Consider the following 56519-nt stretch of genomic DNA (forward strand, 5'->3'; position numbering starts at 1 on the left):
CTGGACCGACGACCTACACCACGCCCTGGGACACAACTTGGCGAAGGAGGCTGGAGAGGGACCTCGTGTCAGCGTTGTAGCTTCAAGGATGCTGGGGAGGGAAAAACTGCACGCCTATTCGATGTCCAGGTCGAGGAGTTCCGTTCCCTCCCGCTCGACGACGGACCCCGCCACGATCCTGTGATTCGATGCGCTGACCCGGGAGATGCGTGAGGGCGGGTGAACGGTGGTCGTGCATGCGCTGATCCCGGTCGGGACATCCCCGAGCACAACGCAAGTCCTGGGCCTGGGCGTGGTCTCCGACGACGACAGCCTCGACGGTGTAGATGATCGTCGCGGCGAGGAGCAGCGCACACGCCGGGTCGGCACTGCCTGCACTCCGGGTCAATCCCGCCCGCGATCGTCGGCTCTGCTGTGGCAGCCGTTGACGCACACCACCGCCGGGCCCGGTCGCGTATACGCACTCATGGACATCTCGTCTCCTGTGTGACGGAGCCGGTAGGGGGGAACCTGGCCAGTGCTGACCCGTGGAGCCTCGCCGACGGTCAGGACGAGGTCCCGAGACCGGTGATCCATTCGACTCCGCGGCGACGCAACGCATAGGGAGCCAGGCGCGCGAGCCACGCGGCGACGTGGTCGTCCGGTCCAAGCCGGACCCGCAGCCGGGTGGTGGGGGCATCGAGGACCTCGCACATCCGATGTGTCGCCTTCTCTGCGGGCCGGGCGTACCGGCCGAGTCGGGCCATCCGGGGGAGTGCGCGGGCCGCCTGGTCGCTGTAGGCGCTGTCCTCAGGGAGGACGGGGACGACGTTGCTCCCGAAGGCGGTGTCGTGGTTGCCCGGCTGAAAGACCACGACGTCGATGCCGAATGGCGCGACCTCGATAGCCAGAGCCTCGGCCCAGCCTTCCAGGGCCCACTTCGAGGCGGCGTAGATCGAGTACATCGGGTGCGGGACGTTCGCGGCGTTGCTCGACATCACCGCAATCCGGCCCGTGCCGCGCTCGCGCATGCCCGGCAGGAACAGCCGTGTCAGCTCCAGCGGCCCGACGAGGTTGGTCTGCAGCAGATGGTCCTGCTGGGTGCTGGTCAGGTCCTCGAAGAAGCCGGCGGTGGTGTAGCCGGCGTTGTGCAGCACGACGTCCGGGGCGTGTCCGAAGAACCCCTGCGCGTCGGTCACGACCCGGGCGCGGTCCTTCGGGGACGTGACGTCCAGCCGGGTCACCTCGACCGCGCCTGCGGCCTTCAGCTCGGCGCCGCGGCCCGGGTCCCGCATGGTCGCCAGGACCCGCCACCCGCGCTGTGCCAGCGTGGTGGCGATGTCCCGGCCGAACCCGCTGGAGGCGCCGGTGATCACGATGGAGCTCGGTGTTCCACGCATGCCTTCAGCGTCGTGCAGAGCCGCCTATTGCGCAAGCGCTTGGTTGGATAGCGTGGGCGGATGAGGATGCACGCCGCTGTGCTGAGTGGGTTCGGGTCACCGCTGGAGGTCCGGGAGGTGGATCTCGCGCCGCCCGGTCCCGGTGAGGTGCGGGTCCGCATCCGGGCGTCCGGAATCTGCGGGTCGGATGCGAAGGTCGCCGCCGGTCTGAACCCCCTCTACCCCGAGCCGGGGGTCGTGCTCGGCCACGAGAGCGTCGGCGTGGTCGCCGAGGTCGGGCAGGGTGTCGACTCCGTCGCGGTCGGCGACGCGGTGGTCATCGCGATGAACCGCTGGTGCGGGCGGTGTCGCGAGTGCGCGCGGGGCCGGGCCTATCTCTGCACCGGGGCGGCGCGGCAGAACGCGATCCGCGGGCTGCTGGCGGACGGCACGAGCAGGCTGTCGCTCGACGGCGCGCCGCTGCTGCCGTTCGTCGGGATCGGCTCGTTCGCGGAGTACACCGTGGTGGGGGAGTCGATGCTGGTCCGGCTCGGCGACGTGCCGATCCGTCCGGAGCTGGCGTTGGTGGCGTGCGGGGTGGTGACGGGCGTAGGCGCGGTCCGCAACGTCGCGGGAGTGGCGCCGGGGGACACCGTGCTGGTGGTCGGCTGCGGCGGGGTCGGCCTCGCCGCCGTCGCCGGTGCGGCGCTGGCGGGGGCGAGCCGGATCGTCGCCGCGGACACGGTGGCGTCCAAGCTGGACCTGGCGGTCGCGATGGGGGCGACGGACGTCGTGAGGGCGGGCGACGACCTCGCCGAGCGGGTGGCGGACGTCGTGCCGGGCGGGGTGGACCACGCCTTCGACGTGACCGGGGCGCCCGGCGTCCTCGCCCGCACGATGGCCGCGACCCGGCCCGGCGGCACGACGGTGCTGGTCGGCAGCCCCGCCGCGGCCGTCGAGATCCCGCCGGTGCTGTTCTTCGGCGGCCGGACCGTGCGGGGCTGCGTCGGCGGCAACGCCGTGCCCGCGGACGACCTCCCGCGCCTGGTCGACCTCGTCGCGACCGGCAGGCTCGACCTGTCGCCGCTGGTCAGCGAGACCGTCGGGCTCGCCGAGGTCGACGCGGCCCTCGCCCGCCAGAAGGCGGGCGAGGTCGCGCGGTCGGTGATCGTGTTCTGAGGGTCGCTACGCGCGGCCCAGGTAGTCCGCGAGCAGGTCCGCGTCGGAGCCCAGCTCTGCCGCGGGCCGCTCCAGGACCACCGTGCCGCCGCTCAGCACCAGCGCCCGGTCGCACAGCCGGGCGGCCAGGGCCACGTTCTGCTCGATCACGAGCAGCGACACCGAGTCCCGGATCGCGGCGAGCGCGTCCGCCACCAGGTCGACGACCACGGGTGCCAGCCCGAGCGACGGCTCGTCGAGCATGACCAGCGAGGGTCCGCCCACGAGCGCCCGCCCGATCGCGACCATCTGCTGCTCGCCGCCGGACAGCGCGAACCCGAGCCGTGACCGCAGCGGGACGAGCGCCGGGAAGAGGTCGTAGACTGCCTCGACCGGCGTGCTCGACCGGCGCCCCCGCGCGGTGGTGCCGAGGAGCAGGTTCTCGTGCACGCTCAGGTCGCGGAAGATGCGCCTGCCCTCCGGGACGTGCAGCAACCCCCGCCGTGCGATCTCCTCGGGGCTCGCCCCGGCGAGGTCGGTGCCCGCGAACCGGACGGTCCCGGTGTGGTCGACCAGGCCGCTGACCGCGCGCAGCAGCGAGGTCTTGCCCGCGCCGTTGGGGCCGAGCAGGGCCACCGACTCCCCCGCGCCGACGGTCAGGTCGACGCCGCGCACCGCGTGCGTCGTGCCGTGGTGGACGTGCAGGTCAGTGATCTCGAGCATCGGCCCTCCCCAGGTAGGCGCGGACCACGCGCTCGTCGGACCAGACGGCGTCCGGGGTGCCCTCGGCCACGGCCCGGCCGTTCTCCAGCACCAGCAGCCGATCGCACAGCGCGTCCAGGAACCGGATCTTGTGGTCGACCACGGCGATGGCGGGCACCGTCTCGCGCACCCGCACCAGCAGGGCGGTGAGCGCCTCGGTCTCGACGTCGTTCAGGCCCGCGCTCGGCTCGTCGAGCAGCAGCACCTGGGGGCGCGTGACCAGTGCGCGGGCGAGCTCGACGAGCCTGCGCTGCCCGTAGCTGAGCACGCCCGCCTCGGCGTCGCCGACCCGCTCCAGCCCGACGGTCCCGAGTGCCTCCTCGGCGGCCCGCCACCGGTCCCGCTCGGCCCGCACCATCCGGCGGCGCAGCAGCCAGGCTCCCGGGAGGCCCGCACCGCGGCGGTCCGGCGAGCCGAGCGCGATGTTCTCCAGGACCGACAGCTCCTCGAGGATCTGCGGGGCCTGGAACACGCGGGCGATCCCGGCGCGCTGCACCGCGTGCGGGCGGCCCAGCGGCACCGGCTCGCCGGCGACGGTGAGCGTGCCGCGGGCGCGCACCACCCCGCAGACGGCGTTGAGCAGGGTCGTCTTCCCGCTGCCGTTCGGGCCGACGAGGCCCTTGACCTCACCCGCGGCCAGGCTCAGCCCCACGTCGTCGACCGCCCGGACGCCGCCGAAGTCGACGGTGATCCCCTCAGCCCGCAGCATCGTCGGACACCTCCTCGCGGCGCGACCGCCGCACCAGGGACCGGATCCCGCCGACGATGCCCTGCGGCATCACCAGCACCACGACCAGCAGCAGGACGCCGTAGAGGATCGGCCCGTACGCCTCGGTGCCGCTGAGCAGGTGGGGGAGCGCTACGAAGACCGCGGCCCCGATCACCGGCCCCCACGGCGAGGACACCCCGCCGAGCAATAGCATCAGGAACAGCCCGATCGCCAGGTCGATGCCGAAGGAGTCGGTGGCGATCACGCCCTGCCAGTGCCCCACCAGTGCGCCCGCGAGCCCGCCGAGCGCGGAGCCCAGGGCGAACAGCGTGACCTGCACGCGGGAGCTCCGCACGCCCGCGAGGTCGGCGACGAGCCGGTTGTCGCGGGCGGCGACCGCCGCCCGGCGCAGCGGCGAGCGCTCGATCCAGACCGCGAGCAGCAGGGCGAGACCCAGTACGGCCAGGAAGAACCAGAAGACCTCCCGGTCCTGGACCAGCTCCAGCCCGCCGAGGGTGATCGGCGGGATGCCGACCGCCTGTCCGTTGGTGCCGGTGAACCCGGTGGCCTGGGAGAACACCGCGGTGCCGATCTGGGCGACCGCGAAGGTGGCGATGGCGAAGTAGAAGTGCTGGGCCTTGCGCACGGCCAGCCCCAGCACGGTGGCGACGACGGCGGCGGCGAGCGTTCCGGCGGCGACCGACAGCAGGAAGGCCTGGGGCCCGAGCATGCGGCTGACGAAGGCCGAGACGTAGCCGCCGAGGGCCATCATGAACGTCTGGCAGAAGGCGAACCGGCCGGCCAGCCCGAAGATCCAGTAGAAGCCGAGCCCGGCGACGGCGTAGACGAGCCAGAGGTTCACCAGGAACTGCGCCGAGCGCGTGGCCCCGACCAGCGGGCCGAGCACCCCGACGAGCACGACGAACGCTCCGACGGTCAGGTACTGCCTGCCCTGCAGCGCGCGTGGGGCGGTGGGGCGGTTCAGGGTCGCGGTCACAGTCGGCTCCGGGTGAGGCTCAGCAGGCCCGTGGGCCGCACGACGATCACGATCAGCAGCACGATCGCGGGCAGCACGCTCGCGAAGCCGGGGAACAGATAGCCGCCGACGACCTGCTGCACCAGCCCGATGACCAGGGCCCCGAGGACGACCCCCGGCAGGCTGCCGAACCCGCCGAGCACCGCCGCGGCGAACGCAGTGATCATCAGCCCGAACCCGAAGTTGAGGTCGACCGCCCCGAGCGGGGCGACCAGCAGCCCGGCCAGCCCCGCCAGCGCCGCCGACAGCGCGAACGCGACGACCGCCACCCGGGTCGCGCGCACCCCGCACAGCCGGGCGGTCTCCGCGTCGGTCGCGAGCGCCCGCAGCTGCCTGCCGAACGGGGTCCGTCCGAACAGGAGCAACAGGGCGAGCACCGCGAGCCCGGCGACCGCCAGCACGAGCACCCGCTGGCCGGAGACGGCGACGCCGGCGAACCGGACGACGCCGTCCCCGACGGGGCTAGGCAGGGCTCGGGGCGTCGAGCCCTGCCAGACCCCGATGGCCCCGCGGATCACGGTGGCCGCGGCCAGCGTCGCGATCACCACCACGATCACCGGCCTGCGGCGCAGCGGCGCGAAGGCCAGCCGCTCGATCAGCACGCCCACCCCGGCCATGACCAGCAGGACGGCAAGGTAGGCCGGGACCGTCGGCAGGCCCAGGTCCACCGTGGCCCAGACGCCGAGGTAGGCGCCGAGGGTGATGAGGTCGCCGTGGGCGAAGTTCACCACCCCGGTGGCGTTGTGCAGCACCAGGAACCCGAGTGCGGCGACCGCCAGGATCGCGCCCGCGGCGATGCCGCTCGCAGTCAGGGTGAGCAGGGTGTCCACGAGTCGTCCGGGACTCAGGCGCCCGCGGGCAGCGGGTCGAAGGTGAACCGGCGGGCCTCGGTGGCCGATCCGTCGGCGGCGTACTTCACGATGACCATCTCGTGGTGCAGCATGTGCCCGCCGTCGGCGCGGTACTCGCCCGTGCAGAGCACGCCGTCGGTGACCGCGAGGTCGGCCATCGCCGCCTTGATCGCCTCCGGCTCCGTGCTGCCGGCCTTCTCGATGGCCGCCTTGGCGATCCACACGGCGTCGTAGGTGCTCACCGAGACGCTGGTCGGCACGGCACCGAAGCGCTGCTGGTAGGTCTGCCGGAAGGCGACCATCCTCGGGTCGGTGGAGCTGGCCGGGTCGCACGGCACCGCGGCGACCAGCCGGTCCAGCGCGGGGCCGGTCACGAGCTTGCCGTTCACCGCGATCGGGGCCGAGCTGGCCGAGACCACCGGCGCGTCGATGCCGTTCTGCCCCAGCTGGTTCAGCTCGAGGGCGAGCGGGTTGGGGAAGGTGAAGCTGAGGATCGCCTGGGCGTCCCGCATCGGCAGCACGCTCTGGGTCAGGTCGGTCGCGGTGGCGTCGTAGGTCCGGACCGCGACGGGTGGGGTGCCCCGCTCGGTCAGCAGCCGCTCCTGGGTCGCGATGTTCGACGTGCCGAACGAGTCGTTGGTGGCGAGCAGCCCGACCCGGCTCGCCCCGAGGTCGTCGGTGACGTACCGGACGGCGGCCTCGTTCTTGTTGTCGTCGTAGGGCTGCAGGTACCAGGTCCAGTCGCTGGCGCCCTCGGCGCCGTTGCGCAGCGGCGCGGTCGAGCTGGTCGCGGAGAGCAGCGGGATCCCGGCCCGGTCGATCTGCGACTTGGCGGAGATCAGCGCGGTGGCCGAGGCGAACCCGATCAGCATCGCCGGGTCCTTGTCGACGGCCTCCAGGAACTGCGCGGCGGTCTTCTGCGGGTTCAGCACGTCCGAGGCGACCCGCTCGAGCTCCACCGGTCGACCCGCGATGCCGCCCGCGGCGTTGACCGCCTCCAGGCCGAGCGCCGCCCCGTGGTCGTAGTCGTCGATGGCGACGGCGCTCTCGCCCTTGACCTCCCAGAGGCCGACGAGCTTGACGGGACCCTCGTCGCCACCACCGCCGCCGGCGGCGCCACCGCAGCCGGCGAGTGTGACGGTCAGGGCGGCGAGCGCGGCCAGGGCGGTGGAGCGCGCTCCGCGACGGCGTGGGGGCATCTGATCGTCCTTGAGTCAGAGCGGGTGTGAGATCCGCATTATTTGAGCAAGCGCTTGGTATTGTCAACGCTTGACGGCGGCCGCCGGACTTCCTATTTTTCCACTTTCGACCAAGCGCTTGGTCGCCCAACGAGGGGTTGCCTGGAATGACACGCCGAAGCCCGATCCGCCCGACCCGGTCCCGCGTGCTGCGCCTCGCCGCGGCCGCGACGGCCCTGTTCACCCTCGCCGCTTGCGGTGGCGGCGCCGCCTCCTCCGGAGGGGACTCCGGAGAGCCCTTCCGGATCGGCGCGATCTACACCCTGAGCGGCCCGACGGCCTCGATCGGCGAGGTCTACCGCAGCGCGGCCGAGCTGTGGGTGAAGGAGAACCCGACGATCGCCGGGCGCCCGGTGGAGCTCGTGGTCCGAGACGACAAGGGCACCACCGACGGCGGCACCGATGCCGCCCGCAGCCTGGTCGACCAGGAGGAGGTCGACGCCGTCGTCGGGCGGGACCTGTCCGGCCCGACGACCGCGGTGCTCCCGGTGCTGACCCGCGCGAAGACCTTCTCGGTCACGATGAGCTCGCTGCCCGAGGCCGGCGACCCCGCCGAGAACCCCTACACCGTGCAGATCGAGGCCCAGAAGAAGCTGGAGGCGCCCTCGACCGTGGCGGCCGCGGCCTCGGCGGGCGCCCCGGATCTCGGCCTGCTGGTGGTAGACAACCCGCTCGGGCAGACCACGGTGGACACCGTGAACGCGGCGCTGCCGAGCAGCCCCGGCACCCGGGTGGTCGGCGTGGAGAAGTTCCAGACCGGCGCAACCGACGTCACCGCCCAGGTGCGCAAGCTCGTCGACGAGGGCGCCACCACACTGGTCATCCAGGCCGTCGGCGTTCCCGACTACGCCACCGCGCTCAAGGCGGTCCAGGAGACCGGTTTCTCCGGTCCGATCCTCGGCAACTCGGCGCTGGCCCAGCCCGCGTTGGCCCAGTCCGTGCCCGCGGACCTGCTCGGTCGCGCACGCGCGTCCGGCTTCACCCCATCGGTCCTCGGCGGCTCGCTCACCCCGCAGGTGGAGGCGTTCCGCACCGACCTGCACACGCAGCTGGGCACGTCCGACCTCACGTTCTTCCTGTACCTGGCCGCGACCTCCTACGACTCGTTCGGGCTGGTCAAGGCTGCCGCCGAGGGCGCGGGGTCGACCGACGGCCAGGCCATGGTCGACCACCTCGTGGCCAACCCGACCGAGGGGCTGCGGCTGACCTACCGGTTCAGCGCCGACGACCACCTGGGGCTGCGGGCCGAGGACCTGCGGTGGGGTGTGGCCGGCACCTTCGACGACGGCGTCGTGCAGGGCGACCCGAGCCTGAGCAGCTGACATGGACCTGATCGACACCCTGGTCCGCGGCCTGCAGAGCGGCGCGATCTACGCGCTGGTCGCGATCGGGCTCAACATCGTGTTCGCCACGACCAACGTGTTCAACTTCGCCCACGGCGAGCTGGTGATGCTCGGCGGCGTCGCCGGGGTCCTGCTGTGGACCTCGGCCGGCATCCCGGTCGTCCTCGCTCTGCTCGGCGCGGTGGCGCTCGCCGCCGTGCTGGGCGCGGTCACCGACCTGGTCGCGGTGCGGCCCGCCGTGCGCTCCCAGGCCGCCTCGGTATGGGTGCTGAGCACGTTCGGGTTCGCGATCATCCTCCAGACGGTCACCACGCTGGTCGTGACCGCCGAGCCGGGCTCGCCGCCCAGCCGACCGTTCCCGAACTTCTGGCCCGGGCCGGAGTCGTTCACCGTCATCGGGCTCACCCTGTCGGTGCCGCGGCTGCTCATGGTCCCCGCCGCGCTGCTGGTCGCGGGCCTGCTGGTGTGGTTCCTCCGGTCCACCGAGACCGGCCGGGGCCTCGGCGCGGTGGCCGACGACCGGGAGGCGGCCCAGATGCGCGGGCTGCCGGTCGGGCGGCTGTCGCTGGTCGCCTTCGCGATCGGCGGGGCCGTCGCGGGCCTGGCGGGCTTTCTCGCCGGACCGGTGACCCAGGCGTCGGTCGACGTCGGGCTCGCCTTGACGCTCAAGGGGTTCATGGCCGCGGCGATCGGCGGGATCCCGCACATCGGCGGTGCGCTGGTCGGCGGGCTGCTGCTCGGGGTGGTGGAGCAGGCGGCGGTGACCTACGGGGACTCGCAGCTGCAGGCGCCCGCCGCGCTGGTCGTGGTGCTCGTGATCCTGGTGCTGCGGCCTCAGGGTCTGGTGGGGCGACAGGTGAGGGTCGTATGAGCGAGCACGCTCGCGTCGGACCGGTCTCGCGGGCGGCGGCCGCCCTGCTGGCCGGCGGTCGGGCCTCCCTCGCCTCCGGCGCGGTGCTCGCCGTCGTGCTGATCGTGGCGATCCCGCTGCTGGTGCCGAACAACTACCGGCTCTACGCCTTCGTCAACGGCGCCGTCCAGCTCATCGCGGTGCTCGGACTCAACGTGCTGGTCGGGCACGCGGGGCTGATCTCGCTGGGCACCGCGGCGTTCGCGATGGTCGGCGCGTACACGGTCGCGCTGACCCACGCGCACTGGGACTGGCCGTTCGCCGCGGGGTCGGCGCTCGCCGTCGTCGTGTGCGCGGTGGTCGGGCTGGTGACCGGGATGCCGGCGCTCAAGCTCGGGCCGTTCGCGGTGGCCGCGATCAGCCTCGCCTACCTCTCAGTGGCGACCTCCCTGCTGTTGTTGTGGTCCGGGCTCACCGGCGGCGGCGATGGGCTGCCGGTCCGCGCGAGCGACCTCGACCTGAACCTGCTCTGGACCCTGCTCGCGGGGCTGGCGGCCGTGCTGTACGTGCTGGCGCGCAATGTGATCCGCTCCCCGCTGGGGCGCGCGATGCGGGTGGCCCGGCTGAGCAGGCCGCTCGCCGAGTCGCTCGGGGTGGCGCCCGCGCGGGTGCGGCTCACCGCCTTCGTGCTGGCCTCCGCGCTGGCGGGCCTGTCCGGCTCGTTCTATCCCATGATCAACGGTCGGACCACGCCCGAGCCCTTCTCCATCGCGCTCTCGGTGCTCGTGCTGCTGATGGTGATCCTCGGCGGCGAGGGCCGGATCAGCGGCCCGCTGCTCGGCGTCGTCGCGATGGTGCTGATCCCGATCGGGCTGAGCACGGTCTTCGCCGAGGGCGGGCAGGCGTCCACGCTGACCTACGGCGTGATCCTGCTGCTCACCGTACTGCTCGTCCCGCGCGGGCTCGCGGGCCTGATCCGGGGGCTGCTCGAACGCCTCGCCCGACCCGTGACCCGACAGGCGTCCCCCGAGCCCGCCGCGACGCTGGAGCTCGAGGTGCGGTCCGAGCCCGTCGGGCTGCGGGTGAGCGGGCTGGCCAAGAGCATCGGCGGGGTGCGCGCGCTCGTCGACGCCTCGCTCGACGCCGCGCCGGGCACCGTGCACGGCCTGATCGGACCCAACGGCTCCGGCAAGACCACCTTCCTCAACTGCGTGAGCGGGGCGCTGCGGCCGGACACCGGCACCGTCGAGCTCGGCGGGACACCGCTGACCGGGGCGGCCTTCCGGCGGGTTCGGGCGGGGCTCTCGCGCACCTTCCAGGCCCCGCAGCTGATGGTCGACGAGACCGCCCTGGAGAACGTGGTGCACGGCGCCGACGTGCACCGGCGGGCCTCGCACCTCGCTTACGTGTTCCGGCTGCCGTCCGCCCGGGCGGAGGCACGGGCGCGTCGGGTCGAGGCACGTGCCTGGCTGGACACCGTCGGCGTCGGACACCTCGCGGACGAGCGGGCCGGGGGGCTGCCCGCGGGTGCACAGCGGCTCGTGGAGATTGCCCGGGTGCTGGCCACCGAGCCGCGGATCGTGCTGCTCGACGAGCCCGCGGCCGGACTGTCCGGTCCCGAGACCGACGAGCTCGCGGCCGTCGTGCGGCGGGTCCGGGCGGCGGGCGTGACGGTCGTGATCGTCGAGCACGACGTCGACCTGATCATGGCGTTGTGCGACCGGGTCACCGTGCTCGACCGCGGCTCGGTCATCGCCGAGGGCACCCCGGCCGAGGTGCGGCGGGACCCGGCGGTCGTGGCGGCCTACCTGGGCGGCGAGCCCGCGGTGCCGGGGGCCGGCTCGTGAGCGCGGAGGGGACGGGCGTGGACCTGCGGATCGAGGGCCTGAGGGCCGGCTACGGCGGGGCGGAGATCCTGCACGGGATCGACCTCGAGGTGCCCGCGGGCAGCGTCGCGGCACTGGTCGGCGCGAACGGCGCCGGCAAGTCCACGCTGCTGGCCGCCGTGCTCGGCACGGTCCCGCGCACCGCGGGCCGGGTCCTGCTGGGCGGCGAGCCGCTGCCCGCGGGGGTGCGGGCCGCGACCTCGCGGGGGATCGCGATCGTGCCGGAGGGCAGGCGGGTCTTCGCCCGCCGCACAGTGCGGGACAACCTGCTCGTCGGTGCCTGGGGCAGGCGGGATCGCGCCGGGGTGCGGGCCGACCTGGAGTCGACCTACGCGCGGTTCCCGGCGCTCGAACGGCGCGGCGGTCAGCCGGCGGGCGCGCTGTCCGGCGGCGAGGCGCAGATGCTCGCGATCGGAATGGCGCTGATGTCCCGACCCCGGGTGCTGCTGCTCGACGAGCCGTCGCTGGGGCTGGCCCCGGTCGTCGTCGACGCCGTGCTCGCCGAGGTCCGGGCGCTGGCCGACGACGGGATGACCGTCCTGCTCGTGGAGCAGGTGGTGCGCAAAGCGCTGCGGGTGGCGGACCGCGGGCACGTGTTGCGGCTCGGGGAGATCGTGGTGGAGGGCGCCGCCGCCGACCTCGTGGACGACGTGGCGGTCACCCAGGCCTACCTCGGTCGCTGACCGCCGGCGGGTCGGGCCGCGAGGACCAGCGGCACGGCCAGCAGCGCGGCCGCGCTCCCCAGCGCGGCGACGAGGGTGAACCCCGCGGCCGACGGCTGCGGGGTCCCCCCGACGTCGAAGGTCATGGCGGCCAGCACCGCGCCGGACACCGCGCTTGCGGCCGTCGTCCCCAGGGAGCGGCTGAGTGCGTTCAGCCCGGCCGCGCCGGCGGCCTGGTCCGGCGGCGACGCGGTGAGGACCAGCGACGGCATCGCGGCGAACGCCAGGGCGGTGCCGATGCCGATCAGCGCGGACCCGGTGATGATCGCGGTGGCGGTGGCGCCGCCGACCAGCCGCACGAGGCTGCCCGCGAACAGCACCGCGAGCCCGAGCAGCATGGCGACGCGCGGGCCGCGGAGCTCGATCAGCCGCCCGCCCAGCGGTGCGACGATGGCCATGACCAGGCCCGTGGGCAGCAGGATCAGCCCTGCCGCGAGCGGGCTCATGCCGAGCCCGTAGCCGGTCTCGACGGGCGCCTGCACAACCCGGACCGTCGAGACGAAGTTGTCGAACAGGGTGAAGCCGGTCAGCAGCGAGGCCAGGTTCGTGAACAGCACGGTCCGCGTCGCGAATACCCGGACGTCGACGATCGGGTCCGGGGTGCGCCGCTGGGTCAGCACGAACACTGGGCCGAGCACCAGCGCCGCGGCGGCCGTGCCGAGCGTCGCGGGCGAGGTCCATCCCCAGTCGCGGCCCTGAGTCAGGGGGAGGAGGACGCCGAGGAGCACGCCCGAGAGCAGGAACGCCCCGCGGACGTCGACCGCGCGGCTCGCCTCGGCGGCGCCGGTGTCCCGCGGCACCACCAGCAGCACCAGCGCGACCGTTGACCCTGCGGCGACGGCGGTGGCCCAGAACAGGACGTGGTAGTCGAAGTGCTGGAAGGTCCAGCCCGCCAGCGGCAGGGCGACGGCCCCGCCGATCCCCATCATCGCGCTGATCGTGCTCACGGCCAGGCTCGGGCGGCGCACCGCGGGCAGCGAGTGGGCGAGGCTGATCCCGAGCGGGACGACGGCCATCGCGGTGCCCTGGGCGGCCCGGCCGAGCAGCAGTGGCACGAAGGAGGTCGCCAGGGCGCACAGCGCCGACCCGACCGTCAGCAGCCCGAGCGCCGTCACGAGCATCCGCCGCCTGCCGAAGGTGTCCCCGAGCCGGGAGAGGAGCGGGGTGGTGACCGCCGAGCTCAGCAGGGTGGCGGTGACCAGCCAGGCCGCGCTCGACGGGGACACGTCGAGCAGCGCGGGCAGGCTCGGGAGCAGGGGTACGACGAGGGTCTGGACCAGGGAGCCGCAGAGCGCGGCGGAGCCCAGGACCACGACACTGCCGCGGCGGGGTGTCTCGGGGGAGGGGGCGGGCAGGGGATCCGATCCCTTCGCTCGGCGAGAGCGGGCCGCGACGGCCCTTCCCGTGTCGTCCTCGACAGCGTGCCCAGTATGCCGGGCGGCCCGGTTCTGAGCAAGCATCTGCTTGGTAACCCGAGCCGAATCGGGCCACCTTGACAGGTGAGACCCAGGTCATGTTTGCTTCCGCGAGCAAGCGCCTGCTTGGTGCGCTGCTCGTTCCTCCCCGGTCAAGGATGATGTGGAGAGTGCCATGCGTGGTCGGCTGAGTACGGCCGTGGTGTCCGTCGCGATCGTCGCGAGCGTCGCGGCGTGCGGGGGAGGGGGTGGCTCCGGCGGCGCGGACGCGGCGACGGGGGAGTGCACGCCCGACCGTGTCGGCGGGTCGGTGTCGATGGGCACCTTCTCGGCGCCGAAGGGGCTTGACCCGGTGGGGCAGCCCGGCAGTGCGACGACAGGCGGGACGGAGATCACCGCCCTGTTCGACACTCTGATCAAGTACGACAGCACCACACAGACGTACCAGCCGGAGGTCGCCGAGTCGCTCACCGCGGACGACGCGACCAACCAGGTCTGGACGCTGAAGCTGCGGTCCGGAGTGAAGTTCGGGAACGGGGACCCGCTCACCGCCGAGGACGTGGTGTCGAGCATCGCGCGCCACCAGGACCCGTCGAACACTCAGGTGTCGCGGGGCGACGCGGCGACGATCGCGAAGTCCGACGTGCTCGACCCGTTGACGGTGCGCTTCACCCTGGACTCGCCGTACCCGCTGTTCCCGCGGGTGCTGGCGACGGACGTCGGGATGATCACCAACCCGCGGCTGGTCGCCGAGCGCGGGGCGGACGGGTTCGCGAACAACCCGGCGGGCGGCGGCGTCGGCCCGTACGAGCTGGAGCGCTACGCGCCGGGCGACGAGATCGTGATGAAGGCCAAGACGGACTACTGGGGCGGCCCGGTCTGCATCCAGAGCCTGCGGTTCGTCACCATCCCGGGCGCGCAGGGGACCTACGAGGCGCTGCAGAACAAGGAGCTCGACATCGCGTTCCTGCGCGAGCCGCAGGTGATCGACGAGGCCCGGCAGGCGGGTCTGGCCGACCTGTCGACGCTGTTCAACTTCGGCGAGGCCGTCGCGATGAACAGCAAGGCGGACCGCCCGACGGGGGACAAGTCCGTCCGGCAGGCCGTCGTCGCCGCGATCGACACGGAATCGGTGAACCAGCGGGCCTTCAACGGCACCGCGCTGGCCACCTCGGCGCTGGTCCACCCGGAGACGCCGGGGCTCTACGACGGCGTGGCCGGTCCGGCCTACGACCCGGAGAAGGCCAAGCAGCTGGTCGCCCAGGCCAAGGCCGCAGGCTGGGACGGCCGGATCCGGCTCCTGTCCGACAACGCCTCCACCCGCGTCGACGAGGCGATTGCGGTCAAGGCTCAGCTCGAGGCCGTCGGCTTCACCGTCGACGTCGACAGCACCCAGTCGCTGCAGGACGTGATCAAGAAGGTCGTCGCGGACCGGGGCTACGACCTGGTCCTGTGGGGCCCGCAGTTCTCCGCCGAGGGCCTGTGGGCGGTCATGAACCGCTCGTTCAACAGCGCCTCGAAGTCCAACTACTACAACTACTTCGACCCGCGGATGGACGCCGAGCTGGCGAAGCTGCGCATGGCGTCGACGCCGGAGCAGCAGAAGCCGATCGTCGCGGAAATGCAGACCATCCTGGACGACAACCCCTTCGCCGCGAACCTCGCGGCCTTCCAGGAGGCCAACGTCTACGACGCCCGCATCGGCGGGCTGGTCCTCGACCGCGGCAGCATCATCCGCTTCGACAAGGCCTTCGTGACCTCGGGCGACTGACGCGACCGAGGCCCGACCGACCGTGGTCGGTCACCAGGTCCGAGCGGGAAAGTAGCCTGACCTCGTCGCTACAGCAAGCAGTTGCTTGGCGTCTTGACACTGCGACGCAGCTCATGTTGGCTCGGATCGCTTCGAGCAAGCATCTGCTTGGTAGTAGATGTGGGCTCGCGCACTCCCGATCAAGGACGATGTGGAGGCAAGAATGCGTGGTCGGCTCCGCTCCCAGGGGGCTCCGTGCTCCGCGAGGTAGGCCGGATCGTCCTGCGGGTCCTGCCCGTCCTCTTGCTCGTCAGCATCGGGACCGCGCTGCTCGTGCAGCTGGTGCCGGGCGACCCGGCGGTGGCGGTGGTGGGGCCCGAGGGCACGCCCGAGCAGTACGCCGCGGTCCGCGACCAGCTCGGCCTGGACCGGCCCCTCTACCTGCGCTATGTCGAGTGGCTCGGCGGCTTCCTGCAGGGTGACCTGGGTAAGACCTTCGTGGCCCCGGTCCAGGACGTCGGCTCGCTCATCGCGAGCAGGCTGCCGGTGACCCTGGAGATCGCCGTGCTGGCCACGGCGCTCGCCCTCGCCATCGCCATCCCGGTCGGCACCTGGTCTGCCTACCGCTTCGGTCGCGGCTTCGACCGCGCGGCGTCCGGCGTCGCCTTCGGGCTCATTTCCGTGCCCAGCTTCCTGCTGGCCCTCGTGCTGATCTTCTTCGTGGTCTTCCGTCCGGACGCCGTGAAGGGTGCCCTGATCGGCCTGGTCGCCCTGGGAACGATGTTCCTGGCGCTGGGGACGGTCGGGGTCAAGGGCGAACGGCTCACCCCCGACGACAAGCGCAGGCGGCTCATCGCGGCCGGTGCGGTGCTGGTGGTCGGGGTGGGGCTGGTCCTGGTCATGCCGGACTTCCCGCGTCAGGGCTTCGCCCGGATCGAGACCGCGGGTCTTGCCGACAACCTGCGCAGCGTGTTCCTGCCCGTGCTGACCCTGGCCCTGGCCGAGGCCGCCCAGCTCACCCGGGTGCTGCGCAACGACATGGCTACGACCCTTGGGGAGGACTTCGTGCTCGCCGCGCGGGCCAAGGGGATGCCGGTCCGGCACATCCTGGTCAAGGAGGCGCTGCGGCCGTCGTCGTTCTCCCTGGTGACGGTGGCGGGGATCAGCTTCGGCCGGCTGCTCGGCGGCACCGTCGTGGTCGAGACGATCTTCCGGCTGCCCGGGATGGGCACGCTGATCGTGGAGAGCGTGGCCAAGAAGGAGTTCCTGGTGCTCCAGTCCGGGGTGCTGCTGATCGCCACCTTGTACGTGGTGGTCAACGCGCTCGTCGACCTCTCCTACCTCTTCCTGGACCCGAGGACCCGCCATGCCCGTGTCTGAGCGCGACGTCGCGCTGGTCGCCCCGCCGCCCCGGCGGCCGCGCCGCAGGCCCACCGTCAGCCCCACTGTCCTGGTCGGCGCCGGGCTGGCGCTCGCGGTCGGCGCCGTGTTCCTGCGGCCCGTCGACCCGACCGGCCTGCTCTGGATCGGCGTCCTCGCCGGCGGGGTCCTCGCCGCGTGGCGCGGCCTGACCGCCCACCTCGCCACCCGGCTCGCGCCGGGTTTCGAGCCGGGGGTCTGGCTGGCCGTCACCTGGCTCGTGCTGGTCGCGGGCGCCGCCCTGTTCGCGGACCTGCTGCCGCTGGCGGAGGGCCAGGACCCCTCGCTGACCCTGAACGAGCCGATCATGGCGGCGCCGGACCTGTTCTCCGCGCATCCGCTCGGCACCGACCGCCAGGGCCTCGACGTGCTGTCGGGGGTCGTCTACGGGGCCCGGATCTCGCTGGTCGTGGGCCCGGGTGCGGTGCTGCTCGGGCTCGTCGTCGGCGGGCTGCTGGGTGTGCTGGCGGGCTACCACCGCAAGCTCGTCGACAGTGGGCTGACCCTGCTCAACGACGCGCTGCTCGCCTTCCCGCCGCTGATCCTGCTGCTGGCGCTCGCCGCCGTCGTCCGGCCGAGCGTGCTGACCATGACCGCCGTGCTCGGCGTGCTGGCGATCCCCACCTTCTACCGGCTCGCCCGCGCGAACACGCTCGTGTTCGCGCAGCGCGGCTACGTCCTCGCCGCGCGGGCCGTCGGGGCCCGCGGGTCGCGGGTCCTGCTCAAGGAGATCGTGCCCAACGTCGTGATGGCGGCGCTGTCCTACGCCTTCGTCGTCGTGGCGGTGCTGATCGTGGCCGAGGCGTCGCTGAGCTTCCTCGGCCTGGGCATCCCCCGCCCGCAGCCCACCTGGGGGAACATGATCGCCGCAGGCCAGCAGGACGTCGAGCGCAACCCGCACCTGGTCTTCGTCCCCGGCGCCGTGCTGTTCCTGACCGTCCTGTCGCTCAACCGGGTCGGTGACTGGACCCGCAGGCACTGGGACCCCCGAGCCCGCAAGATCTGACGTCAGTGGAGACATGAGATGACCTCCTCGGTACGGCGGAAAGAGCACCTCGCAGGCGCCGCCCCCACCACCACCCCTCTGCTCGAGCTCCAGCAGCTCGAGACCTCCTTCCCCACCCCCCGCGGCCTGGTCCGCGCGGTGGACGGGATCTCGCTGAAGGTCCACGCCGGCGAGTGCGTCGGCATCGTCGGCGAGTCCGGCTCGGGCAAGTCCGTCCTGGTCCGCACGGTGATGAACCTGCTGCCGCCCACCGCCGTGCTCGGCGCGCAGAGCCGCGTCCTGCTCGACGGCGAGGACCTCGCCTCGCTGTCTCCGCAGCGGCGCAAGCACCTGTGGGGCCCGGAGCTGGCGATGGTCTTCCAGGACCCGATGACCTCGCTCAACCCCGTTCGGCGGGTCGGCGACCAGATCGCCGACCCGCAGCGCTTCCACCTCGGCCGCAGCCGGAAGGAGGCCCGGGAGTCCGCGGTGGAGCTGCTGACCCAGGTGGGCATCTCCGAGCCGCAGCGCAGGCTCGACCAGTACCCGCACGAGCTGTCGGGCGGGATGCGCCAGCGCGTGATGATCGCGATCGCGCTGGCCTGCGAGCCGCGGGTGCTGATCGCGGACGAGCCCACCACCGCGCTCGACGTCACCGTGCAGCGGCAGATCCTCGAGCTGCTACGCGGCCTACAGCGCGACCGCGGGATGGCGATGGTGCTGATCACCCACGACCTCGGCGTGGTCGCCGGGCACACCGACCGGGTCGCGGTGATGTACGCGGGCAGGCTCGTCGAGTCCGCGCCGACCCGCGTGCTGTTCGGCGAGATGGGCCACCGCTACACCGAGGCGCTGTTCCGCTCCACGCCGCGGGTCGAGCAGCCCACGCACAGCAGACTGGAGGTCATCGCGGGCCGCCCGCCGGACCTCGTCGCGCTGCCCGCGGGCTGCCGGTTCGCGCCGCGGTGCACCCACGCCGTCGAGCGCTGCGCTACCGACCTGCCGCAGCTCGAGCCCCAGGCGCACGAGCACCTGCTCGCCTGCCACAACCCCGTCGCACGGAAGGCGTCCTGATGGCCGGCTCGGGAACCGCCGCACTGCGCGACGAGGCGCTGCTGCGGGTGGAGGACCTCGTCGTGGAGTACCGCGGCACCGGGCGCGAGGTGTCGCACGCGGTGTCGGGGATCAGCTTCGACGTCCAGGCGGGGGAGACGCTCGGGATCGTCGGGGAGTCCGGCTGCGGCAAGTCGACGACGGTGCGCGCGGTCCTGCAGCTGCCCAAGCCCACCCGCGGCTCGGTCCGGTTCGACGGTCGCGAGCTCACCACGCTGCCCGGCGGCGCCATGCGCCGGGAGCGGCAGCGCATGCAGCTGATCCAGCAGGACCCGATCGCCGCGCTCAACCCGCGCCGCAAGGTGCGCGACATCGTGGCCGAGGGGCTCGACGTGTGGGGGGACGGCGGGGAGCGGGACGCGCGGGTCGCGGCGATCCTCGACGCCGTCGGGCTCGACGTGGACCTGGTCGGGGACCGCAGGCCCGGCGAGTTCTCCGGTGGCCAGTGCCAGCGCATCGCCATCGCCCGGGCCCTGATGCTGCAGCCCGAGGTGCTGGTCTGCGACGAGCCCGTGTCGGCGCTCGACGTATCCATCCAGGCCCAGATCGTGAACCTGCTGCACGACCTGGCCGACCGCTTCGGCCTGACCGTGCTGTTCGTGTCCCACGACCTGAGCGTGATCAAGCTGGTCAGCGACCGGGTGATGGTGCTCTACCTGGGCAAGGTGTGCGAGCTCGGGGTCACCGAGGGCGTGTACGCGCGCCCCGCGCACCCCTACACCCGCCTGCTGCTGGACTCGCTGCCCGTGCCGGACCCCGAGGTGACGCTGCCGCCGATCCCCGCCGTCGGCGAGATGCCCTCGGTCAGCGCCCCGCCCAGCGGGTGCCGGTTCCGGACGCGCTGCCCGCTGGCCACCGAGCGCTGCGCGCAGGAGGAGCCCCAGCTCGCCGAGGTCGGCCCGGGGCACCTCGTCGCCTGCCACCACCCGGTGGTCTGAACGAGGTCCCTCCGCGCGCGCGAAGTGGTAGTAGGTCACAGGGCCCGGCGGTTGCCGCCGGGCCCTGTGCGGATCTACCCTCTGGACGGCTGACCGACCGGTCAGTCAGGGGCAGTGCGGTCTTCGGAGGCGCGATCGTGACGACGCCGGCGGCGCAGAGCGACGACGCGCGCGAACGGATCCGACTCGCGGCGCTGGCGCTGTTCAACAGGCGTGGGTACTCCGACGTGGGCATGGCCGAGGTGGCCGCGAAGGCCGCTGTGAGCAAGGGCCTGCTGTTCCACCACTTCGGGTCGAAGGCCGGGCTGCTGTGCTCGCTCGTCGACCCGCTCCTGCCCGCGTACCAGCGGCTCCTGGATCAGGTGGCGCAGGTGGCGGACCCGCGCGAGCGGCTCGCAACGGCCCTGCGGGCCCATCTCGACTTCGTCCGGGCGCACGAGAGCACCTTCGGGTTCGTCGTGCGGCACGCCGCCGAGCTCGCAGAGCACGAGCCGGTCGTGGAGCTGGCCGCGCTCGGGCGCAGGCTCGAGGCCCTGGTGACCGCCCCCGATGCCGATCCGGCGGCGCGGGCCCGGATGCGCGTGGCGTTCCTGGGCACGCTGTACGCCTGGCTGGAGCTGAGGTCCGACGCCGACGCGATCGTCGAGGCCGGGCTGGCGGCGGTGGGTCCCACCGGCGCGGACGAGGAGAGCCTGAGAGGGCGATGACGACATCAGAGTCCGATGTGGAACAGGACCGGCTGCCGGAGGAGGTGGCGCCGGTCGGCGGGGTGCGCCGGATCGCCGCGCTGGTGGTCCTCGTCCTGGTCGCGGTCAGTGTGGCGTTGTCGTTCGCCCTGGTGCCCATCGTCCTGCCGCAGATCTCGGAGTACTTCGGGACGCTGCAGACGGGCTGGGCGGTCACCGTGCTCAGCCTGGTCGGGGCGATCGCCACGCCGATCGCGGGCAAGCTGGGTGACATCTTCGGCAAGCGGCTGGTGCTGACCTTGCTGATCGTGGTCGCCGTGGCGGGCTCGGTCCTGACGGCGATCGCGACCGACTACGCGGTGTTCCTGGTCGGGCGGGGTCTGCAGGGTCTGCTGCTGGCCGCGGTGCCGCTGGCCTACTCGCTGATGCGCGACGTGTTCAGCCCGTCCTGGTTCACGATGGGTGCGTGCTCGCCACCAGCATGGGCGCCGTCGGTGTGGTCGCCGCGGCGATCGGTGGGCTGTTCTTCGGGCGTTCGGGCTCGCCGGGGTCTTCTGGTTCCTCGCGGTGCTCGACGCGGTCTTGCTCGTGGGTGTGCTCCTGATCGTTCCCTCGTCGCCGCTGCGCTCGCCCAGCGGGTCGGCGTGACCGGTGCGCTCTGCTCGCGGTGGCGGTGGCCGCGCTGCTGGTCGCTCGCCGGGGCGACCCGCCCGGAGCAGCAGGGCGTGGCCGCGGGCGTGGTGAGCCCGGGCCAGTCCGGGGGCGGTGCGCTCGGCGCCCAGCTGGTCGTGCTTCTGCTGTCGGGCCTGGTCCGGGTCGGCGACTCGACGTCCACGGGCTCAGCGGCTACCTGGTGGCACTGACCGCAGCGGCGGTCGTCGCCGCGGTGGCCGCGGTCTTCGCGCCGCGGCGACGGATCGCGGACTGACCCACCAGCACTGCGAGAACATCCAGCGGTGGCCCTTGTGGTCACGGCGACGAGGAAGGACGAGGCGATGGTAGCGGCAGCAGTGTTCGAGAAGGGCTCGTTCGCGGTCGCGGAGGTGGAGCTGCCCCCGTTGGGGCCGACACAGCTCCGGGTGGCCCCGCTGGCGAACGGCATCTGCGGGAGTGACCTGTCGGCGTGGGCGCACACCGAGGACTTCCTCGCCGCCAACGAGGCGGTGGGCGCGGTCGGCAGCAACTTCGACCCGGAGCGACCGGTCGTGTTCGGGCACGAGTTCACCTCCCGGGTGCTCGAGGTGGGCTCCGAGGTCACCGACTACGCCGTGGGCGACGTGCTGTTCACCCTGCCCTGGGTGGTCGACCCCGCGGGAGTCGTGCGCACGGTCGGCTACGCCAACGCCTACCCGGGCGGGTTGGCCGCGGAGGCGATCGTCCAGGCGGGAGGGCACGTGAGGCTGGCGCCCGAGGTGGACCCGTACCTCGCGGCGACCCTCGAGCCCGTCGCGACCGGCGTCAACGGCGTCATGCGGTCGGGGATCGGGGAGGGCGAGGGCGCGATCGTCGCGGGGGCGGGGCCGGTCGGCCTCGGTGCCGTCGTCGAGCTCGCGGCCCGGGGTGCCCACCCGATCGTCGTGTCCGACCTGTCCGCGCGGCGCCGGGAGATCGCGCTCGCCTACGGGGCGACGGTCGCCGTCGACCCGCGCGAGCAGGACCCGGTCGCGGAGTGGCGTCGGCTTGCGCGGGAGGGCTCGCGGCTCTACGTCGTGGAGGCCAGCGCCGCCCGCGGCCTGCTGGCTTCGCTCATCGAATCGGCGCCCGCGTACACGGTGTTCAGCGTGGTCGGCTCGAACCCCTCGCCGGACGCGCTGCGCACGATGTCGGCCGTGCAGAAGAACGCCTCGGTCTTCTTCCTCACCGGGCCGGCCTGGGGCGAGTCGCGGTACGAGGCCCTCTGGCGTGCCTACGACCACCTGCGCGAGGGGCGGTACGACCCCGCACTGATGGTCACCGGGTACGCGGGCCCGCACGGTGTGGGCACAGCGTTCGAGGCGCTGCGGCCGAAGGAGGGCGACGTGGAGCACGTCAAGATCCTGATCCGGGGCGACCTGGCGGGCGACGGCCTGCTCACCCCGGCGGAGGCGGGCCTGAGCTGACCGCCTCCCCGGAAGGGAGTGTCCCCCGGCCCCGAGACGGGGTATAGTACCAAGCGCTTGCTCAATAGCTCGTCGAAGGGGTCGGGATGGCGGAGGCAGTGATCGTGGCGGCGGCCAGGTCGCCGATCGGGCGCGCGTTCAAGGGTTCGCTGCGCGAGGTGCGCGCGGACGACCTGACCGCGACCATCGTGCGGGCCGCGCTGGAGCAGGTGCCGCAGCTCGACCCGCGGACGATCGACGACCTGCTCCTCGGGTGTGGCCAGCCCGCGGGGGAGCAGGGCTACGGGCTGGGCCGCGTGGTGTCGGTGCTGTTGGGGCTGGACGGGGTGCCGGGCACCACGGTCCAGCGCTACTGTGCGTCGAGCCTGCAGACCACTCGGATGGCGCTGCACGCCATCAAGGCGGGCGAGGGCGACGTGTTCGTCTCGGCTGGCGCCGAGGTCGTGTCCCACTACGCCCAGGGCAAGTCCGACGGCATGCCGGACACCCGCAACCCGGTCTTCGCCGAGGCCTCGGCCGCCGCGGCCGCCCGGACCGGCGCGTGGGTCGACCCGCGGGAGTCCGGCGCGCTGCCGGACGTCTACCTCGCGATGGGCGAGACCGCGGAGAACGTCGCCTCGCTGCGCGGGGTGTCCCGCGCCGACCAGGACGCGTTCGCCGTGCTGAGCCAGAACCGCGCCGAGGAGTCGGTGGCGTCCGGCTTCTGGAAGCGCGAGATCACGCCCGTGGAGACCCCGAGCGGGGTGGTCTCGGCAGACGACGGCCCGCGCGCCGGCGTCACGATCGAGAAGCTGTCCGGGCTCAAGCCCGTGTTCCGCGAGGACGGCACCGTCACCGCGGGCAACTGCTGTCCGCTGAACGACGGCGCGGCGGCCCTCGTGATCATGTCGGACGTGCGGGCACGCGAGCTGGGCATCACGCCCCTGGCGCGCATCGTGTCCACTGCGGTGTCGGCCCTGTCCCCGGAGATCATGGGGCTCAGCCCGGTCGAGGCCTGCAACCGGGCGCTCGCGAACGCGGGCATGACGATCGGCGACGTCGACCTCATGGAGATCAACGAGGCCTTCGCCGCCCAGGTCCTGCCCAGCATCGACGAGCTCGGGATCGGCGTGGACCGGGTGAACGTGCACGGTGGCGCGATCGCCGTCGGGCACCCCTTCGGGATGACTGGCGCCCGGATCACCACCACCCTGCTCAACGCGCTGAGCTGGGGTGACAAGCAGATCGGGCTGGAGACCATGTGCGCAGCGGGTGGCCAGGGCATGGCCATGGTGGTCGAGCGGCTGAGCTGACCGCACCGACATGAGACCCGTCTTCTGCATGGACATCACGGACTTCCGGCCGATGGTCTCGGCCAACCCGCAGCGGTTCCTGCGCTGGGCCACCCGGAAGTTCCGTGCCGATCCCGACGGCCTGGCTGAGGAGACCAACGCAGCCACCCGCATGCAGTCCCAGGCGGGCTCGCCGGACTCGATCGAGATGATCGGTGCCTGGTACGCGGCCGGGATCAGCGGGAATCGGCAGTTCCAGGCCTTCTCGCTGTACGAGTGCCACGGCGGCTGGCCCGGCGGCTGGCGCCGGATGGTGGAGCTGTACCGAGGGGTCCCGGACTCGCTGTTCCTCTCCGCGATCGACGGGGTCCGGTTCGGCGCGACCTCGCTCCCGCTGGTCGGAGCACCCGGCTGCCCCACCACCGCGGAGCTCCGCGACCAGGGGGTCCACGGGCCCTACGCGCTCATCGAGTTCGCGGACGTCGCGGTGGACTCCGGCCTGGACTACCTCACCGCCGCCCGCGAGCTGCGGGCGCCGTACATGGCCGACCACGGCTTCCGGCTCGCCGGTCTCTACGAGATCGCCTTCAGCCGCGGCCGGGTGTGCACGCTGTGGGCGGGCAACGCGGAGGGCCAGGTCGGGCTGATGCGCGCGCGCGACGCCAACCTTGGTCTCGACGACGCAGCGCTGGCGGACCCGCGGATGCGGGAGTGGGAGGCCGCGAGCGCCAAGCTCTTACGGGGCGACGCGCAGGAGTACTTGCTGGCTGCCTACCCGGGCCCCGTGCTGACCGCCTGATGGGGGCACGAACCGGGTCGCCCCGTCGAAGAGCGACCCAGTTCGCTGATTCGCGGTCGGCTCGGCCTACCCCGGCGGGAGCCACGGTCGAATGCGACCACCGGGCCAGGGCCGAGTCCAGTTCGAGCAGCAGAGTGCAGTCTCGTCATCACGATCTCTCCCTCGATGCCGAGTCGAACAGGAGAGGTGTGCGGCGGTAGGCGCGTGCCCACATCGACACCGCGTGTTGCGGTTCGCCGTCGAGCCCGTAGTCCGGAAAGCGCGAGGGCCACTCCTCGAACGAGGCTCCCGCTTCGAGCCGGGCGAGATGGGCGCCGAGGCAGAGGCCCCCGGCCGAAGGCCAACGGCCACTGGATTTTGCGCGTGATGTCGAAGCGGTCCGGCTCGGAGAACTCCCGCTCGTCTCGGTTCGCTGCCCCGAACACAAGCATGACCCTTGAGCCCGCCGAGATCGCCGGGCCGTGAACGCTGACATCCTCAGTGGCCAGACCCCGCACCACCTGGGTGGGGGACTCGATCCGAACGACCTCCTCCACCGCGGCCGGCCACCGCGAGGGGTCCTCGACGGCGTCGTCGCTGGTCGGCGTGGCGCGCAAGGAGAACGAGCCCATTCCGATCAGCGTTGCCGCGGTCTCGTTCCCGGCGACCACGAGCAGCTGGCAGAAGCCCCAAATAGCTCGTCGGAGGTCAGCCGTTCCCCGTCGACAGCTCGACCGGCATCTCACGGAGAGGGCCTCGGTGCCGAAGATGCCGGCGTTCGCGACCACGATGGCCAGCCCGCCGAGCGTGCGGACGCCACGACCGACCGCCTCGGGGAGCGCCGCCCGGTCGCGGACGTCGACGACCGCGCTCACGATCCGGCGGTCGAGGGCCTCCACCAGGGCAACGGTCTCCTTGAGACCCTCCGGCGTCGCGCCCGGGAAGGGCACCGTCTCCACGTCCCGGGCGATGTCGACCGCGATGACGTCCGCGCCCTCCTCCGCGAGGCGCACGGCGTGAGAACGGCCCTGACTCACGCTGCTCCGGTGATCAGCGCGATCTTGCCGTCGAGACGTCGCATGCCACACTCTGTCGGTCGGTTGTCACGGACGGATGCCGGTGGTGCTTTCGACTCCCCGCCTGCGCACCGCATACAGCGCGATCCGGGCGATCAGATGGGCGACGTGGTCGTCGGTCGCCAGCCATATCCGGAACGGGGCCCGATCCACCTCGAGTACGTCGCAGATGCGGGCGACCGCCTTCTGCGGTGATCGTGCGAAGCAGCCCAGCCGGGGTCGGCCGGGGGAGGGTGGCCTCGGCGAGCCGTCGGTAGGCAGTGTCCTCGACCAGGACGGGTACAACGTTCGATCCGAGGTCCGTGCCGTGGTTTCCGGGCTGGAACACGACGACGTCGACACCGAATGGCGCCACCTCGGTCGGCCAGCGCCTCGCCGATCCGGCCGCTGCCCGCTCGCGCATCGCGGGGAGCAGTAGCGGGTCAGCTCGAGCGGACCGGCCAGGTTGGTGCGGACGGGTCGCTCCTGGTCGTCGCCGGTGAGGTCCTCGAAGAATCCGGCGGTGGTGTAGCCGGGGTTACTCCTCGTCGTCGGGAAGGGGATGGTCGAGCAGAGGACGGCAGGCTCGGGCGGCGCGCAGGGCGGCCTCGTGCGGTCCGAGGTGGGCAAGTGCAGGGGAGACGACCTCGGGGCCGACCGGACCGGTGAAACCTCGCCTGCGGAGAGTGGAGACCACCGAGGTGAGGTCCAGCTCTCCCGCACCCGGTAGGAGCCTGCTCCCTGACTCGACCCAGAGATCGCTCGCCGGGACCAGCGGGGCGTCGCACAGCTGCAGGGTTATCCGTTCGACCGGAATCTCGTCGAGGAGGCCGGTCCGGAACCCGCCGCGGAAGAGGTGCCACGTGTCCACCACGAGGCCTCCGTTCTGTCGGCCGGCCCGCTGCACGATGTCCCACGCTGTGCCGATGTCGGGGATGCCACTGAAGGGCATGGCCTCGAGCCGTGCCGACAGTCCGTGGGCGGCCGCCCGGTCGCAGACCTCGGCGAACGCCTCCGAACCCAGGTCCACCGGGACCGGCCTGCCGTAGGGCTCGATCACCGAGACGTCCTTACACCCGGCAGCTGCGGCGGCGCCAAGAACACGGTCCATGTCGAGCGCGGCCAATGGTCGGAGGAAAGCCTCGCGGTCCCGGCCGGTGTGCGGAGTGGGCGCCCAGTCCGGGAGCCAGCCTGCGAGTGGATCGACCGCGGAGAGCCCGACGCCCTCGTCGGCGGCGCGGCGCCGTATCTCCTCGGCATCCTGGAGCGTCTCCAGTGGGAGCACCGACATCGCTACGTACCCGCCCGCCGCGGCAGCAGACAGCCTCTCGGCGAACGGCACCTGGCCGACGGTGCCCATCCAGAGGACCATGCCCCGGCCCGGCAGGTTCCCGGGGTCGGTGTGGAGGGGGACGGGCTGAACGCGGGATCGCGTCATCGCGGGCTCCCGGAGAGGACTAGGTACGGGTTGCCGCCTCCCGCGCACGCTGCGCGAGGACCAACTTCTCGATCTTGCCGTTCGCCGTGACAGGCAGCCGGTCGATGACCTCGACCCGCCGAGGGACCTTGTAGTTCGACATGTTCGCCTTGGCCCACGTCACCACGTCGGTCTCCGTGAGGTCCACCCCGGCGGCCGGCACGACGTAGGCCCACGGCACCTCGCCGAGCCGCGGGTCAGGCACCCCGACGACGGCCGCCGAGGCGATCCGCGGGTCGTGCAACAGCAGGTTCTCGATCTCGGCGGGGTAGGTGTTGAAGCCTCCGACGATGAACATGTCCTTCTTGCGCCCGACGATGCGTAGGTTGCCCGCGGCGTCGAGGACGCCGACGTCGCCGGTGCGCAGCCAGCCGCCGGGCGCGAACGCCGCGGCGGTCAGGCCCGGCGCGTCCCAGTAGCCCCGGGTGACGCCGTAGCCGCGGACCTGCACCTCGCCCTGCTCCTCCGGGCCCAGCGGGAGCTCGGCGTCGTCGACGATCCGGACCTCCATGCCCGCCACCGGACGCCCGGCGGTGGACGCGACGACCTCGTCCGGGTCCCCCGGCCGGGTCATGGTCACCGCGGAGCCCTCGATCAGCCCGTACGCGTTGGTCACGCGCTCGAAGCCGATGCGCTCCTGCATGGCGCGCACGAGCTCGGTGGGGACGCTCGCGGCGCCCACGATGGCCCAGCGCAGCGAGCTGATGTCCCGGTTCGGGAGGTCGGGGTGGGTCAGGACGCGCTCGAAGAGGTTGGGCGGCCCGGCCAGGGTGGTGAGGCCGTGCTCCTCGATCAGCTCGAGGGCGCGGTCCGGGTCGAACACGGCCACCGGGACCATCGTGGCCAGCCGCGCGACACACACGAGCAGGCCCGCGTTGATGCCGAAGCCGTGGGCGAACGGGCTGACGATGGGATAGCGGTCGCCGGGGCCCAGCCCGCAGACCTCGCTCCAGTCCCAGTAGGCGCGCAGGATCTGCGCGCCGGTCAGCAGCACGCCCTTGGGCTCGCCGGTGGTGCCCGAGGTCATGAGGATCTCGAACGGGTCGTCCACCTCGACGGCGAGGGCCGCCCGCTCGGCGGTCTCCTCGGGGACCGACACCCCCGCGGCGACGAAGTCCGCCCAGCCCGTGGCGCCGGCGACCGGCGCCGACCCCGGCAGCAGGACGACCTCGGCGAGCTGGGGCAGGTCCGCTTCCACGGCGAGCGCCGCGTAGTCGACCCCCAGGAAGTGGTCCATGGTGAACAGCAGCCGGGATCCGGTGCGCTGCAGGGCCTGCGCACCCTCGAGTCCCTTGGCGCGGGTGCTCAGCGGGACCAGCAGCGCGCCGACCTCCCAGGCCCCGAACGCGGCGACGACCCACTGCCAGGTGTTGGGGGCCCAGATGGCGACGCGGTCCCCGCGGGACACGCCGCGGGCGATCAGCGCCCGCGCGACCTCGGCCGCCGCGACGCGCAGCTCGCCCAGGGTGATCGCGTGGTCGCCGTCCTGTACGACGACGGTGTCCGGCGCGGTTGCGGCGCGCTCGCGGAGCATGCGCGGGACGGTCCGCCAGTCGGGGACCTCGGCAGTCGGGCTCATCGCACTCCCTCTCCGGGCGACATCGTCCGGTTCGCCGCACCAAGCAGATGCTTGGTGCCTGCCTCGACAGTATCCGGCAGGTCGCTGCGGCTCAAGAGCTTGAGAAAAGCGAGCATTTGCTTGGTTAGACTGTGCGCATGACGATGACGCACCCGCAGACCGTCCCCGCGCTCGTGGACCGGGCGGCAGCACTGTTCGGCCCCCGCGAGGCCGTGGCGGACGGGGAGACCCGGCAGACCTGGTCGCAGCTCCGGGCGGCGGTCCGCGCGTGGGCGGGCTCGCTGCTCGCCGGCGGGCTCGGGCGGGGGGAGCGGGTCGCCGTCTGGGCGCCGAACACGCACGACTGGATCGCCGCCGCCCTCGGGGTGCTGTACACGGGCGGGGTCGTCGTCCCGGTCAACACCCGGTTCACCGCCGCCGAGGCCGCGGACGTGGTGCGGCGTAGCCGGTCCGTCGCCGTGGTCGTCGTGGGGGAGTTCCTCGGCACCGACCGCGGCGCCGAGCTGCGCGCCCTGCCCGGCGAGGGCGTGGGTCCGGTGCCCGCCGCGCCCGCGGTGAGGTCCGTGTACCGGATCGGCGACGGGCCGGGGGAGCGCCGGGCGCCGGCGGAGACCGTCGACGCGCGCGCGGCCGCCGTCACGCCGGACGACCTGTGCGACGTGCTCTTCACCTCCGGCACCACCGGGGTCAGCAAGGGCGCCATGAGCGCGCACCGGCAGACCGTCGGGGCGGCCGCCGCCTGGGCGGGCTGCTTCGCGATCGCGCCCGAGGACCGCTACCTCGCCGTCAACCCCTTCTTCCACAGCTTCGGCTACAAGGCCGGGATCCTGGTCTGCCTGCTCACCGGCGCGACGATCGTTCCGCAAGCCGTGTTCGACGTCGACGAGCTGGTCCGGATGGTCGAGCGCGAGCGGATCACCGTCCTGCCCGGCCCGCCCGCGATCTACCAGAGCATGCTCGACCATCCCGCCGTCGCGGCCGCGGACCTGGGTGGGCTCCGGCTCGCCGTCACGGGGGCGGACGTGGTGTCCGAGACGCTGGTCGAGCGGATGCGCGCGGAGCTGGGCTTCGACGAGGTGCTCACCGCGTACGGGATGACCGAGGCCGTGGTGGCCACGCTGTGCCGCCCGGGCGACCCGGCCGACGTCGTGACCCGCACCTCGGGGCGGGCCGCTCCGGGGATGGAGGTCCGGGTCACCGACGCCGCGGGCACGCCGCTGCCCCCGGGAACAGCCGGGGAGGTGCGGCTGCGGGGCCCGAACGTGATGCTCGGCTACCTGGACGACCCCGCGGCCACCGCCGAGGCGGTCGACGCCGAGGGGTGGCTGCACACCGGGGACGTCGGGGTGCTCGACGCCGCGGGCAACCTGCGGATCACCGACCGGCTCAAGGACATGTACATCAGCGGCGGGTTCAACGTCTACCCGGCGGAGGTGGAGCGGGCGCTCGCCCGGATCGACGGGGTGGCCGAGGTGGCGGTCGTCGGGGTGCCCGACGACCGGATGGGGCGGGTGGGCAAGGCCTTCGTGGTGCCGCGGCCCGGGGCGGCGCTGGACGCCGACGCCGTGGCGGCTTTCTGCCGCGCCGAGCTCGCGAACTACAAGCGCCCGCGCGTGATCGAGTTCCGGGAGGCGTTGCCGCGCAACGCCTCCGGCAAGGTCCTCAAGCGTCAGCTCGCGGACTGAGTGCCGGCCTTGAGCCCGTCGAGCATCAGGGTCAGGTACTGGTCCGCGAGCTGCTTCGCAGTGAGCCGTCCGGACGGGGTGAACCACCGTACGGCCACCCACACCGAGTCACGCAAGAACCTGTACGTGATCTTCGGATCGAGATCCGAGCGGAAGACCCCGTCCTCGATCCCGTCCGTGATCACCTTGATCCAGAGCCGCCGGACGTCGTTCTCCGCCTTGGCGAGGTAGGCGAACCGGGGGAGCTGGGAGAGGTAGTTCCGCTCGTTCTGCAGCACGGTGATCGCCGCGCGGTGCGGCCCGAGCGAGATGAAGGCCGCCTCGACGAGCTCGCGCAGCGTGCTCTCGGGGTCGGTGTTGCGCGCGACGATCTCCTGGTAGGTCGCCATGAGGCTCTCGAGGTAGCTCGAGAGGATCTCGTCGACGATCGTCTCCTTCGAGTCGAAGTGGTAGTACAGGCTGCCGGACAGCACGCCCGCGGCGTCACCGATCTCGCGCACGGTCGTGGCCTTGAAGCCGCGCTCGGCGAAGAGCTCGGCGGCGATCTCCACCAGCGCCTGACGGCGCTCGGAGGACGCGCCGGGGTCCTGGGCCGCGCGGGAGCGCTGCTTGGTCGGGGCGCCTGAGGCCCCCCGTTTGGGAGCTGCCATCGGTCCAGTATCCCCTTACCGCGCTCAAGCGCTCGCTCGGCATGCCGCCCAGGCGACGAGTGCCACTCGGTCGGTGCCGTCCGGTACCTCGAGATCCACGTACTCGGCGCGGACGGGCAGGCCCGCCGCCAGACCGCTCCCGTCCGGCTCGCCCGCCCACGCGCCGGGCAGGACGAGGTGGTCGGCCTCGTCGAGCCGGACCAGCACCACCACGTACGGGGTGGGCCTGCCGTCCACCGCACGGTGCACCACGGTCCAGCTCACGACGGTGCCGGTGCCAGCCGCCTCCTGGTCGGTCCAGTCGAAGGACCCGCAGCGCCCGCAGCCCGCGCGAGGCAGAAGCCGCAGGTGCCCGCAGGCGGTGCAGCGCTGCAGGAGCAGCCGGTGCTCGGCGACCGCGGCCCACCAGCGGGCCGAATCCCGGTCCGGGACGGGGCGCAGGGTCATCGGTCGCTCCGCAGGATCAGGGCGGACGTCACGCCCGACACGTAGCCGGGCTGCCCGGTGCACAGCGCGGTGGCCGCGCCCGGGACCTGGCGCTCGCCGGCGTGGCCGCGCAGCTGGATCACGGCCTCCGCCACGTGGTTGAGCCCGTGCAGGTAGCCCTCGGACAGGTGGCCGCCGTGGGTGTTGGTCGGGATCTTGCCGCCCAGCGCGGTGGCGCCGGACGCGACGAGGTCGGGCGCGCCGTGCCGCGGAGCCAGCCCGTAGTCCTCGAGCTGCATGAGGACCAGTGGGGTGAACGCGTCGTACAGCTCGGCGACGTCGATGCCGTCCGGCCCGATGCCGGCCTTGGCGTAGAGCCGGGGCGCAAGGTCGGCGGCGGCGCTCACCGACCAGTCCGGCCGGTCGTCGGAGAACAGGCTGTGCCCACCGCCGGTGCCCGCGGCGGCGACCAGCACCGGGGGCTGCGGCAGGTCGCGCGCCCGCTCGGCGGAGGTGACGACGACAGCGATCGCGGCGTCGGTCTCCAGACAGCAGTCGAAGAGCCGCAGGGGTTCCGCGATCCACCTCGAGCCGAGGTAGGTCTCCATGTCGAGCGGCTCGCGCATCATCGCCCGCGGGTTGAGCGCGGCGTGCACGCGCTGGGTGATCGCCACCCGGCCCAGGTCCTCGGCGCCGGCGCCGGCGGCCTCCAGGTAGGCCCGCCCGACGAGCGCGTACTGCTGCGGCGGGGTGAACAGCCCGTACGGCACCTGGTACTGGAACTCCACCAGGGTCGGCGCGGCGCGCCCGGTCCCGCCCATCCGGAACTCCGAGCGGGCGTTGAGCGCCCGCCAGCACACGACGGTCTCGGCCTGGCCGCTCGCCACCGCCATCGCCGCGGTGCCGATGGTGGCGGCCGACATGCTGCCGCCGCCCCAGACGTCGAGCAGCAGGTGCGGGTCGGAGACCCCCAGGGCCGCGCCGACCGTGGCCGCCGGTGTGGAGTCGCCCACGCCGTGCGTGACGAGCCCGTCCACGTCCGCGGCGGTGAGCCCGCAGTCCGTCAGGGCCGCCGAGATCGCCCGGAGCGCGAGCTCCAGCGTGCTGACCCCGGAGTTCTTCGAATAGGGCGTCCACCCGATGCCTGCGACCGCGGCGCGGTCCCGCAGGCCTGGGGATCTGCGATCCGACAACCCTGTCACCTCCTCGATCCCGGTCGACCCTAGCTAACCAAGCAAGTGATTGCTAGGTTGTCGTCGGGAGGTGGTCGCCAATGGGGACGACAGAGGTCCTGGAGACTCCGCTGACGAGGCTCGCCGGCATCCGGTACCCGATCGTGCAGACGGGGATGGGGTTCGTCGCGGGCGCCGCGCTCGCCGCCGCCACCTCGCGCGCGGGCGGGCTCGGGGTGATCGCGAGCGCGCCGATGTCGGTGCCGGAGCTGAAGGCCGCGGTCGCGCAGGTCAAGGACGCGACCGACGCGCCGTTCGCGGTGAACATGCGGTCGGACTCGCCGGACGTTCAGGAGCGGGTGGACCTGGTCATCCGCGAGGGCGTGAAGGTGGCGTCGTTCGCGCTCGCACCGCGCCGGGACGTGATCGCGAAGCTCAAGGACGCCGGGGTGGTCACGATCCCGTCGATCGGGGCCCGCCGGCACGCCGAGAAGGTCGCCGAGTGGGGCGTCGACGCGGTGATCGTGCAGGGTGCGGAGGGCGGCGGGCACACCGGCACCGTCCCGACCTCGCTGCTGCTCCCGCAGGTGGTCGACGCCGTCGACATTCCGGTGGTCGCGGCCGGCGGCTACTTCGACGGCCGCGGCCTGGTCTCGGCGCTCGCCTACGGCGCGGCCGGGATCGCGATGGGCACCCGGTTCCTGCTCTCGGCGGACTCCGAGGTGCCCGACGCCGTCAAGCAGATCTACCTCGGCAAGTCGGTCACCGACACGTTCGTCACCACGGCGATCGACGGCGCCCCGAGCCGGACGCTGCGGACCGAGCGCGCCGAGCTGCTCGACCGCTCCGGGCCGCTCGCCCGGCTCGCCCGGTCCGCGCGGGCCGCCAAGGACTGGCGGGCGCTGTCGGGCACGAGCTGGCTCGCGCTGGCCCGTGAGGGGCTCGCCATGCGCCGCAACCAGAAGCTGCCGATCGCCGAGATCCTGATGGCCGCCAACGCCCCGATGCTCTACCGCGCGGCCATGATCGACGGCGACCCGCGGTTCGGCGTGATGGCCTCGGGCCAGGTCGTCGGTCTGATCGAGGACCTGCCGACGGTCGAGCAGATCATCTCCGGGGTGATGGCCGAGGCGCACGAGGCCCTCACCCGGCTCCACACCCTCACCGCGGTCCCCGCGGCGTCGTAGAGAAGTCACTACTCCAAGGAGGCATCGTGCCCCGCGGCATCTACCTGCTCGAAGAGGTCTACTTCCACCCCATGAACTCCCGCAACCCGCGTGAGTACCTGCAGTGGCTGGTGGACTACAAGAAGGAGGACGAGGCTCGGGCGGCGGCGGAGTCCGAGCTCACGTCCGGGCTGTCCGTCCGTTCGCGGGCCATCGACCTGGTCGGCGCGTTCTACGCCATCGGGATCACCGGCCACGAGCAGTTCAAGGCCGTGACCCTGTGGGACTGCCACGGCGGCTGGGACGGCGGCTGGCGGCAGATGCTCGACATCTACGACGACGTCAAGCCCGAGCTGTTCCTGTCCTCGATCGACGACCTGCGGCACAAGGCCTTCTCCCGCCCGATGGGCGCGGTCCAGGGCACCCCGGACCTGCAGGCGCTGCGCGCCGAGCAGTACACCTCGCCGTTCTTCCTGCACGAGATCGCGACCGTGCGCCCCGGCGCGGCGCTGGACTACCTCGCCGCCGTGCGCGAGGAGCGGGCGCCGATCCTCGCCGAACACGGGCACCGGCTCGTCGGCCTCTACGAGGTGCTGCTCTCCGACACCGAGGTCGTCACGTTCTGGGGGACCGACATCGACTCCCACCTCGAGACCCAGCGCGCGTACGACGCCGCCGTCGGGCTCGACGCGGAGGCGAAGGCCGACCCGCGGCTGCTGGAGTGGCGCAAGAGCGCCCGCCAGTACCTCGACGGCCCGTGGCGGGAGACCCTGCTGGCCCCCTTCCCGGGCTCCACGCTCGCGCCGACGAAGTAGGCCCGAGTGCGCTTCGTACTGGGGCTGCCCACCGACCAGGCGGAGCGGCCCGAGGAGTTCCTCACGGCGGACGCCGTCGCCGAGGTGGCCCAGGCCGCCGAGGCGGCGGGGTTCGATGCCGTGGGGGTGACCGACCATCCGTTCCCGCAGGACAAATGGCTGTCGCGCGGCGGGCACCAGGCGCTGGACCCGCTGATCGCGCTGTCCTTCGCCGCGGCCCGCACCCGCGACATCGCGCTGCTCACCAACATCCTGGTGCTGCCCTACCGTAACCCGTTCCTCACGGCGCGGTCGGTGGCGAGCCTGGACGTGCTGTCCGGCGGCCGGGTCATCCTGGGCGCGGCCGTGGGCTACCTGCGGTCGGAGTTCGCGGCGCTGGGCCTGGACTACGAGGACCGGGCGGCCCGCACCGACCATGCGCTCGAGCTCATGAAGCGGGCGTGGTCGGGGGAGTCGGTCACGCTGACCGAGCCGCCCTTCGAGGTCGCCGCGCACACCATGCGGCCGACCCCCGTGCAGCGTCCGCACCCACCGATTTGGTTCGGCGGCAACAGCAGGCGGGCCATGCGCCGGGTCGTGGAGCACGGGCAGGGCTGGATGCCCTTCCCGCAGCCCGCGGCGGCGGTGCGGCTCACCCGCACCCCGCCCCTGGAGACGCTCGAGGACCTGGCGACGCGGACCGCGCTGCTGCGGGACATGGCGGCGCACGCCGGTCGGGTCGAGGCCCCGCAGGTCTGCTTCGTGCCCTTCGGGATGCGGATGCAGGAGTCGCCGGGCGCGGACGAGTTCGCCGCGCTGGGCGAGCAGCTGGGCGACTACGCCGCGGCCGGCGTCGACTGGCTGTCGGTGCCGTTCTCCGCGCCGACCCGCGACGGGCTGCTGGACCTGGTCGAGACGTTCGCGAAGCTCGTCGTCGAGCCTGCTCGACGGCCTTGCGCCGACCCGGCGCCTTGATACCATGACCAAGCGAGCGCTTGGTTGATTCGTGCTGATTCGACGCCCGAGGGCGTCTCGCGGCGGGTGGCCCGCCGCCCGTCCGACGTGAAGGGGAAGCCGTGTCCGACCAGGGACCGATCGAACACCGCCCGATGAAGTTCTCCACCTTCCTGCTGTTCCACCGGCCCGACCGGAACAACAGCATCAAGGAGGTCTACGACTACAACCTCCGGGTCGCGGACCTGCTCGAGGAGCTGGGCTTCGACGGGCTGTGGGTCTCCGAGCACCACTTCCGCGACTACGGCACCTGCCCGAACATCTTCACGATGCTGAGCTACCTCGCCGCGCGCACCGAGCGGATCCGGCTCGGCTCCGGCGTGGTCGTGCTCCCGCTGCACAACCCGATCCACGTCGCCGAGGAGGCGGCCCAGGTGGACGTGCTGTCCGGCGGGCGGCTGGAGCTGGGCGTGGGTCGCGGCTACCAGAGCATCGAGTTCGACGGGTTCGGCATGGACCTCGCCGAGGCCCGTGACCGGTTCGACGAGTCACTCGACGTGATCACCAAGCTCTGGACCCAGGAGCGGGTGCAGCACGAGGGCCGGTACTACAAGACCGGCGACATCGAGCTCAACCCGCGGCCGCTGCAGAACCCGCACCCGCCGATCTCGGTCGCCGCCGTGAGCCCCGAGACCGTGGAGCTCTACGCCAAGCGCGGGCTGCCGATCCTGGCGGACCCGGCGGCCCCGTTCCGCAAGGTGCACAAGGCCGCCGAGACCTGGCACGAGGTCGCCGCGGCCGCCGGGCACGACACCGCGAACACCGACCTGGTCATCTCGCGCTCGGTCTGGCTCGCCCCGACCGTCGAGCAGGCCCGCGCCGACCAGGAGCAGTTCGAGAAGGCCTTCGACCGCGGCCGCATCTTCAACGAGAAGAGCGCGCCGATCGACTCGAAGACCGGCAAGACCGCCAAGGGCTTCGAGTTCTGGGAGGGCCGCTACCTCAAGGGCGGCAGCGTCGGCAACGACTTCCGCTGGGAGCAGCTGGAGGTCATCGGCGACCCGGAGCGCGTCATCGGCCAGGTCGCGATGCTGCAGGAGTTCGGCTTCAACCACCTGATGTGCGACTTCGGCAGCACCCGGCACATCCCCTTCGAGGACATGAAGCGGGCCATCACCTTCTTCGCCAAGGAAGTCATCCCCGCGTTCCGCTGAGCGCCTCTCGGTCTGGAAGGTCGTCATGCACGAACTGACTCTCGCCGACGTCGTCCGGGAGCACCGCCGCAGCAGGCCGGAGACGGTCGCGCTGGTCGACGGCGACCGCCGGCTCACCTACCCGGAGCTCGACGAGCGCACCAACCGGCTGGCCGGTGCCCTCGCCGCGGCGGGGGTCGGGCGGGGCGACCGCGTGCTCTGGCTCGGGGTCAACTCGTTCCGGATCCTCGAGCTTCTGGTCGCGGTGGGGAAGCTGGGCGCGGTCCTGTGCCCCGCGAACTGGCGCCAGTCGACCGACGAGCTGCGGTTCGTGCTCGACGACCTGCGGCCCGCGGTGGTGGTGTGGGAGAGCGGCCCGCTGGAGGAGGCGCTCGACCCGCTGCGCGCCGGCAGCGACGCGCGGTGGATCTGCCACAACGGCGAGGGGCCGGAGGGCTACGAGGAGTGGATCGCGGGCCATCCCGCGGTCGACCCCGCGGTGGAGGTGCCCGACACCGATCCCGTGCTGCTGCTGTACACCGCGGCGTTCGACGGCCGGCCCAACGGCGCGTTGCTGAGCCACCGCGCGCTCGTCTCGCACAGCCTGGTGCTCGGGGCGCTGCGGCAGCCCGAGGAGGGCTTCGTCTTCCTCGACTCCGGCCCGCTGTTCCATGTCGGCACGATGATGTTCGCGGCCATGACGCTGGTCTACGGCGGCACGAACGTGCTGTTGCCGACGTTCGACGCCGAGCTCGCCTGCACGCTGATCGAACGCGAGCGCTGCCAGGGCGCCATGCTCTTCCCGGCCATGATCACCCAGCTCGTCGAGGCGAACGCGGACCGCCGGTTCGACCTGTCGAGCCTGCGGTTCGGGCCGTTCGACGAGCAGTGGAACTCCATGATCACCCTCGACGACAGCCCGTGGGGGCGGTCGTTCGCAGGCTACGGCCAGACCCAGGTCGCGGGGATGCTCACCTTCCACGGTCTGGGCCTCGGCGGCCTCGGCACCAGCGGCCGGCCCAGCCTGCTCGCCCAGGTCCGGATCCTCGACGCCGACGGCGCGGAGGTGCCGGACGGCACGGTCGGCGAGATCGTCGCCCGCGGGCCGCACGTGTTCAGCGGCTACTTCCGCCGCCCGGAGCTCACCGCCCGCACCCTGCGCGACGGCTGGCACCACACCGGCGACCTCGGCCGCCGGGAGAAGGACGGCACGCTCAGCTTCGTCGGGCCGAAGCTCCGCATGATCAAGTCCGGCGGGGAGAACGTGTACCCGGCCGAGGTCGAGCGGGCGCTGCAGGAGCATCCCGCCGTCACCGGCGCGGCCGTGATCGGGCGGCCGGACGAGACGTGGGGCCAGCACGTGGTCGCGATCGTCACGGTGTCCGAGCCGGTCGCCGAGGCCGAGCTCATCGCACACGTCCGCGGGCTGGTGGCCTCGTACAAGAAGCCCAAGGCGGTCGTGGTCGTCGACGAGATCCCGCGGCGCGGGTTCACCCCCGACTACGACCTGCTCGACGACGCCCACGGCGGCGGCGGATACCCCGGCTCCTGAACCCGGTTTCCCGACACAGCACGGAGAGGTGCCCATGTCCCGGTACGCGAACTTCGGCCACGCCGTCCTCACTGCGCAGCGCGACCGCGCGCCGAATGACGTCGCGCTCACGTACCTGGGGAGTGAGCACTACACCTACGCCGAGCTCGACGACCGGGTGAACAAGCGGGCCAACGCGCTGGCCACCGCCGGGCTCGGATCCGGGGACCGGGTCGCGACCCTGCTCGACTCCACGCTCTCGGTCGCCGAGACCTACCTGGCCCAGGCCAAGCTCGGCACTGTCCTGCTCGCCCTGAACCCGTACTGGGCACCCGAGGTGTTCGTCCCGGTGATCACCCGTAGCCGGGCCACGGCGTTCGTCTACGACGGCCGGTTCGACGAGCTCGTCGCGCAGCTGCGCCCGCAGCTGCCCGGGGTCCGAACCTGGCTCCGTGTCGGCGGCGCGGGTGGGGACGCGGTCGACCTCGACGCGGCCACCGAGGCCGCGCCCACGACCGCCCCGGAGATCACCACCGGCGGGGAGGACCCGCTGGCGCTCTACTTCACCTCCGGCTCCACGGGCCTGCCCAAGGCCGTGACCCACACGCATCGCAGCGGCCTGGCCGTGGCGGAGAAGCTGTGGATCGACGTGCCGCTCGGCCGGGACGCCGTGATCGGCACCGGCCCGATCATCTGGGGCATCGGATTCCTCGCCGTCGCCGCGCCCGCGCTCGCCGGGGGCGCGCGCCTGGTGCTGGAGTCCGGGTACGGCCCGGAGCAGTTCGTGGTCGCCGTCCCGCGGGAGCGGATCACGCACATCAGCGTCACGCCGAGCTTCTTCACCGAGCTCCTGGCGGACGACACCCACTCGGCCGCGGACCTGTCGTCGCTGCGGGTGGCCATGCTCGGCGGCGAGCCGCTGCTGCCCTCACTGCAGGCGCGGATCCTCGAGCGGCTACCGGACCTGGGCCTCTACGGCTACTTCGGGCAGACCGAGGCGCCCTACAGCGTGATCGGCCGCCGGGACGAGCTGCCCGACGGCGTGATCGGGCACGCCCGCACCGGTGGTGCCGTCCGGGTCGTCGGGCCGGACGGGGCGCCGCTGGTCGGGGACGTCGGCGAGGTCCAGCTGGCCGGCCCGCACGTGACCGCGGGCTACGACGGCCAGCCCGAGGCGACCGCCGAGGCCCTGGTCGACGGCTGGTTCGGCACCGGCGACCTCGGCGTGGTCGACGCCCAGGGCAGGCTCAGCGTGTTCGGCAGGCGGTCCGACGCCGTCGAGCGCGGGGGAGTGTTCACGCTCCCGGCCCAGGTCGAGGAGGCGGCCGCGGCCGTCGAGGGGGTCGCCGAGGCGGGCGCGGTCGGTGTTTCCACGGAAGACGGTCCGGACCGGATCCTGCTGGTGGTGGCCGCTCGTCCGGGGGCGGCCATTGACGAGTCGGCGATCCTGGCGGCGGTGGCGGACAAGCTGCCCGAGCCCTCGCGTCCCGACCTGGTCGTGGTCGCCGACGAGCTCCCGCACGCCAACGACGGGTCCGGCGGCCGCGGCAAGCTGCTGCGCCGGGAGATCCGCGAGCGGTGGGGGCACCTGGTGGGTGCCTCGTGAGCACACTCGAGGGGCAGGTCGCCCTCGTCACCGGGGCCGCCCGGGGCCAGGGGCGTTCGCACGCCGTCGCCCTGGCCCGCCGCGGTGTGGACCTGGTCCTGGTCGACCGCTGCTCGGACAGCCCGCAGATGACCTACCCGCTGGGCACCGCGGAGGATCTCGCCGAGACCGAGGCCCTGGTGCGCAAGGAGGGCCGCGAGGCGGTCCCGGTCCGCGGGGACGTGCGCGATCCCGCCACGCTCGACGCGGCGGTGGCCGTGGCCCGGGACCGTTTCGGCAGGCTGGACATCGCGGTGGCCAACGCCGGTGTCTACGGCGGCGGGTCCGTCCAGGACGCCGACCGCGCGGTGTGGGACGAGGTCCTGGCGGCCAACCTCACCGGCGTGTTCCAGACCCTCCGGGCGGTCTCGCCGTTCATGATCGAGGGCGGGTACGGCCGGATCGTGGCCACGGCGTCGAACATGGGGCGCATGGGCATCCCGGGCGCGGTGCCCTACGTCGCCTCCAAGTGGGGCGTGATCGGGCTGGTCAAGGCGGCGGCGCTGGACCTCGCGCCGTTCGGGATCACCGTCAACGCGGTTGCGCCCGGCAACACCTCCACGCCGATGGTGCACAACCCGGCGCTCTACCGTGGGCTGCGCCCGGACCTGGCCGAGCCGGCGTGGGAGGACGTGGCGCCGGTGCTCGAGCAGTTCCACGTGATGCCGGTGCCGCTGCTGGATCCGGCGGAGATCACCGCGGCGGTGCTGTTCCTCGTGGGGCCGGACACCCCGCACGTGACCGGCACGGTGGTCGACGTGAGCGCGGGATCAGCCTCGCGGTACACGGCATGAGCCACAGCGCGGTCGGCCCCGACGACCACCGGCGGATCGAACGGCTGGTCCACCTCTACGCCTACCACCTCGACGCGGGAGACTTCCGCGCGCTCGGCTCCCTGTTCGCCCGAGCGGACCTCTACGTCGGAGAGGACCTCGTCGCGGCGAAGGACCCGGCTGCGGTGAGCGCGTTGTGGGAGCGGTTCGTCCGCCGCTACCCGGAGGGCACCCCGCAGACCCACCACGTGTCCACGAACCTGCTGGTGGAGGCCGAGGGTCCGGACCGGGCCCGGGCGCACTCCTACATCCTGGTGTTCCAGGCCGCCCCCGGCTTCCCGCTGCAGCCGTTGACCGCCGGGGACTACCTGGACCGGTTCGCGCGGGACCCGCACGGTGAGTGGCATTTCACCGAGCGCCGGATCGGCAACCACCTCTTCGGCGACATGAGCCACCACCTCCTCGAGCCGATGCCCGAGCCGCGCACCGCCCGCCCCCAGCGGTGGGAACGGACCCCGGGATGAAGGCGGGGGTGCAGTTCTTCCCGGGGTCGCGCGGTCCCACGGCGGTGCAGGTCGCGCAGGCCGCGGAGGAGCGCGGGTTCGAGTCCCTGTTCCTCCCCGACCACTCTCACCAGCCCGTCGCCGCGGGCCTGGACCTGCCCGACGACTACTCCGACCTGCTTGACCCGTTCGTGACGCTCGGCGCGGTCGCCGCCTCGACCAGCACGATCCGGATCGGCACCGCCGTGTGCCTGGTGCCCCAGCGCGACCCGATCCAGCTGGCCAAGGAGGTCGCGACCGTCGACCAGCTCTCAGGCGGGCGGTTCGACTTCGGCGTCGGCGCGGGCTCGGACCCCCAGGAGCTCCGCCATCACGGCACGGACCCCGCCCAGCGGCACGAGGTGCTCCGTGAGCGGGTCGAGGCCATCACCCGGATCTGGGAGTCGGACGTCGCCTCGTACTGCGGTGAGCACGTGCGATTCGGGCCGATCACCTCGCGGCCCCGGCCCGTGACAGCACCGCGCCCGCCGATTCTCATCGGCGGCAATGGCCGCTCCGTGCTGGACCGGGTGCTCGGTTACGGCGACGGCTGGATCCCGTTCCGCGCCGGCGCCGAGCAGGTCGGCGGGGACGTGCCTCCCGACGACGGGTTCGCGGCGGCCCTCGGGGGCCGGATCGCCGAGCTGCGCGCGCGGGCCGAGGCGCAGGATCGAGCACGGCCGTCGGTCACCCTGTTCAACCCGCTGCCGCGCGCGGACGCGCTGGCGGCCTACGCCGGGGTCGGGGTCGACCGCGTCGTGTTCTGGCTGGCGCCGCCCCGCGGGCCGCGGTCCCTGTGCGGCACCCTCGACCGGCTGATCGAGCTCGTCCGTGACATTTGAGCAAGCGCTTGCCAGTATCGAGGCGGGCCCGACCGGGCCGCCGCAGAAGAGGAGGACTTCATGGCCGAGGCCTACATCGTCGACGCGGTGCGCACCCCGGTGGGGCGCCGCCGGGGCGGGCTCTCCGCCATCCACCCGGCGGATCTCGGGGCCCACGTGCTCAACGGGCTCGTCGACGGGACGGGGATCGACCCCGCCGCGGTGGACGACGTGGTTTTCGGCTGTGTCGACGCCATCGGCCCGCAGGCGGGCAACATCGCGCGCTCGTGCTGGCTCGCCGCCGGGCTGCCCGAGGAGGTGCCCGGCACCACCGTCGACCGGCAGTGCGGGTCCTCGCAGCAGGCCGTGCACTTCGCCGCCCAGGCCGTGCTCTCCGGCACGTCGGACCTGGTCGTGGCGGGCGGCGTGCAGAACATGAGCATGCTGCCCATCAGCTCGGCCATGCTCGCCGGTCGCGAATACGGCTTCGACGACCCGTTCTCGGGGTCGGTCGGCTGGCAGAAGCGCTACGGCGATCAGCCCGTCAGCCAGTTCCACGCCGCCGAGCTGATCGCGCAGAAGTGGGACATCTCCCGCGAGGAGATGGAGCGGTTCGCCCTGGAGAGTCACGTGCGCGCCGCCCGGGCGATCGACGAGGGCCGCTTCCGCGGCGAGATCCTGCCGATCGCCGAGGTCTCGGACGACGAGGGCCCGCGCCGCGACACCACGCTGGAGAAGATGGCCGGGCTCAAGACCCTGGTCGAGGGCGGCCGGTTGCATGCGGGTGTGAGCAGCCAGATCTCCGACGGCGCGGCGGCCCTGCTGATCGCGTCCGAGCAGGGCGTGCGCGACCACGGGCTGACCCCCCGCGCGCGAATCCACCACCTCTCGGTGCGCGGCGCCGACCCCATCTACATGCTCACCGCCCCCATCCCGGCCACCGCCTACGCCCTGGGCCGGGCCGGGCTGAGCATCGACGACATCGACCTGGTCGAGATCAACGAGGCGTTCGCCAGCGTGGTGCTGTCGTGGCTGCGGGACACGAAGGCGGACCCGGCAAAGGTCAACGTCAACGGCGGCGCGATCGCGCTCGGCCACCCGCTCGGGGCGACCGGGGCCCGGCTGATGACCACGATGCTCGCCGAGCTGGAGCGCACCGGCGGCCGGTTCGGGCTGCAGACCATGTGCGAGGGCGGCGGCACCGCCAACGTCACCATCATCGAGCGGCTGGAGCACTCGTGACGACCCTCGAGGAGCGCACCGCGGCGGCCGTCGAGGACCACCCGCACCTGATCGGCGGCGAGTTCCGCCCCGCGCGCAGCGGCGAGTGGCTGGACAGCGTCAACCCGGCCACCGGCGCCGTCTGGGCGCGCATCCCGGCGGGTGACGCGGGAGACGTCGACGACGCGGTGCGCGCCGCCGCGGCCGCGCAGCCGGCCTGGGCCGCCCGGCCCGCCATGGAGCGCGCGGTGGTCCTCCGCCGCTATGCCCAGGTCGTGCGCGAGCACGCCGAGGAGCTGTGGCGCCTCGACGCCACGGACAACGGCCGCGCCGCCACGGAGGCCCGCCCCGCGGTCCTCGGCGGCTCGATGCAGGTGGAGTTCCTCGCCGGGCTGGCCGAGACGGTCACCGGCCAGACGGTCTCGGTCCGCTCGGACGCCCTGACCTACGCCGCGCGCGAGCCCTACGGCGTCGTGGGCGTGATCATCCCGTGGAACGCGCCGCTGGCAATGTTCCTGGCCAAGGCCACGGCGGCGCTCGCCGCGGGCAACGCGGTCGTCGTCAAGCCGCCGGAGGTGGCGTCAGTGTCCATCCTGGCCGCGGCCCGGCTGCTCGCCGACGCCGGCGTGCCGGACGGGCTGGTCAACATCGTCTGCGGCGAGGGCCGGACCGCGGGGGAGGCTCTGGTCGACCACCCGGGTGTCGCGAAGATCAGCTTCACGGGGTCGACGGCGACCGGGCGCCGGATCACCCAGCGCTCGGTGGTCAACCTCAAGGCCCTGGGCCTGGAGCTCGGCGGCAAGTCGCCGAACATCGTCTTCGCCGACGCCGACCTCGAGGCCGCAGCCGCCGGGGTGTCCGCGGGCATCTACACGGGCAGCGCGGGCCAGGCGTGCATCGCGGGTTCGCGCATCCTGGTGCAGCGCGACATCTACCCGCGGTTCCTGGAGGCCCTGCGCGAGAAGGCCGCCGCCATCCGGCTCGGCGACCCGCTCGACCCGGGGACCACGATGGGTCCACTCGCGTTCGACGGGCAGTACGCCAAGGTGCGCGGCTACCTCGAGTCGGCGCCGCGCGAGGGTGCCGAGACCGTGTTCGGCGGCCGGGCGGCGGACGAGCTGTTCCCCGCCGACAGCCCGCTGCGGGCGGGCTACTTCGTGGAGCCCACCCTGTTCGCGGTGCCGCACAACGGCCTGGGCGTGTGCCAGGAGGAGATCTTCGGACCCGTCGCGACCGTCCAGGCATTCGACACCGAGGAGGAGGCCGTCGCGATCGCCAACGACACCGTGTACGGCCTCGCCGCCGGGCTGTGGACCTCGGACCTGTCCCGGGCGCACCGGCTGGCGGCTCGCCTGCAGGCGGGCTCGGTCTGGGTGAACACCTATCGGGCCATGCACTGGGCGGTGCCGTTCGGCGGCCAGAAGCAGAGCGGCAACCGGCCCTCCAACGGCCCGGACGCCCTCGACGAGTGGCTGGAGCACAAGACCGTGTGGATCCAGCATGGCTGATGCCACCGCGTCCTCCGCCGCATCGCGCCGGGGCCCCCCGCTACGGTGGGGAGCCATGGAGGAGTCGAGCGGGGACCCGGCGAGCGACACCGGGCCGGGGACTCGGCGTCGCACCGGTGTGCGGGAACTGCACCGGCAGCTCACCCGGCAGCGGCTGCTCGACGCGGCGGTGGACTGCTTCACCGCCTCCGGGTACGTGGCGACCACGATCGAGCACATCACGGCGACGGCGGGCACCACCCGGGCCACCTTCTACCGTCACTTCGCCACCAAGGCCGAGGTCGTCATCGAGATCCTGCGCGTGCTGGGGGAGGACTTCGAGTCGGCCTTCGTGGCCCTGGCGGAGATCGCCGAGGCCCCCGAGCGCGGCGCCGTCCGCCAGTGGCTCGGCGCCACGTTGGACACCTGGGACAAGACCCGCAAGGCGTCGTCGGCGGTCGCCGAGGCCGCCGCCGTCGAGCCGACGGTCCAGGCCCACCGTTCGGCCGCCTTCGAGCGCGACATCGCGAACCTCGCCGACGGGTTGCAACGCAGTGGGCGCTGGGGCCCGGACGCCGCGCGCGTGCGTGCCGTGGTGCTGATGTCCCAGCTCGAGCAGCTGTTCGTGCGCTGGTCCACCCAGGGGTGGGACGTGGACCGGGCGAGCGTGGTCGAGGTGCTCACCGCGATGTGGAGCGCAGCGTTGGACCTGCCGGAGACCGACTGACCTCCTCCGAGCGTTTCACGAGACTTGGAGTCTCTTGACGAGACCGATGGTCTGCGTTACACCTTAGGGGACACGAGTCGAGGGAGAAGCCAATGACGGCTGCACTCATGCCCCGCGCGATCGCGCACCCGATCGCCCCACCGACCCCGCCGCGGTCGACCCGTTCCGCCGAGCGGTCCACCGTCGCCGGCCTGGCCCTCGGCTGGGGGCTCGAGGTCGTCCTGCGTGCCGCCCTCAGCGGCGCTGAGGGCTCCGAGCTGCACCGCGCCGGACCCCTCGGTGGGCTCGTCGTCGCGGCGCGGGCCGAGGGCGCGCAGGCGCAGCCACGGTGGCAGACGCAGCCGTCGGACGTCGCGTCGCTCGTCCCGGCCCGGCTGGACGGCCGGCCGGTCGCGCTTGTCGTGGTCGGGGAGTGCCCCGACGCCTCCGCCGAGCTCCTCGCAGCGCTGCGCGCGGCGGTCGTCGAGGCCGGGGGGCTCCCGGTCGGGGCGGGCCTGTGGCTCGACCCGATCGACGTCCGGTGTGACGGGGGAGGAGACCTGCTCGACGTCACGGTGCACTCCACCCTGGCCCTGCTCGGTCGCCGCGTGCGGCGGCTGGCCTGGTCGCGCCGCGTCCTGCGGCGAGGCTGACTCCTCTTCCGCTCCCAGCAAGCAAGCGCTAGGTTACCCACGTCATCCTTGAGGAGAGACCGTTGAAGTTCTCCATGATCTTCGAGGCGCAGATCGCCGACCCGACTCCGGAGAAGGAGCGGCAGGTCTACTTCGACTCGATCGAACAGGCCGTCTACGCCGAGCAGATGGGGTTCGACGGCATCTGGGCCGTCGAGCACCACGGGCTCGAGCACTACTCCCACATGTCGGCCCCGGAGCTCTTCCTCGCCACGGTCGCCGCGAAGACCTCGCGCATCCGGATCGGCCACGGCGCGGTCTGCATGCCGTTCAACTACAACTTCCCGACCCGGGTCGCCGAGAAGGCCGCGTTCCTGGACGTGCTGTCCAACGGTCGGCTGAACCTCGGTGCGGCGCGCGGCGGCACGCTGCAGGAGGCGGCGCTGTGCAACGTCGATCCGGACCGCACCGCGGCCGAGGTCGAGGAGGCCCTCCGGATCATCAGCGCCGCCTGGCGCTCGGACGACTTCGAGTGGCACGGCGACCTGCTCGACCTGCAGGCCCCACCCGGGAAGGCCCCGCTGCGGATCCTGCCCCGGCCGATCCAGCGTCCCCATCCGCCGCTCTACCTGGCCAGCACCAAGCCGGACACGGTCCTGCACTCCGCGGACCTGGGTGTCGGCGCGCTCATCTTCGGGTTCGCTGGCCTGGACAGCGTCGCCCACCAGCACAAGCTCTACCGCGAGCGGGTCGAGACCCGCACGGGCGAGAAGCTGGTCTCCGACGTGGTCAACGACCAGTTCGTGGCCCTGTGCCCCACGATCGTGCTGCCGGACGCGAAGCAGGCCTTCGAGATCGGTGCGCGCGGGCAGCGCTTCTTCGGCGAGTCGATCGGCTACTGGCACCTCGGGGGCGAGCAGCCGCCGACCGGCGCCACGGTGAACGAGGACAACATCGCCTTCATGCGGGCCAAGGCGGAGGAGCGCGGCGCCGCCTACGACCGCGGTGAGCTGCCCCAGTACTCGGAACGGTCGTTGGCCGCCGCCAACTTCAACATCGACCACGCCTACGGAACGGTCGAGACCGCGATCGACTACGTGACCGAGCTCGAGCGGGTCGGGGTCGACGAGGTGCTGTGCCTGATCCAGATGGGCACCGTGCCGCAGGAGGTCTGCATGGCCACGATCAAGGCCTGGGGCGAGCACGTCATCCCGCACTTCCGCGCGAAGGACGCGGCGCGCGCGTGACCGGAAGGCTCGAGGGGAAGGTCGCGCTGGTCACCGGGGCGGCGCAGGGCCACGGCTTGGCCGAGGCGCGCGCGTTCGCCGCGGAGGGTGCCATCGTGGTGCTCGCCGACGTCGCCGTCGAGGCCGGTGCGGCCGCCGCCGCCGATATCGGGGGTACGGCGGAGTTCGCGGCGCTCGACGTGTCCGACGAGGCCGCCTGGCGGTCGGTCGTCGACGGGATCGTCGCGCGGCACGGCCGGTTGGACGTGCTGCTGAACAACGCCGCGCGTTACCGCACCGGGCCCCTGCTCGACGAGTCGCCGCAGAGCCTCGCGCGGCTCGCGGACGTGAACCTCTACGGCCCGTTCCTGGGCATCCAGGCCGTGGCGAAGCCGATGACCGCGGGCGGGGGCGGGTCCATCATCAACGTCTCGTCGACGGCCGGGCTCACCGGCTACGCCGGGCACGGTGCCTACGGGCTGTCCAAGTGGGCGCTGCGCGGGCTCACCCGGGTCGCCGCCGTCGAGCTCGCCCCGTTGGGCATCCGGGTGACCTGCCTGATCCCGGGGGCCGTCGCGGGGCCGATGCTCGAGAGCAACGTCCCGCCCGAGGTGCTCGCCGATCCCGCGCACTGGGCGGGCACGCCGCTGGCGCGTGCGGGCAGGCCGGAGGAGGTCGCGCGCGCGGCGGTCTTCCTGGCGAGCGACGACTCGTCCTACGTCACGGCCACCGAGCTGGTGGTCGACGGCGGCTCGACGGGTACCGGCTGAGGGGGACCCGTGACCGACCTGATCATCGACCCGGAGTTCGTCGAGCTGCTCACGGTCTTCCCGCCGCTGCAGTTCGTCGACCCGATGGCCCAGCGGGCCACACTCGCCGAGGTCCGACGCGCGTCCTCACCCTCCTCGCTGCCCGAGGACGTCGTGGTGGAGCGTGCCGTCGTCGACGAGGCGGGTATCGCGGTGCCGGTCCACCGGTTCCGGCCGCAGGAGCTCCCCGAACGAGCACCGGTCCTGATCTGGATGCATGGCGGCGGCTACTGCATCGGGACCCCGGACGAGGACGCGGGCCTGTGCGCCTGGCTCGCCCGCAAGCTGGGTGCGCTGGTCGTGTCGGTCGACTATCGGCTGGCGCCCGAGCACCCGTACCCCGCCGGGCTGGACGACTGCTGCGCGGTGGTCCGCGCAGTCTCTGCGCAGTTCCCGGAGAGCCGGATCGCCATCGGCGGCGCCAGCGCGGGCGCTGGGCTCGCCGCGGCGGTGACCCTGCGGGCGCGATCGGGGGACTGCCCCATGCCCGACGCGCAGCTGCTGATCATGCCGTTCCTCGACGCTCGCCTGTCCTCGGCGTCGATGCACGAGCTGGCCGAGGCGCCGGTCTTCACTGCGAAGGACGCGGCGGACTGCTGGCGGCACTACCTCGGCGACCGGGTCGGCGACCCGCCCGCCGACGGGTCACCGAGCGCGGCGGCCGACCTGGCCGGGCTGCCGCCCGCCTACGTCGCGGTGGCGGGCACCGACTGTCTGCGCGACGAGGCGATCGACTACGCCCTCCGGCTTCAGGCCGCGGGGGTGCCGGCGGAGCTGCATGTTGTTCCTGGTGTGCCGCACGGATTCACCGGGCTGTTGCCCGGGTCGACCGCCGCCCGCCGAATCAGGACGGAGCTGGCCGCCGTCGCGAGCCGACTACTCGAGGAGCAGACATGACCGAACGCAAACCCTTCAAGTTCGGGGTCGTCGTCCGCAAGGCGGACTCGGGCAAGGAGTGGGCCGAGCGGGCCCGCCTCATCGAGGCCTCCGGCTTCACCACCCTGCTCATGCCGGATCACTTCGTGGGACCGCGCTTCGCCCCGATCGCCGGTCTGACCGCCGCGGCGATGGCGACGACGACCCTGCGCATCGGCACCCTGGTCTTCAGCAACGACTACCGCCACCCGGTCGTCTTGGGCAAGGAGCTCGCCACGCTCGACGTGGTCTCCGACGGCCGGCTCGACGTCGGCCTCGGCACCGGGTGGATGCGCGAGGACTACGACCGGGCGGGCCTTCCCTTCGATCCGCCCAAGGTGCGGTTCGACCGCTTCGTCGAGGCCGTCGACGTGCTGCGCGGGGTGTGGAGCGACGGCCCGTTCTCCTACCAGGGCACCTACTACCAGCTCGACGAGCTGGTCCAGGAGCCCAAGCCGGTGCAGAAGCCGTTCCCGAAGCTGCTGCTGCCCGGCGGCGGCCCGAAGATGCTGGCGCTCGCGGGCAAGGTGGCGGACTACGTCAACCTGACCCTGCAGGTGCGCGCGGACGGCTCGGGCGTCCGCGCCTCCGACGGCGGGTTGGAGTCCTTCCTCGGCAAGATCGAGACGGTCCGCGCCGCCGCGGGGGCACGCTTCTCCCGCATCGACATCGGTACCAGCGTTCAGCAGGTCGGCGTGCCCGCGGAGAAGGAGAACTGGAGCGCGGTCAACCTCGACCGTCAGCAGGAGACCCCGCAGATCGTGCTGGGCGGCCCGGACGAGATGGCCGACAAGCTCCGCTACTGGCGCGACACCCACGGCCTGAACTTCTTCGTCCTGCACAACGACAAGGATCTGGAGACCTTCATCCCGGTCGTGGAGCGCCTCGCAGGCAGATGAGCGCACCCCCACCGAAGGGCCCCGGCGGATCGCCGGGGCCCTTCGTCATGTCAGACCCCGTAACCGCCGTCGACGTCGAGGCACTGGCCGGAGATGAAGCCGGCGCGGGGGGAGGCGAGGAAGGCGGCGGCCTCGGCGATGTCCTGGGCCAGGCCGAAGCGGCGCAGGGGGATGTTGCGGCGGGCCACGGCCAGGGCCGTGTCGTCGAGCTCGCCGCTGCTGATCAGCCGGTCCGCCATGCCGTCGGTCAGCATGCCCGGGCCCACGCAGTTGACCCGGATGCCGAAGCGGCCCTCCTCGGCGGCGAATGCCTTGGCCACCTGCTCGACGGCACCCTTGATGCCCGAGGACAGCCCATCCCGCACGGGGTAGCGCCGGGTCGCGGCGGTGGTGACGACGACGATCGAGCCCGAGGTCTCCCGCAGCAGCGGCAGCGCGGCGTGCGCGAGGTTGAAGAACGCCACGGCGTCCGCGTCGAGCTGGGCCTTGTACTGCGCGGGGGTGACCTTGCTCAGGTGCACCATCGGCACGTGCGGACCTGCGGCGTAGACCAGTGTGTGCAGGCCGCCGAACACCTCGCCGACCCGTTGCACCACCGCGGCCGTGGCCTCGGGGTCGGACAGGTCGAGCGCGAAGCTCTCGGTAGCCTGCCCGCGGTCCTTCACCTCGGCGGTCAGCGCGCCCGCCGCCGTGGCGTTGGACCGGTAGGTGAACGCGACGTCGCTGCCGCGCTCTGCGAGGGTTCGCACGATCGCGGCGCCGATCCCGCCGGTCCCGCCCGCGACGAGGGCGGCTCCCGGGAGCCCCTCGAAGTCAGCTGAGAGATCCACTGAGAAGCCCGCCGGGGTCTCACGCGCCATGGTCCACCCGTCCTCGTCGTCGGTCACGCTCCCGTGAGACTACCAAGCAACTGCTTGCTCTAGTAGGGTCCGGGAGACTGATGCTGCTCGAGGACGAGGAGGACGTCGATGACGGCGTGGGAGGACAAGGTCGCGATCGTCACGGGGGCTGCGCAGGGCGTGGGCCGCGCCACAGCGCTGCGGCTCGCGGCGCTCGGGGCGAAGGTCGTGGTCGACGACATCCAGAAGGAGAAGCTCGACGAGGTCGCCGAGGAGATCCGGGCGGCGGGCGGCACGGTGCACGCCGTGGTGGCGGACGTCGGGATCCGCGAGGACGTGGAGCGGCTGGTCGGGGAGGCCGAGCGCACCTTCGGCCGGCTCGACGTCCTGATCAACAACGCGGTGGCCTACGGCGGCGTCGAGAAGGCGGACGTGAACGTCGAGAACACCCCGGAGGACGCCTGGGAGCGCACCTTCGCAGTGAACTTCTACGGCGCGGTCTGGGGCTCGCGCTACGCCATCCCGGTCATGCAGCGCGGCGGTGGCGGCGTGATCGTCAACGTCGGCTCCACCTCGGGGTTCAGCGGCGACACCGTGCACGCGGCCTACGCGGCGTCCATGGCGGCCAAGTACTCGCTGACCCGATCCACAGCGACCTCGCACGGCAAGCGGGGCATCCGCGCCAACGCCATCGCCAGCGGCCTGATCCTGAGCCCCACCGCGAAGCAGAACCTCTCGGCCGAGAAGCTGGCCGCCTACGACGCGAACCTGCTGGTGGAGGACTTCGCCGAGCCCGACGACCTGGCGTCGGTCATCGTGTTCCTGGCCGGCGACGAGTCCCGTTACGTCACCGGGCAGACGCTGATCGTCGACGGCGGCTTCCAGGCGCACCAGCCCTGGCACGCGCAGAACGACATCGTGCACCCCCAGGCGCCGATCCTGTGAGCGGGCCGACCGTCCCCACGGCTCGCGGCGAGGTCGCCGTCGAGGCCCTGGGCAAGACCCTGATGCACGAGCACATCTTCGTCACCAGCCCGGAGATCCAGCAGAACTGGCCGGACTACCCGGAGCAGTGGGACGAGGAGGTGCAGATCGAGGAGGCCGTGACCCGGCTGGCGGCGCTCAAGGCCGCCGGGTTCGACACCCTCGTCGACCTGACCGTGATCGGGCTCGGCCGCTACGTCCCGCGCGTGGTGCGCGTGGCGGAGCGGTCCGAGGTCAACATCGTGGTGGCCACCGGTGCCTACGTGCTCTCGGAGCTGCCGGTCTACTTCCACTACCGCGGGCCCGGCACGCCGGCGGGCGGACCGGACCGGCTCGCCGAGTTCTTCGTCCGGGACATCACCGAGGGCATCACCGGCACGGGCGTGCGCGCCGCTCTGCTCAAGTGTGTGACGGACGAGGCGGGGCTGACCAAGGACGTCGATCGTGTGCTGCGGTCCGTGGCCGCCGCCCACCGGCAGACCGGGGTGCCGATCACCACGCACACCCACTCCGGGCTGCGGCGCGGGCTCGACCAGCAGAAGGTGTTCGCCGAGGAGGGGGTCGACCTCTCCCGGGTGATCATCGGCCACTCGGGCGACACGGACGACTACGACTACCTCGAGCAGCTGGTCGACGCCGGGTCCTATCTGGGCATGGACCGCTTCGGGCTGGACACGGTCTCCTTCGACAAGCGCGTGGAAATCGTGGCGACGATGTGCGAGCGCGGGCACGCCCGGCGGATGGTGCTCTCGCACGACACGTCCTGCTTCTCGGACATGTCCGACCCGGTCCGGCGGCGCGAGCTGTACCCGAACTGGAAATGGACCCACATCGCCGAGGACGTGCTCCCGGCGCTGCGGGCCCGCGGCGTGTCCGAGGATGACATCGACGCGATGCTGGTCGGCAATCCGCAGCGGATCTTCGCACGTCGAGGCGGGTACTGAGACACGGAGTCTCTTGCCAAGCATGCGCTTGGTTGGCTACGGTTCTCGACGACTTCCCGCACGCCCGACCGCGGTAGGTCGTCCCCGGACGTGCAGTGCTGCAGTCATCGGAGGTACTCGAATCGTGGTAGCAGACTCCTCGGCGCCGCAGGGCGCCCGGACCGGCCCGAAACCCGACGCGCCCGTCGACGCGACCGGCCGGACCTGGACGCCGCGTCTGATCGTCGCGCTGCTGGTCATCGTCCTGATGGGCGAGCTGGCCGCGTTCTCCTACAACCTCGTGGCAACGGCCCTGCCGGGGATCGCCACACACTTCCAGACCACCCAGATCGGCTGGACGATCACCATCGCGAACCTCGCGGCCGCGGTCGTGGTCGCGGTGATCGGCAAGCTCGCCGACCTGCGCGGCAAGCGTCTCCTGCTGGTCATCACCCTCGTGCTGTCGGGCCTGGGCGCGGTACTGTCCGCGATCGCCCCGAACTACGGTCTGTTCATCGTCGGGCGAGCCCTACAGGGTCTGCTGTACGTGACACCGGCACTGGGCTACTCGCTGATCCGCGACGTGTTCCCGAAGAAGGTCGTCGCGTTCGCCATCACCATCACGCTGACCGGGTCGGGTCTGACGTTCATCCTCGCTCCGTTCCTGGCGGGGTGGCTGATCGACTCGTTCGGCGCGCTCTCGGTGTTCTGGTTCGTGGCCATCTACGAGGCCGTCTGCGTCGTGGGGGTGCTCCTGCTGCTGCCGGAGTCGCCGCTGCGGGTGCGGGCGCGGCTCGACTGGCCGGGTGCCGTGCTGCTCGGCGTCGGTGGTGCGGCGCTGATCTTCGCCCTGGGTGAGGGGCCGACCTGGGGGTGGCTGTCGCTGCCCACGCTCGGCCTGATCGTCGGTGGCCTGGCCGCGTTCGCGGCCTGGATCTGGTGGGACCGCACCTTCCCGGAGCCGCTGATCCACCTCCCGCTGCTGCGCAGCAAGCCGATGTGGACCACGTTCCTGCTGGGCGCCACCGTCTACGCCACGACCGGGATCGTGTCCTCGATCGTGCCGAGCATGCTGCAGACGCCCCGCGAGGTCGGCGAGACCTTCGGCTTCGGGACCGACGCGTTCGGCGTCGCCTACTACCTGGCACCCATGGGAGCCGCGATGGTTCTGGCCGGGTTCATCTGCGGGAGCCGGGCACGCACCTGGGGCATCCGCAACCCGATGCTCGTCGGTGCTGCACTGCTCACGGTCGGCGCGGCCGGCCTCGCGCTGTGGCACTCCGAGCCCTGGCAGGTGGCAGGCCTGCTGATCGTCTTCGGGCTCGGGATGGGTGCGACGTACGGCGGTCTGCCCAACCTCGTCGTGCAGGCGGCGCCACCGGAGCAGCAGGGCATCGCCGCGACGATGGCGCTCGCGGGCCAGAACATCGGCACGGTGCTGCTGATCCAGGTCGCGTTCGCGTTCCTGGTGGCCAACGTGATCCCGGTCGGGGACCAGGTGCTCTACGGCGCCGGCGGATACCAGGCGGCCTACCTGGTGGCGGCGCTCTGTGGCGCCGCCAGCCTGCTCGTCACGTTCATCCTGCCGCACGGCCGTCGGGAGAACGTGCTGGCGATGAAGACCGCCGGGGACGTCGTCGCCCACTGAGGGCGCAGCAAGGGTCGGACGCGCCGGGGTTCCCTGCCGGCGCGTCCGTCTCGTGGGAGGGGGCTCGAGATGCGCGTGGCGATCGTCACCGGGGCGGCCGGGGGGATCGGGCGGGCGAGTGCCGTCGCGCTCGCGGCGGCGGGCGACACCGTGGTGTGCGCCGACCTCGACCCGGAGGGCGCGGCCCGGACGGCCGGGGAGGTCGACGGCATGGCCACCCCGCTCGACGTCACCGACGCGGCGGCCGTCCGTGCGCTGGTCGGCCACGTCATCGACCGCTTCGGACGCCTCGACGTCTACGCGAACGTGGCCGGGGCCGTCACCAGCCGCGGTCCGGTCGCGGACCTGGGCGAGGAGGACTTCCGGCGCAGCCTCGACCTGAACCTGACCAGTCTCGTCTTCGGCTGTCAGGCCGCTGCGGCCGTGATGAAGGCGGGTGCGGCGATCGTCAACGTCGGATCCGGCACGGTCGACGCCGCCGTCGGCGACCTGGCCGCGTACAGCATCGCCAAGGCAGGGGTCCTGCAGCTGACCCGCAGCCTGGCCCGGGAGCTGGGTGCGGCCGGGATCCGGGTGAACGCGGTGTCACCGGGCTACATCCTCACAGGCATGACCGAGGAGCACTTCCGTGGGCGGGACGGCGAGATCGACCCGCAACGCCGCGCGGAGATCCTGCGCACCCAGGCCGAGGGGGTGCCGTTGGGCCGCGCCGGGCTGGCCGCGGAGGTCGGTTCGGTTGTGGCGTTCCTCGCGAGCGACGCCGCCTCGTACGTGACCGGGCAGGTCATCCGGGTCAACGGCGGCAGCGTGATGCCGCTGTGAACGCGGGGAGCCTGCGGGAGCCCGCGGTCCCCGACGTCGTCCTCCCCGGACTCGCCGGTCGCGACGTGCTCGTGGTGGGCGCCGCGAGCGGGGGCGTCGGCACCGCCACCACCGCGATGCTGGTCCGCTCGGGGGCCCGGGTCGTCGCGGTGGACCGGGCGGAGGACCGGCTCGCCGCGCTCGTGGCCCGCCACCCGGGGACCACCCCGGTGGTCGCGGACGTCCTCACCGCGGAGGGGACGGCCGCCGTCCAGCGGGCCGTGGCCGCGGCCGACCTCGCCGGCCTGGTGAACGTCGTCGGCGGGGTCACCCCGGGCGACATCGGCCACGTGCTGGAGCTGACCGCGGACCAGTGGCGGCAGGGCTGGGAGCTCAACGCCGGGTACGCCCTCGAGACCTGCAGGCTCGCGGCGCGCCGCATGGTCCGCACCGGCCGTGGGGGAGTGCTCGTGAACCTCTCGGTCGCCGACGCCCGTCGCGCCATGCCCTGGTTCGCGCCCTACGGCTCCGCGCGCTCGGCCCTGGAGTCCGCCACCCGGACCATGGCGGTCGAGCTGGGGCCCTTCGGGATCCGGGCGAACACGGTCGCCTGGGGGCTCATCGACAGCCCGCGCGCCCACTCGGGCGCGGGCTCCGACGGCACCCGTGAACGCGACCTGATCCCGCTCGGGCGTCGCGGCGGAGTGGGGGACGTCGCGTCGGCGGTGCTGTACCTGCTGTCGGACCTCGCGGCGTACGTCACCGGCCAGACGGTCGTCGTGGACGGCGGCCAGTCGCTGCGGGCCGCCCACGACGGGCCCCGGCACAACATCCCGGAGTTCCTGGAGCTTGCGGGTGCGCGCGCCGCGTTGCGGGCGACGATCGATCGCATCGCGAGCGCCTAGAACGGAGATCCGGCGTCGAGCAGACCACCGGGAGCGGTTCACCGAGCCGGCCGCGTCGGGCCCGCGGACGCGCCGGGCAGGTGTCGTCGTTGAGGACCGCGACGCGCGTGGTCACCGCGCCCGGCGCCGGGCGAGCGCGCGCTCGACCGACACGGACGCCTTGTGCGCCAGCCGACCCGAGTCGGCGATGTAGGTCTGACCAGTGACCGCCGCGGCAGCGTCGGAACCGAGGATGGCGCAGACCTCGGCGACATCGTGCGGGCTGGCGGGATGCGGTAGCAGCCGCTCGACCGCGGCCATCTCGGCGACGCTGGGGAGCTCCCGGTCGCGGGTCTCCGGGTTCGCCATGTACCCGGGCGCGACGGCGTTGCAGCGGATGTTCCGGTGCCCGTACATGGTGGCGACGTACCGGGTCAGCGCCTCGATCGCGGCCTTCGAGGCCCCGTAGGCCGCGCCGGTCGGTTTGCCCTGGTGGGCGCCCGTGGAGGAGGTGGTGACGATCGCGCCACCGCCGGTCTCCAGCATCGCGCGGACCCCGTGCTTGCAGGAGAGCATCACCCCGCGCAGGTTCACGGCCAGGACCCCGTCCCAGATCGCGGGGTCCAGGTCCACCAGGTCGCCGTCGCGGCGGTGCAGCTCGCCCGCGGTCGCGGCGGCCACGGTGAACAGCGCGTCGAGCCGGCCCGCGGCGCGC

The 56519-nt window shown here is 72.7% G+C and carries 53 protein-coding genes (1 of these 53 running past the window's edge); 38 read left to right on the forward strand and 15 right to left on the reverse strand.

The annotated features are described in order from the left end of the window. Positions 1–545: 545 nt before the first annotated feature. Positions 546–1379 (reverse strand): SDR family oxidoreductase, encoded by an 834-nt coding sequence (locus ACFQH9_RS19085; protein WP_379567509.1) that lies wholly within the window; start codon positions 1377–1379, stop codon positions 546–548. Positions 1380–1439: 60 nt separating this feature from the next. Between ACFQH9_RS19085 and ACFQH9_RS19090 the strand changes: the two genes are divergently transcribed. Then, the gene (locus tag ACFQH9_RS19090; protein ID WP_379567510.1) at positions 1440–2537 is read left to right on the forward strand and encodes an alcohol dehydrogenase catalytic domain-containing protein; all 1098 of its coding nucleotides are present in this window, start codon (positions 1440–1442) and stop codon (positions 2535–2537) included. A 6-nt stretch (positions 2538–2543) separates the two neighbouring features. Here the strand turns inward: ACFQH9_RS19090 and ACFQH9_RS19095 are convergent, their stop codons facing one another. The 5 genes from ACFQH9_RS19095 to ACFQH9_RS19115 are packed head-to-tail and all read right to left on the reverse strand — an operon-like array spanning position 2544 to position 7073. Next, complete coding sequence (locus tag ACFQH9_RS19095) at positions 2544–3239, reverse strand: ABC transporter ATP-binding protein (RefSeq protein WP_379567511.1); 696 nt, start codon at positions 3237–3239, stop codon at positions 2544–2546. Further along, entirely contained in the window at positions 3223–3987 is a 765-nt protein-coding gene (locus ACFQH9_RS19100; protein ID WP_379567512.1) for an ABC transporter ATP-binding protein, read from the reverse strand. The genes ACFQH9_RS19095 and ACFQH9_RS19100 overlap by 17 nt, the downstream gene beginning before the upstream one ends. After that, positions 3974–4984 carry a branched-chain amino acid ABC transporter permease gene (locus ACFQH9_RS19105; RefSeq protein ID WP_379567513.1) on the reverse strand — a complete coding sequence of 337 codons (1011 nt, stop codon included), beginning with the start codon at positions 4982–4984 and terminating at the stop codon, positions 3974–3976. The genes ACFQH9_RS19100 and ACFQH9_RS19105 overlap by 14 nt, the downstream gene beginning before the upstream one ends. Beyond that, complete coding sequence (locus tag ACFQH9_RS19110) at positions 4981–5853, reverse strand: branched-chain amino acid ABC transporter permease (RefSeq protein WP_379567514.1); 873 nt, start codon at positions 5851–5853, stop codon at positions 4981–4983. The genes ACFQH9_RS19105 and ACFQH9_RS19110 overlap by 4 nt, the downstream gene beginning before the upstream one ends. Before the next feature lie 14 nt (positions 5854–5867). After that, the gene (locus tag ACFQH9_RS19115; RefSeq protein ID WP_379567515.1) at positions 5868–7073 is read right to left on the reverse strand and encodes an ABC transporter substrate-binding protein; all 1206 of its coding nucleotides are present in this window, start codon (positions 7071–7073) and stop codon (positions 5868–5870) included. Between the two features lie 146 nt (positions 7074–7219). On the opposite strand from ACFQH9_RS19115, the gene ACFQH9_RS19120 reads away from it, so the two are divergent. Genes ACFQH9_RS19120 through ACFQH9_RS19135 form a run of 4 tightly spaced genes read left to right on the forward strand, consistent with a single transcriptional unit; the run spans position 7220 to position 11874 of the window. After that, positions 7220–8434, forward strand: coding sequence for an ABC transporter substrate-binding protein (locus tag ACFQH9_RS19120; protein ID WP_379567516.1), 1215 nt, complete (start codon positions 7220–7222; stop codon positions 8432–8434). Between the two features lies 1 nt (position 8435). Beyond that, positions 8436–9326, forward strand: coding sequence for a branched-chain amino acid ABC transporter permease (locus tag ACFQH9_RS19125; RefSeq protein ID WP_379567517.1), 891 nt, complete (start codon positions 8436–8438; stop codon positions 9324–9326). After that, the gene (locus tag ACFQH9_RS19130) at positions 9323–11152 is read left to right on the forward strand and encodes a branched-chain amino acid ABC transporter ATP-binding protein/permease (protein WP_379567518.1); all 1830 of its coding nucleotides are present in this window, start codon (positions 9323–9325) and stop codon (positions 11150–11152) included. Before ACFQH9_RS19125 ends, ACFQH9_RS19130 begins: the two co-directional genes overlap by 4 nt. A gap of 17 nt (positions 11153–11169) precedes the next feature. Then, positions 11170–11874: an ABC transporter ATP-binding protein gene (locus ACFQH9_RS19135; RefSeq protein WP_379567519.1), complete on the forward strand. Its 705-nt coding sequence runs from the start codon at positions 11170–11172 to the stop codon at positions 11872–11874. Here the strand turns inward: ACFQH9_RS19135 and ACFQH9_RS19140 are convergent. Further along, positions 11859–13226 carry an MFS transporter gene (locus tag ACFQH9_RS19140; RefSeq protein WP_379567520.1) on the reverse strand — a complete coding sequence of 456 codons (1368 nt, stop codon included), beginning with the start codon at positions 13224–13226 and terminating at the stop codon, positions 11859–11861. The genes ACFQH9_RS19135 and ACFQH9_RS19140 overlap by 16 nt on opposite strands. Before the next feature lie 277 nt (positions 13227–13503). Here ACFQH9_RS19140 and ACFQH9_RS19145 point away from each other — a divergent pair, with 277 nt between their 5' ends. The 10 genes from ACFQH9_RS19145 to ACFQH9_RS19190 all read left to right on the forward strand — a co-directional run bounded on the left by ACFQH9_RS19145 (position 13504) and on the right by ACFQH9_RS19190 (position 24388). Then, entirely contained in the window at positions 13504–15099 is a 1596-nt protein-coding gene (locus tag ACFQH9_RS19145) for an ABC transporter substrate-binding protein (protein WP_379567521.1), read from the forward strand. A gap of 234 nt (positions 15100–15333) precedes the next feature. Further along, on the forward strand, positions 15334–16458 hold the full coding sequence (locus ACFQH9_RS19150) for an ABC transporter permease (protein ID WP_379567522.1): 1125 nt from the start codon (positions 15334–15336) through the stop codon (positions 16456–16458). Next, the gene (locus ACFQH9_RS19155) at positions 16445–17503 is read left to right on the forward strand and encodes an ABC transporter permease (protein ID WP_379567523.1); all 1059 of its coding nucleotides are present in this window, start codon (positions 16445–16447) and stop codon (positions 17501–17503) included. Before ACFQH9_RS19150 ends, ACFQH9_RS19155 begins: the two co-directional genes overlap by 14 nt. An 18-nt stretch (positions 17504–17521) precedes the next feature. Continuing rightward, positions 17522–18556 (forward strand): ABC transporter ATP-binding protein, encoded by a 1035-nt coding sequence (locus tag ACFQH9_RS19160; protein ID WP_379567524.1) that lies wholly within the window; start codon positions 17522–17524, stop codon positions 18554–18556. Next, positions 18556–19533: an ABC transporter ATP-binding protein gene (locus tag ACFQH9_RS19165; protein WP_379567525.1), complete on the forward strand. Its 978-nt coding sequence runs from the start codon at positions 18556–18558 to the stop codon at positions 19531–19533. Before ACFQH9_RS19160 ends, ACFQH9_RS19165 begins: the two co-directional genes overlap by 1 nt. A 137-nt stretch (positions 19534–19670) precedes the next feature. Further along, a complete protein-coding gene (locus tag ACFQH9_RS19170) occupies positions 19671–20240 on the forward strand; it encodes a TetR/AcrR family transcriptional regulator (RefSeq protein ID WP_379567526.1) in 570 nt (189 codons plus the stop codon). After that, entirely contained in the window at positions 20237–21082 is an 846-nt protein-coding gene (locus tag ACFQH9_RS19175) for an MFS transporter (RefSeq protein ID WP_379567527.1), read from the forward strand. Before ACFQH9_RS19170 ends, ACFQH9_RS19175 begins: the two co-directional genes overlap by 4 nt. A gap of 132 nt (positions 21083–21214) precedes the next feature. Beyond that, positions 21215–22318, forward strand: coding sequence for a zinc-binding dehydrogenase (locus ACFQH9_RS19180; protein WP_379567528.1), 1104 nt, complete (start codon positions 21215–21217; stop codon positions 22316–22318). An 86-nt stretch (positions 22319–22404) separates the two neighbouring features. Further along, positions 22405–23610 carry an acetyl-CoA C-acetyltransferase gene (locus ACFQH9_RS19185; RefSeq protein WP_379567529.1) on the forward strand — a complete coding sequence of 402 codons (1206 nt, stop codon included), beginning with the start codon at positions 22405–22407 and terminating at the stop codon, positions 23608–23610. 10 nt (positions 23611–23620) lie between these two features. Next, positions 23621–24388, forward strand: a complete 768-nt coding sequence (locus tag ACFQH9_RS19190) for a hypothetical protein (RefSeq protein ID WP_379567530.1) — start codon at positions 23621–23623, stop codon at positions 24386–24388. On the opposite strand, the gene ACFQH9_RS19195 is transcribed toward ACFQH9_RS19190, so the two are convergent. The 3 genes from ACFQH9_RS19195 to ACFQH9_RS19205 all read right to left on the reverse strand — a co-directional run bounded on the left by ACFQH9_RS19195 (position 24361) and on the right by ACFQH9_RS19205 (position 28478). After that, positions 24361–25380 carry a cytochrome P450 gene (locus ACFQH9_RS19195; RefSeq protein WP_379567531.1) on the reverse strand — a complete coding sequence of 340 codons (1020 nt, stop codon included), beginning with the start codon at positions 25378–25380 and terminating at the stop codon, positions 24361–24363. The two genes, ACFQH9_RS19190 and ACFQH9_RS19195, sit on opposite strands and share 28 nt — an antisense overlap. Positions 25381–25960: 580 nt before the next feature. Beyond that, positions 25961–26782, reverse strand: coding sequence for a sugar phosphate isomerase/epimerase family protein (locus ACFQH9_RS19200; protein WP_379567532.1), 822 nt, complete (start codon positions 26780–26782; stop codon positions 25961–25963). A 97-nt stretch (positions 26783–26879) separates the two neighbouring features. After that, positions 26880–28478 (reverse strand): AMP-binding protein, encoded by a 1599-nt coding sequence (locus tag ACFQH9_RS19205; protein WP_379567533.1) that lies wholly within the window; start codon positions 28476–28478, stop codon positions 26880–26882. Between the two features lie 137 nt (positions 28479–28615). Here ACFQH9_RS19205 and ACFQH9_RS19210 point away from each other — a divergent pair, with 137 nt between their 5' ends. Then, positions 28616–30163: a FadD3 family acyl-CoA ligase gene (locus ACFQH9_RS19210; RefSeq protein ID WP_379567534.1), complete on the forward strand. Its 1548-nt coding sequence runs from the start codon at positions 28616–28618 to the stop codon at positions 30161–30163. Here the strand turns inward: ACFQH9_RS19210 and ACFQH9_RS19215 are convergent. Genes ACFQH9_RS19215 through ACFQH9_RS19225 form a run of 3 tightly spaced genes read right to left on the reverse strand, consistent with a single transcriptional unit; the run spans position 30148 to position 32432 of the window. Continuing rightward, positions 30148–30813, reverse strand: a complete 666-nt coding sequence (locus ACFQH9_RS19215; protein WP_379567535.1) for a TetR/AcrR family transcriptional regulator — start codon at positions 30811–30813, stop codon at positions 30148–30150. The two genes, ACFQH9_RS19210 and ACFQH9_RS19215, sit on opposite strands and share 16 nt — an antisense overlap. A gap of 24 nt (positions 30814–30837) precedes the next feature. Then, positions 30838–31260: a Zn-ribbon domain-containing OB-fold protein gene (locus tag ACFQH9_RS19220; protein ID WP_379567536.1), complete on the reverse strand. Its 423-nt coding sequence runs from the start codon at positions 31258–31260 to the stop codon at positions 30838–30840. Continuing rightward, positions 31257–32432 (reverse strand): thiolase C-terminal domain-containing protein, encoded by a 1176-nt coding sequence (locus ACFQH9_RS19225; protein WP_379567537.1) that lies wholly within the window; start codon positions 32430–32432, stop codon positions 31257–31259. The genes ACFQH9_RS19220 and ACFQH9_RS19225 overlap by 4 nt, the downstream gene beginning before the upstream one ends. An 80-nt stretch (positions 32433–32512) precedes the next feature. On the opposite strand from ACFQH9_RS19225, the gene ACFQH9_RS19230 reads away from it, so the two are divergent. The 17 genes from ACFQH9_RS19230 (at position 32513) to ACFQH9_RS19310 (ending at position 49725) form a co-directional block, all read left to right on the forward strand. Continuing rightward, positions 32513–33598 (forward strand): NAD(P)H-dependent flavin oxidoreductase, encoded by a 1086-nt coding sequence (locus ACFQH9_RS19230; RefSeq protein ID WP_379567538.1) that lies wholly within the window; start codon positions 32513–32515, stop codon positions 33596–33598. Between the two features lie 26 nt (positions 33599–33624). Next, the gene (locus tag ACFQH9_RS19235) at positions 33625–34392 is read left to right on the forward strand and encodes a hypothetical protein (protein ID WP_379567539.1); all 768 of its coding nucleotides are present in this window, start codon (positions 33625–33627) and stop codon (positions 34390–34392) included. A 6-nt stretch (positions 34393–34398) separates the two neighbouring features. Then, positions 34399–35346 (forward strand): TIGR03619 family F420-dependent LLM class oxidoreductase, encoded by a 948-nt coding sequence (locus tag ACFQH9_RS19240; protein WP_379567540.1) that lies wholly within the window; start codon positions 34399–34401, stop codon positions 35344–35346. Positions 35347–35447: 101 nt separating this feature from the next. Then, a complete protein-coding gene (locus tag ACFQH9_RS19245; RefSeq protein WP_379567541.1) occupies positions 35448–36539 on the forward strand; it encodes an LLM class flavin-dependent oxidoreductase in 1092 nt (363 codons plus the stop codon). Between the two features lie 25 nt (positions 36540–36564). Next, a complete protein-coding gene (locus ACFQH9_RS19250; RefSeq protein ID WP_379567542.1) occupies positions 36565–38070 on the forward strand; it encodes an AMP-binding protein in 1506 nt (501 codons plus the stop codon). A 34-nt stretch (positions 38071–38104) separates the two neighbouring features. Continuing rightward, positions 38105–39655 carry a class I adenylate-forming enzyme family protein gene (locus ACFQH9_RS19255; protein ID WP_379567543.1) on the forward strand — a complete coding sequence of 517 codons (1551 nt, stop codon included), beginning with the start codon at positions 38105–38107 and terminating at the stop codon, positions 39653–39655. After that, the gene (locus tag ACFQH9_RS19260) at positions 39652–40488 is read left to right on the forward strand and encodes a mycofactocin-coupled SDR family oxidoreductase (RefSeq protein WP_379567544.1); all 837 of its coding nucleotides are present in this window, start codon (positions 39652–39654) and stop codon (positions 40486–40488) included. The genes ACFQH9_RS19255 and ACFQH9_RS19260 overlap by 4 nt, the downstream gene beginning before the upstream one ends. Continuing rightward, on the forward strand, positions 40485–40991 hold the full coding sequence (locus ACFQH9_RS19265; RefSeq protein WP_379567545.1) for a nuclear transport factor 2 family protein: 507 nt from the start codon (positions 40485–40487) through the stop codon (positions 40989–40991). Before ACFQH9_RS19260 ends, ACFQH9_RS19265 begins: the two co-directional genes overlap by 4 nt. Continuing rightward, complete coding sequence (locus tag ACFQH9_RS19270) at positions 40988–41851, forward strand: LLM class F420-dependent oxidoreductase (protein WP_379567546.1); 864 nt, start codon at positions 40988–40990, stop codon at positions 41849–41851. The genes ACFQH9_RS19265 and ACFQH9_RS19270 overlap by 4 nt, the downstream gene beginning before the upstream one ends. A gap of 60 nt (positions 41852–41911) precedes the next feature. Continuing rightward, a complete protein-coding gene (locus ACFQH9_RS19275; protein WP_379567547.1) occupies positions 41912–43072 on the forward strand; it encodes an acetyl-CoA C-acetyltransferase in 1161 nt (386 codons plus the stop codon). Beyond that, positions 43069–44559, forward strand: coding sequence for an aldehyde dehydrogenase family protein (locus tag ACFQH9_RS19280; protein ID WP_379567548.1), 1491 nt, complete (start codon positions 43069–43071; stop codon positions 44557–44559). The genes ACFQH9_RS19275 and ACFQH9_RS19280 overlap by 4 nt, the downstream gene beginning before the upstream one ends. Before the next feature lie 55 nt (positions 44560–44614). After that, the gene (locus ACFQH9_RS19285; RefSeq protein ID WP_379567549.1) at positions 44615–45265 is read left to right on the forward strand and encodes a TetR/AcrR family transcriptional regulator; all 651 of its coding nucleotides are present in this window, start codon (positions 44615–44617) and stop codon (positions 45263–45265) included. A gap of 92 nt (positions 45266–45357) precedes the next feature. Then, positions 45358–45897, forward strand: coding sequence for a hypothetical protein (locus tag ACFQH9_RS19290; protein WP_379567550.1), 540 nt, complete (start codon positions 45358–45360; stop codon positions 45895–45897). Between the two features lie 62 nt (positions 45898–45959). Beyond that, positions 45960–47123: an LLM class flavin-dependent oxidoreductase gene (locus ACFQH9_RS19295; RefSeq protein ID WP_379567551.1), complete on the forward strand. Its 1164-nt coding sequence runs from the start codon at positions 45960–45962 to the stop codon at positions 47121–47123. Next, the gene (locus tag ACFQH9_RS19300) at positions 47120–47872 is read left to right on the forward strand and encodes an SDR family NAD(P)-dependent oxidoreductase (protein ID WP_379567552.1); all 753 of its coding nucleotides are present in this window, start codon (positions 47120–47122) and stop codon (positions 47870–47872) included. The genes ACFQH9_RS19295 and ACFQH9_RS19300 overlap by 4 nt, the downstream gene beginning before the upstream one ends. 9 nt (positions 47873–47881) lie before the next feature. Next, positions 47882–48808 carry an alpha/beta hydrolase gene (locus tag ACFQH9_RS19305; RefSeq protein WP_379567553.1) on the forward strand — a complete coding sequence of 309 codons (927 nt, stop codon included), beginning with the start codon at positions 47882–47884 and terminating at the stop codon, positions 48806–48808. Beyond that, complete coding sequence (locus ACFQH9_RS19310; protein WP_379567554.1) at positions 48805–49725, forward strand: TIGR03621 family F420-dependent LLM class oxidoreductase; 921 nt, start codon at positions 48805–48807, stop codon at positions 49723–49725. Before ACFQH9_RS19305 ends, ACFQH9_RS19310 begins: the two co-directional genes overlap by 4 nt. A 50-nt stretch (positions 49726–49775) precedes the next feature. On the opposite strand, the gene ACFQH9_RS19315 is transcribed toward ACFQH9_RS19310, so the two are convergent. Then, on the reverse strand, positions 49776–50612 hold the full coding sequence (locus tag ACFQH9_RS19315) for an SDR family NAD(P)-dependent oxidoreductase (RefSeq protein ID WP_379567555.1): 837 nt from the start codon (positions 50610–50612) through the stop codon (positions 49776–49778). Between the two features lie 81 nt (positions 50613–50693). Here ACFQH9_RS19315 and ACFQH9_RS19320 point away from each other — a divergent pair, with 81 nt between their 5' ends. The 5 genes from ACFQH9_RS19320 to ACFQH9_RS19340 all read left to right on the forward strand — a co-directional run bounded on the left by ACFQH9_RS19320 (position 50694) and on the right by ACFQH9_RS19340 (position 55825). Further along, positions 50694–51509, forward strand: a complete 816-nt coding sequence (locus ACFQH9_RS19320) for an SDR family NAD(P)-dependent oxidoreductase (protein ID WP_379567556.1) — start codon at positions 50694–50696, stop codon at positions 51507–51509. Continuing rightward, positions 51506–52492 carry a phosphotriesterase family protein gene (locus ACFQH9_RS19325; RefSeq protein WP_379567557.1) on the forward strand — a complete coding sequence of 329 codons (987 nt, stop codon included), beginning with the start codon at positions 51506–51508 and terminating at the stop codon, positions 52490–52492. Before ACFQH9_RS19320 ends, ACFQH9_RS19325 begins: the two co-directional genes overlap by 4 nt. A gap of 124 nt (positions 52493–52616) precedes the next feature. Next, positions 52617–54119, forward strand: a complete 1503-nt coding sequence (locus tag ACFQH9_RS19330) for an MFS transporter (protein WP_379567558.1) — start codon at positions 52617–52619, stop codon at positions 54117–54119. 69 nt (positions 54120–54188) lie between these two features. Then, positions 54189–54941 carry an SDR family NAD(P)-dependent oxidoreductase gene (locus tag ACFQH9_RS19335; protein ID WP_379567559.1) on the forward strand — a complete coding sequence of 251 codons (753 nt, stop codon included), beginning with the start codon at positions 54189–54191 and terminating at the stop codon, positions 54939–54941. Then, positions 54938–55825 (forward strand): SDR family NAD(P)-dependent oxidoreductase, encoded by an 888-nt coding sequence (locus tag ACFQH9_RS19340; protein ID WP_379567560.1) that lies wholly within the window; start codon positions 54938–54940, stop codon positions 55823–55825. Before ACFQH9_RS19335 ends, ACFQH9_RS19340 begins: the two co-directional genes overlap by 4 nt. Positions 55826–55936: 111 nt before the next feature. Here ACFQH9_RS19340 and ACFQH9_RS19345 read toward each other — a convergent pair whose 3' ends face one another. Beyond that, positions 55937–56519, reverse strand: partial view of an SDR family NAD(P)-dependent oxidoreductase gene (locus tag ACFQH9_RS19345; protein ID WP_379567561.1) — the 3' portion only. The gene runs 233 nt beyond the window's last position; the window shows 583 of its 816 coding nt (coding positions 234–816); its start codon lies off the right edge, out of view; its stop codon occupies positions 55937–55939.

The sequence above is a fragment of the Pseudonocardia lutea genome, assembly GCF_042658055.1.
In the GTDB taxonomy this organism is placed as follows: domain Bacteria; phylum Actinomycetota; class Actinomycetes; order Mycobacteriales; family Pseudonocardiaceae; genus Pseudonocardia; species Pseudonocardia lutea.

Bases quoted from the DNA above. Each gene is read 5' to 3' on its own strand.
- ACFQH9_RS19085 (WP_379567509.1), bottom strand. From the start codon at position 1,379: ATGCGTGGAACACCGAGCTCCATCGTGATCACCGGCGCCTCCAGCGGG.
- ACFQH9_RS19090 (WP_379567510.1), top strand. From the start codon at position 1,440: ATGAGGATGCACGCCGCTGTGCTGAGTGGGTTCGGGTCACCGCTGGAG.
- ACFQH9_RS19095 (WP_379567511.1), bottom strand. From the start codon at position 3,239: ATGCTCGAGATCACTGACCTGCACGTCCACCACGGCACGACGCACGCG.
- ACFQH9_RS19100 (WP_379567512.1), bottom strand. From the start codon at position 3,987: ATGCTGCGGGCTGAGGGGATCACCGTCGACTTCGGCGGCGTCCGGGCG.
- ACFQH9_RS19115 (WP_379567515.1), bottom strand. From the start codon at position 7,073: ATGCCCCCACGCCGTCGCGGAGCGCGCTCCACCGCCCTGGCCGCGCTC.
- ACFQH9_RS19120 (WP_379567516.1), top strand. From the start codon at position 7,220: ATGACACGCCGAAGCCCGATCCGCCCGACCCGGTCCCGCGTGCTGCGC.
- ACFQH9_RS19125 (WP_379567517.1), top strand. From the start codon at position 8,436: ATGGACCTGATCGACACCCTGGTCCGCGGCCTGCAGAGCGGCGCGATC.
- ACFQH9_RS19130 (WP_379567518.1), top strand. From the start codon at position 9,323: ATGAGCGAGCACGCTCGCGTCGGACCGGTCTCGCGGGCGGCGGCCGCC.
- ACFQH9_RS19145 (WP_379567521.1), top strand. From the start codon at position 13,504: ATGCGTGGTCGGCTGAGTACGGCCGTGGTGTCCGTCGCGATCGTCGCG.
- ACFQH9_RS19155 (WP_379567523.1), top strand. From the start codon at position 16,445: ATGCCCGTGTCTGAGCGCGACGTCGCGCTGGTCGCCCCGCCGCCCCGG.
- ACFQH9_RS19160 (WP_379567524.1), top strand. From the start codon at position 17,522: ATGACCTCCTCGGTACGGCGGAAAGAGCACCTCGCAGGCGCCGCCCCC.
- ACFQH9_RS19165 (WP_379567525.1), top strand. From the start codon at position 18,556: ATGGCCGGCTCGGGAACCGCCGCACTGCGCGACGAGGCGCTGCTGCGG.
- ACFQH9_RS19175 (WP_379567527.1), top strand. From the start codon at position 20,237: ATGACGACATCAGAGTCCGATGTGGAACAGGACCGGCTGCCGGAGGAG.
- ACFQH9_RS19180 (WP_379567528.1), top strand. From the start codon at position 21,215: ATGGTAGCGGCAGCAGTGTTCGAGAAGGGCTCGTTCGCGGTCGCGGAG.
- ACFQH9_RS19185 (WP_379567529.1), top strand. From the start codon at position 22,405: ATGGCGGAGGCAGTGATCGTGGCGGCGGCCAGGTCGCCGATCGGGCGC.
- ACFQH9_RS19190 (WP_379567530.1), top strand. From the start codon at position 23,621: ATGAGACCCGTCTTCTGCATGGACATCACGGACTTCCGGCCGATGGTC.
- ACFQH9_RS19200 (WP_379567532.1), bottom strand. From the start codon at position 26,782: ATGGGCACCGTCGGCCAGGTGCCGTTCGCCGAGAGGCTGTCTGCTGCC.
- ACFQH9_RS19205 (WP_379567533.1), bottom strand. From the start codon at position 28,478: ATGAGCCCGACTGCCGAGGTCCCCGACTGGCGGACCGTCCCGCGCATG.
- ACFQH9_RS19210 (WP_379567534.1), top strand. From the start codon at position 28,616: ATGACGATGACGCACCCGCAGACCGTCCCCGCGCTCGTGGACCGGGCG.
- ACFQH9_RS19215 (WP_379567535.1), bottom strand. From the start codon at position 30,813: ATGGCAGCTCCCAAACGGGGGGCCTCAGGCGCCCCGACCAAGCAGCGC.
- ACFQH9_RS19220 (WP_379567536.1), bottom strand. From the start codon at position 31,260: ATGACCCTGCGCCCCGTCCCGGACCGGGATTCGGCCCGCTGGTGGGCC.
- ACFQH9_RS19230 (WP_379567538.1), top strand. From the start codon at position 32,513: ATGGGGACGACAGAGGTCCTGGAGACTCCGCTGACGAGGCTCGCCGGC.
- ACFQH9_RS19250 (WP_379567542.1), top strand. From the start codon at position 36,565: ATGCACGAACTGACTCTCGCCGACGTCGTCCGGGAGCACCGCCGCAGC.
- ACFQH9_RS19255 (WP_379567543.1), top strand. From the start codon at position 38,105: ATGTCCCGGTACGCGAACTTCGGCCACGCCGTCCTCACTGCGCAGCGC.
- ACFQH9_RS19265 (WP_379567545.1), top strand. From the start codon at position 40,485: ATGAGCCACAGCGCGGTCGGCCCCGACGACCACCGGCGGATCGAACGG.
- ACFQH9_RS19270 (WP_379567546.1), top strand. From the start codon at position 40,988: ATGAAGGCGGGGGTGCAGTTCTTCCCGGGGTCGCGCGGTCCCACGGCG.
- ACFQH9_RS19275 (WP_379567547.1), top strand. From the start codon at position 41,912: ATGGCCGAGGCCTACATCGTCGACGCGGTGCGCACCCCGGTGGGGCGC.
- ACFQH9_RS19285 (WP_379567549.1), top strand. From the start codon at position 44,615: ATGGAGGAGTCGAGCGGGGACCCGGCGAGCGACACCGGGCCGGGGACT.
- ACFQH9_RS19290 (WP_379567550.1), top strand. From the start codon at position 45,358: ATGACGGCTGCACTCATGCCCCGCGCGATCGCGCACCCGATCGCCCCA.
- ACFQH9_RS19310 (WP_379567554.1), top strand. From the start codon at position 48,805: ATGACCGAACGCAAACCCTTCAAGTTCGGGGTCGTCGTCCGCAAGGCG.
- ACFQH9_RS19320 (WP_379567556.1), top strand. From the start codon at position 50,694: ATGACGGCGTGGGAGGACAAGGTCGCGATCGTCACGGGGGCTGCGCAG.
- ACFQH9_RS19335 (WP_379567559.1), top strand. From the start codon at position 54,189: ATGCGCGTGGCGATCGTCACCGGGGCGGCCGGGGGGATCGGGCGGGCG.